Raw genomic sequence first — 57082 nt, forward strand, 5'->3', positions numbered from 1 at the left:
AGTGCCCCCATGGGCTTACGTCAAAAGTCCGGGGTGAGACTTGGACGTGTGGTGGATCGGACCGGGGAGGTGCCGGCGATGCCGGAGCTGTCACAGGAAGCCGGGCGCGCGAAGGCGTTGGTGCCGTTCGGGGCGGCGGAGGTGACCGGGCCGTCCATGGTGCCCACGCTGGAGCACGGGGACCGGCTCCTCGTGCGGTACGGGGCGCGCGTCAGGCCGGGCGACGTCATCGTCCTGCGGCACCCCTTCCAGCAGGACCTGCTGGTCGTCAAGCGTGCGGTGGAACTGCGCGACGGCGGCTGGTGGGTGCTCGCGGACAACCCGTACGCGGGCGGGGACAGCACCGACTACGGCACCGTTCCCGAGGACCTCGTGCTCGGGCGGGTGCGGCTGCGCTATCGGCCGCTGGGCGGTCAGCGGACCCCCTTCGCGCTCGTGCGCTGGGTGTTCTCCGCGGCCAGGCCCGTGCGGTGCGACCGGTCCGCCTCCAGGCGCTTGCGGGCGCGGTAGGCCGCCACGTTCGCGCGGGTGGCGCAGCGGTCCGAGCAGTAGCGGCGGGAGCGGTTGGTGGAGGTGTCGAGGTAGGCGTTGCGGCAGGGCGCCGCCTCGCACAGGCCCAGGCGGTCCACGCCGTACTCGGTGAGGTGGAAGGCGAGCCCCATCGCGGCGATCGCCGCGAAGCCCGCGGTGGCGTTCGAGGGATGGTCGGCCAGGTGCATGTGCCACAGCGGGCGCCCGTCGTCGTCGCGGTGGTCGTGCCCGGAGATCTGCGGGCTCACCGGGAACTCCAGCAGGAGCGAGTTCAGCAGGTCCACCGCGAGGGTCTCGTCGCCCGAGTCGGCCGCCTCGAAGACCGCGCGCAGGCGGCCCCGGACCGAGCGGAAGCGGGTCACGTCGGCGTCGGTGGCTCGCCGGGCCGCCGACTGGTTGACGCCGAACAGGTCGCGCACGGCGTCCACCGAAGTGAGCGAGTCCTTGCCCCGGGCCGGCTCCTCGCTGTTCACGAGCCGCACGGCGTAGTCCGAGTAATAGGCCAGTTCCACTTGCAGTCCTTACGTGGGCGCTCTAGGGTCGTGTGGCGGTCGATGTAATAGACGGTCGCGGAACCAGGGTATTACGCGATGAGGCTGTCGGAGGGGGACATGGCGGACATGGACACGGACTCGGGTACGCGGACGGGCGCGGGGAACGCGGCGGTGACCGACTGGGGCGGCTGGCAGGCCAGCTGGGACCGCCAGCAGGAGTGGTACATGCCCGACCGCGAGGAGCGCTTCCGGATCATGCTGGACATGGTCGAGGCGTGCGTGGGCGCGGAACCCCGTGTGCTCGACCTCGCCTGCGGCACCGGCAGCATCACCGCGCGGCTGCTCGCCCGCTTCCCGGGCGCCACCAGCACCGGCGTCGACCTCGACCCGGCCCTGCTGGCCATCGCCCGCGGCACGTTCGAGGGGGACGACCGCGTCACCTTCGTGGAGGCCGACCTCACCGACCCCGGCTGGCCCGCGCGCCTGCCCCACGAGACCTACGACGCGGTGCTGACCGCCACGGCCCTGCACTGGCTGCGGACCGGCCCGCTCGACACCCTCTACGGCCGGATCGCCGCGCTCGTCCGCGGCGGCGGGGTCTTCATGAACGCCGATCACATGATCGACGACACGACGCCCCGGATCAACGCGCTCGAGAGCGGGCAGCGGCGCGCCCGCAGGGAACAGGCGCTGAAGGACGGAGCCCTCGACTGGGCCGAGTGGTGGCGCACGGCCGGCGAGGACCCCGTCCTCGCCGGGCCCACCGCCCGCCGCTTCGAGATCTACGGAGCGCACGCGGACGGCGAGACACCCTCCGCCGCGTGGCACGCGCGCGTCCTGCGCGACAAGGGCTTCGCCGAGGCCCGCCCGGTGTGGTGCTCCCCGTCGGACACCCTGCTGCTCGCGCTCAGGTAGCCCGACGGCGGGTCGCGGGAGACCCCCCCACGAGACGAAGAGGGCCCTGTCGCGCCGTTCGGCGCGACAGGGCCCTCTTCTCATCCATCCGTTGTCGGTGGCGTCACAGCACCTTCGACAGGAACGACTTCGTGCGGTCGTGCTGGGGGTTCGCCAGGACCTCCCGCGGATGGCCCGACTCGACCACCACACCGTCGTCCATGAACACCAGCGAGTCGCCCACCTCGCGCGCGAAGCCCATCTCGTGCGTCACGACGATCATCGTCATGCCGTCCTCGGCCAGGTCCCGCATCACGTCGAGGACCTCGCCGACCAGCTCGGGGTCCAGGGCCGAGGTCGGCTCGTCGAAGAGCATCAGCTTCGGCTGCATCGCCAGCGCGCGGGCGATGGCGACGCGCTGCTGCTGGCCGCCGGAGAGCTGCGAGGGGTAGTGGCCCTTGCGGTCCCCGAGGCCCACCCGGTCGAGCAGCCGCTCCGCGCGCTCCCGGGCGACGGCCTTCGACTCCCGCTTGACCTGGACCGGCGCCTCCATGACGTTCTCCAGCGCGGTCATGTGGGGGAAGAGGTTGAAGCGCTGGAACACCATGCCGATGTCCCGTCGCTGCGCCGCGACCTCCCGCTCCTTCAGCTCGTAGAGCTTGTCGCCCTTCTGCCGGTACCCCACCAGGTCGCCGTCGACGTACAGCCGGCCGGCGCTGATCTTCTCCAGGTGGTTGATGCACCGCAGGAAGGTGGACTTGCCGGAACCGGAGGGGCCGATCAGGCAGAACACCTCACGCGGGTTCACCTCCAGGTCGATGCCCTTGAGGATGTGCGCGAGCCCGAAGGACTTGTGCACGCCCTCGGCCCTGACCATCGGGGCGCCGCTGACGGCCGGGGTGATGTCCTTGCTGAGACCGGTCATCGGGCCACCTCCGGACGGCGGAACGAACCGAACATGCGGAGGTTCTTCTTCAGCCGCTGGAACGGGGTCGGCGGCAGGCTGCGCGTCGAACCACGGGCGTAACGGCGCTCGATGTAGTACTGGACGATGCTGAAGATCGTGGTGAGCAGCAGGTACCAGATGCAGGCCACGAAGTACATCTCGACCACCGCCAGCGAGGTGCTGGAGACGTCCTGCGCCCTCTTGATCAGCTCGGGGAGCTGGACCGCGTAGGCGAGGGAGGAGGTCTTCAGCATGTTGATGAACTCGTTGCCGGTCGGCGGGATGATGACCCGCATGGCCTGCGGCAGGATCACCCGGCGCAGCGTCTTGCCCTGGGTCATGCCCAGCGCGTGGGACGCCTCCGTCTGCCCCTCGTCCACGGACTGGATGCCGGCGCGGACGATCTCGGACATGTACGCGGCCTCGTTCAGGCCGAGTCCCAGCAGCGCGGTGAGGACCGGGGTCATCACCTGGTTCATCTCGTCCTTGTAGAACCCCAGGTTGAGGATGGGGAAGACGAGCGAGATGTTGTACCAGAGCAGCAGCTGGACCAGGACCGGCGTGCCCCGGAAGAACCAGATGTAGAACCAGGACACGGTGCTGGTGACCGGGTTCGAGGACAGCCGCATCACGGCGAGGATCACACCGAGCACGACGCCGAGCGTCATGGCCAGCACGGAGATGTACAGCGTGGTCCACGCGCCGGCCACGATGCCCGGGTCGAACACGTAGTCCGGGATGACGCTGTAGTTGATGTTCGCGTTGGAGAAGGCCATCGCGAGCAGCGCCACCAGGGCGAGGACCACGACGCCGGCCACCCAGCGGCCGTAGTGGCGCACGGGGATGGCCTTGATCTGCTCCGGCGGCGCCGGAGACCTGTCGACTGTGTCAGTCACGGTGACTGCCTTTCAGCGCTGTGCGAGGCTCAGGAGCCGCCGTTGATCTTCGCCTCGGTCACCGCGCCCTGCGTGACGTTCCACTTCTGCAGGATCTTCTGGTACTCGCCGTTCTTGATGATCGCGTTCATCGCGGCCTGCAGGGCGTCGCGCAGCTGGGTCTGGTCCTTGCTGACGGCGATGCCGTACGGGCCGGCCTCGATCTGCTCGCCGACCACCTCGAAGTCCTTGCCGTCGCTCGCGGTCTTCGCGTTGTACGCGGCCACCGGGAAGTCGTTCAGGTCGGCGACGGACGCGCCCTGCTTCAGGCGGAGCAGCGCCTCGGGGTCGGTGTCGTAGGTCTGCAGGCTGATGGCCTTCTTGCCGTCCGAGGTGCACTTCTTGCTCTGCGTCTGGGCGATGCCTTCGGACGTGGTGCCCTTCTGCAGGGCCACGACCTTCCCGCACAGGTCGTCCAGCGACTTGATGCCCTTCGGGTTGCCCTTCTGGACCAGGATCGAGGTGCCAGCGGTGAAGTAGTCCACGAAGTCGACACCCTTGCCGGCCTTCTTGCCGGTGTCGGAGTCGATGCCGTTCTGACGGTCCTTGGTGTCGTTCATCGCGGACATGATGGTGTGGGAGCGCCCGGACTCCAGGCCCACGATCAGGTTGGCGAACTTGCCGTTCTGGAACACGAACTTCACGCCCAGCTGCTTGCCCAGGGCGTCCGCGATGTCCGGGTCGATGCCGACGGCCTTGCCGTCCTTCATGTACTCGACCGGCGGGTAGGCGATGTCGGAGCCCACCTTGACGACGCCCGACTTCTTGATGTCCGCGGGAAGCTTGGAGGCCAGCGGGGCCGAGGAGTTCGACGTGCCGGAGTCGCTTCCGCCCTTGTCGGTCTGGTCGCCGCAACCGGTCACCAGCAGGGTGCCCGCGACCGCGAGGGCGCCGACGGCAGCTATCCGGGAACGCTTGACGGCCGTACGACGGGTGGTGCTTGCGGTCATGATGGGTTCCTCCGGCGGGATGGGATGAACTGCCGTGGATCGACGAGAGAGACAGAGTCGGTGCCGCGACCTCGTTGGTTGTGGCATCTTGCCATTCCTTGGGAGAGATTCAGGGGGCTCGCCGTGTCAAAATCGCATAACGGGTGACCTCTGAACCGCCTCGCGCGGCCGACCCGCGCCGGAAGTCGTGTCGCAACCGCTTTTCCCGGCCGCAGGATCTTCGGCGTGTCTCACGATGTGACCGGCCGCCGTCCCTGCGCGTGATCTTGAGCATGGGGGGCGGCACCTTGTCCACATTTTCCGCCATGAGTCATCTCACCGGCGTGTGACCTTCGTTTTACCGACTCGTCCGGGACACCATCCGTCCGGTAAGAAGGTTCTTTACACCCCTCATCCGGGGCTCAGGGCGCGTGTGCGGCGCGCCCGTCGCACATGCGCCCGTGCGCATCAGTCATCAGGGTCATGCGCGGTGCCCGCCCGCTCCTCAATCAGGAGCGGTCACACCCTCAAACCAGAACACCTAAGGGGTACGACACAGTGGCAGCGGAGATCGTCAATCCTCGCAGCGACAACCAAGCGGATCAGGACGGCGGGCCCGAGGCCCACGACCCCTTCGATCCCGCCTTCGCGCTGCACCGCGGCGGCAAGATGGCCGTGCAGGCCACCGTGCCGGTCCGCGACAAGGACGACCTGTCCCTTGCGTACACGCCCGGCGTCGCCCGGGTGTGCACAGCCATCGCGGAACGGCCTGAGCTGGTCCACGACTACACCTGGAAGTCCTCGGTCGTCGCCGTGGTGACCGACGGCACGGCGGTCCTCGGTCTCGGGGACATCGGTCCCGAGGCCTCCCTCCCGGTGATGGAGGGCAAGGCGATCCTGTTCAAGCAGTTCGGCGGGGTGGACGCGGTCCCGATCGCGCTCGACTGCACGGACGTGGACGAGATCGTCGACACCGTGGTGCGGCTCGCGCCCTCCTTCGGAGGCGTCAACCTGGAGGACATCTCGGCACCCCGGTGCTTCGAGATCGAGCGCAAGCTCCAGGAGCGGGTCGACATCCCGGTCTTCCACGACGACCAGCACGGCACGGCCGTGGTGACGCTGGCCGCGCTGCGCAACGCGGCGAAGCTGACCGGCCGGTCCATCGGCGAACTGCGGGTGGTCATCTCGGGCGCGGGCGCGGCCGGTGTGGCCATCGCCAAGATGCTGATCGAGGCGGGCATCGGCGATGTCGCCGTCGCCGACCGCAAGGGAGTCGTGTCGCAGGACCGCGGCGATCTGACGCCGGTCAAGCGGGAGGTCGCCTCCTTCACCAACAAGGCGGGCATCACCGGGTCGCTGGAGGACGCCCTCGCGGGCGCCGACGTCTTCGTCGGAGTCTCCGGCGGCACGGTGCCGGAGGCGGCCGTCGCCTCGATGGCCGAGGGCGCCTTCGTCTTCGCGATGGCCAACCCGAACCCGGAGGTGCACCCGGACGTCGCGCACAAGTACGCGTCCGTGGTGGCGACGGGCCGCTCCGACTTCCCGAACCAGATCAACAACGTGCTGGCCTTCCCGGGCATCTTCGCCGGAGCCCTCCAGGTGCGGGCCTCCCGCATCACCGAGGGGATGAAGATCGCGGCGGCCGAGGCACTGGCCGCGGTCGTCGGGGACGACCTCGCGGCGGACTACGTGATCCCCTCGCCGTTCGACGAGCGGGTCGCGCCGGCGGTGACGGCGGCGGTGGCCGCGGCCGCGCGGGCTGAGGGCGTCGCGCGCCGATAGGCCGTCCGGGCCGCCCGCGGGCGGTTCACGAGAGCTCACGGGCTTCACGGCCGAGCGGGCGGGTGGTGCACCCGCCCGCTCCCGTGTGTCCGGGGCCGCCATCGCGGCGGGACGCGTGTCACAGCGGGGCTCCGTTCCCTCCGACCCCGCTGTTGCCTATCGTCAAGGTCATGTTCGCTGCCTACGCCGCCCGCATCGACCGCGACCACCCGCTCACCGGCCTCGAGTTGGGAGAGCGCCCGGCCCCCGGGCGCAGGCCCGGCTGGACGACGGTGAACGTCAAGGCCGCCTCCCTCAACCACCACGACCTCTGGTCCCTCCGGGGTGTCGGACTGTCCGAGGACAAGCTCCCGATGATCCTCGGCTGCGACGCGGCGGGCGTGGACGAGGACGGCAACGAGGTCGTCCTGCACTCCGTCATCGGCCAGAGCGGCCACGGCGTCGGGCCCGACGAGCCCCGGTCGATCCTCACCGAGCGCTACCAGGGCACCTTCGCCGAACAGGTCTCCGTGCCCACCTGGAACCTGCTGCCCAAGCCCGCGGGCCTCTCCTTCGCGGAGGCCGCCTGTCTGCCCACCGCCTGGCTGACGGCCTACCGCATGCTGTTCACCAACGCCGGTGTACGGCCCGGCGACTCCGTTCTCGTCCAGGGCGCGGGCGGCGGCGTCGCCACGGCCGCGATCGCGCTGGGCAAGGCCGCGGGACTGCGGGTCTTCGCCACCAGCCGCGACGAGTCCAAGCGCAAGCGGGCCCTGGAACTGGGCGCGGTGGAGGCCCTGGAGCCCGGGGCACGGCTGCCGCAGCGCGTGGACGCCGTCATCGAGACGGTCGGCGCCGCCACCTGGTCCCACTCCGTCAAGTCGCTGCGTCCGGGCGGCACGGTCGTCATCTCGGGAGCGACCAGCGGCGACCGCCCCTCCCACGCGGAACTCACCCGCATCTTCTTCCTGGAGCTGAAGGTCATCGGCTCCACCATGGGCTCCAAGGACGAACTGGAGGACCTGCTGGCCTTCTGCGAGACCACCGGAGTGCGCCCCGTCATCGACGAGGTCCTCCCGATGGACCGCGCCCGCGAGGGCTTCGAGAAGCTGGCCGCGGGCGACCTGTTCGGCAAGGTCGTGCTCACCGCGAACTGACCGCGAACGAGCCGCCGCCCGCCTCTCCCGCTCCCCGAGAGCGAGGCGGGCGGCGATTCCCGCGGGTCACGCCTTGGGCGACCGCAGTGCCGTCCCGATATGGGCCGCCGCCGACGACAGATGCCGCCGGACATCCTGGAACTGCTCCTCGGTCACTCCCTGATCGCGGGCGGTGTCCCTGATGTCGTCCCGGAAGCGGTCCAGAAGCCGGTCGAGATCACGGGCCGGGTCGCCGGTGGACCCCTCGTGCGCCCAGGAGGGCTCGTACACGCCGGGGAACTCCTCGGGGGTCTTCGAGAACTCGGGTTCCGTCGCGGTCCCCGAAGCGCCGGCCTTCCTCGCCGTGTCCGTGGCGCCCGTGCGCCCGAAGCCGCGCCCCTTCCCGAACTCGCCGAACTCCTTGGCCAGCTCGGTCAGCCCTTCGCGCACGCCGGTCGGCCAGTCGCCCCGCGCGAAGTGGTCCTGCACCTGCTCCTGGACCCGGCGCGCCAGGCGCTGCATCTCCTCCTGCGCCTGGGCGCGGGCCCGGTCCTGCGCCTCCTTGGCCTGGCGGCGTGCCTGCTGGGCCTCCTCACGGGCTCGCCGGCTCTCGTCCTTGGCCCGCCGGGCCTGCTCCTTCCACTCCTGCTTGACGCGGCGCATCTCCTCCTTGGCGGCACGCCACGCCTCCTTCTCGGACGCGTCGATGTACTCGCCGTACCCGTCACCGCCCGCCTTGGCGGTCCTGGACTCCGAGAACGCCGCCCGCATCTCGCGCCGCAGGTCGCCCGCCGCCCCCTGGACGTCGGCACGGATCTCCGCGGCGAGCTCGGCGACCGACTCGCGGATCTCCAGCTCCAGGTCGGCCAGTTCACCGCTGCGGTCGGCGAGCTCGGCGCGCCCCGCATCGGTGATCGCGTACACCTTGCGGCCGCCCTCGGTGGTGTGGGTGACCAGGCCCTCGGTCTCCAGCTTGGCCAGCCGGGGGTAGACGGTGCCCGCGGAGGGTGCGTAGAGCCCCTGGAAGCGCTCCTCCAGCAGCCGTATCACCTCGTATCCGTGGCGCGGCGCCTCGTCGAGCAGCTTCAGCAGGTAGAGACGCAGTCGTCCATGGGCGAAGACGGGAGGCATGTCAGAGCCCCTTCTGCTCGGTCGGACCGTCATGGGTGCCGTCCTCCGACGGCGGGCGGCGCAGCAGCGCGATGGACCCGGAGACCGTGGTCGCCTTCACCCGGCCGTTGCCCCCGCCCAGTCGCCCGGTGATCTTCTTGGCGCCCCACTGGCCGGACACGCGCAGATCCTCGAAGGCGTTGGACACGGCGCCGCTCGCGGTGTTCGCCTCGACCTCGGCGTCCGCGGGGTGCGGCAGGCGAATGGCGATCTCACCCGACACGTTCGTCAGACGGGCGTCGGTGGGGCCGCCGGAGGGGTCGAGGTCCAGGATGATCGCACCGCTCACGGACTCCGCCCTGACCGACGGGCCGGAGCCCTCGATCACGGTCAGGTCGCCCGAGACGGAGTTCAGCCGCAGGTCGCCCGCGACGCCCTGGGCCTCCACACTGCCCGACACCGTGCTGGCCCGGACCGCTCCGGAGAGGCCGACGAGTGTCGCGTCGCCCGTGACCCCCTTCACGTCGGCGCCGGCGTCGAGGCCCGAGACCACGGCGGTGGCCCCGACCACACCCACCTCCACCCGCGTCGACGCCGGCACGGCCAGGGAGACGACCGCGCTGCGACGCCAGCCCTTGGTCTCGAAGAACTTCAGGAAGCCCTTCCAGGGGAGGTCGTCGTACGCCACCGTCAGGGCGCCGTCCTTCTGCGTCACCGTGAGCGGGGGGCCGTCGATCGCCGAGACCTCCAGGCGCGCGGAACTCTCGTCCGTGCCCACCACGTTCACCGTTCCGTTGACGATGCGCACATGGAGTGTCGTGACAGGGGCGTCGAAGGTGAGCTTTCCTGGCTCGGCGACGGACCACTCGGACATCGTGCTGACCTCCTCGGCCGATGCGGACGCGGCGGGCACGGCGGACGGCACGGGCCGACCCGGCCTACCCCCACACGACGCGCCATATCGCGTCTTACGTGATTCACGATATATCGCGGCCCGGGAAAGTCAAGAGACCCCCACTCGTTCGGGGGGTCTCGGGGGAACGCGTCCAGGGTCGGGGCGTGCGGCCGTGCGCGCCGCCGTCCCGGGTCCCGGGCCTACTCCTCGTCCTCGTCGTCCAGCCGCGCCAGCCACGTCGCCAGCCGCTCCACCGGGACCTCGAAGTCCGGGTTGAGGTCCACGAACGTGCGCAACTGCTCGGCCAGCCACTCGAAGGTGACCTCCTCCTCGCCCCGCCGCTTCTCCAGTTCCTCGATGCCGCGGTCGGTGAAGTACATGGGTGGCTCCGTTGCTTCGGTGAGGGAAAAGGCGACAGGAAAAGGATAGGCGGGCGGACAACGGGGCCCGTCCCCGAGCCGAAGCTCGGGAACGGGCCCCGCACACAGACCGGTGAACCAGACCGGTGAACTCCTCGCGGCGAGCGTTACGCCTCGAAGACCTCACGCACCAGCTGCTCCTGCTCCGCCTGGTGGCGCTTGGCGGAGCCCACGGCCGGGGACGAGCTGTGCGGCCGCGAGATGCGGCGCAGACGCTCGCCGGCCGGGATGTCCGCGCCGACCGCCAGGTCCAGGTGGTCGATGAGGTTCAGGGCGATGAACGGCCAGGCGCCCTGGTTCGCCGGCTCCTCCTGGACCCACAGGTACTTCTCGGTGTTCGGGAACTTCTTGATCTCCTCCTGGAGCTCCGCACCCGGCAGCGGGTACAGGCGCTCCAGACGGATGATCGCCGTGTCCGTGGCACCGCGCTTCTGGCGCTCCGCCTCCAGGTCGTAGTAGACCTTGCCGGCCGTGAAGACGACCTTGCGGACCGCGGCCGGGTCGACCGTGGAGTCGCCGATGACCGGGCGGAAGCCGCCCGAGGTGAATTCCTCCGCCTTCGACGCGGCGGCCTTCAGGCGCAGCATCGACTTCGGGGTGAAGACCACCAGCGGCTTGTGGTGCGGGTTGTGCACCTGCCACCGCAGGAGGTGGAAGTAGTTCGACGGCAGGGTCGGCATCGCGACCGTCATGTTGTTCTGCGCGCACAGCTGCAGGAACCGCTCCGGGCGGGCCGAGGAGTGGTCCGGGCCCTGGCCCTCGTAGCCGTGCGGGAGCAGCAGGGTGACGCCGGAGGTCTGGCCCCACTTCTGCTCCGAGGCCGAGATGTACTCGTCGACGACGGTCTGCGCGCCGTTGACGAAGTCACCGAACTGCGCCTCCCACATCACGAGCGCGTCGGGGCGGGCCAGCGAGTAGCCGTACTCGAAGCCCATGACCGCGTACTCGGACAGGAGGGAGTCGTAGACGTTGTAGCGCGCCTGGTCCTCGGAGAGGTACTGCAGCGGGGTGTGGTCCTCGCCCGTCTCCCGGTCGATCAGCACCGCGTGGCGCTGGCCGAAGGTGCCGCGGCGGGAGTCCTGGCCGGAGAGGCGGACCGGCGTGCCCTCCAGGAGCAGCGAGCCGATGGCCAGGGTCTCGCCCATGCCCCAGTCGATGGTGCCGTCCTCGACCATCGCCGCACGGCGCTGGAGCTGCGGCAGCAGACGCGGGTGCACGGTGAAGTGGTCGGGGATGTTGACCTGGGACTCGGCGATCCGCTTGACGACCTCGGCGGACACGGCCGTGTCGACCGCGACCGGGAAGCCGTCCTGGGGGCCCTGCGGCGCGGCCGGAGCGGCCTGCTGCGAGGTGGTGGCCTCGCGGACCTCCGTGAAGACCTTCTCCAGCTGGCCCTGGTAGTCCTGCAGGGCCTGCTCGGCCTCTTCCAGGGTGATGTCGCCGCGACCGATCAGGGACTCGGTGTAGAGCTTGCGCACCGAGCGCTTCTTGTCGATCAGGTCGTACATCAGCGGCTGGGTGAAGGCCGGGTTGTCCGACTCGTTGTGACCGCGGCGGCGGTAGCAGATGAGGTCGATGACCACGTCCTTGTTGAACGCCTGGCGGAACTCGAACGCCAGTCGTGCGACCCGCACGACGGCCTCGGGGTCGTCGCCGTTCACGTGGAAGATCGGGGCCTCGATCATGCGGGCCACGTCCGTCGCGTACATGGAGGAACGCGAGGACTCCGGGGCGGCGGTGAAGCCGACCTGGTTGTTGATGACGATGTGGACCGTGCCGCCGGTGCGGTAGCCGCGCAGCTGCGACATGTTCAGGGTCTCGGCCACCACGCCCTGGCCCGCGAAGGCCGCGTCGCCGTGGATCGCCACCGGCAGGACCGTGAAGTCCGTGCCGCCCTTGTTGATGATGTCCTGCTTGGCGCGGGTGATGCCCTCGATGACCGGGTCGACCGTCTCCAGGTGGGACGGGTTGGCGGCCAGCGAGACGTTGATCTGCTCGCCGTCCAGGCCGGTGAAGGTGCCGTGGGCGCCCAGGTGGTACTTCACGTCGCCGGAGCCGTGCATCGACTTCGGGTCGAGGTTGCCCTCGAACTCGCGGAAGATCTGCGCGTACGACTTGCCGACGATGTTCGCGAGCACGTTCAGCCGGCCGCGGTGGGCCATGCCGATGACGACCTCGTCCAGACGCGACTCGGCCGCGGAGTCGATCACCGCGTCGAGCAGCGGGATGACCGACTCGCCGCCCTCGAGCGAGAAGCGCTTCTGGCCGACGTACTTGGTCTGCAGGAAGGTCTCGAAGGCCTCCGCCGCGTTCAGCCGGCGCAGGATGCGCAGCTGCTCCTCGCGCTCCGGCTTGGAGTGCGGGCGCTCCACCCGGTCCTGGATCCACTTGCGCTGCTTGGGGTCCTGGATGTGCATGTACTCGATGCCGGTGGTGCGGCAGTACGAGTCGCGCAGCACGCCGAGGATGTCGCGCAGCTTCATCATCGACTTGCCGGCGAAGCCGCCGACGGCGAACTCGCGCTCCAGGTCCCACAGGGTGAGGCCGTGCTCGGTGATGTCCAGGTCGGGGTGCTTGCGCTGCTGGTACTCCAGCGGGTCGGTGTCGGCCATGACATGGCCGCGGACCCGGTAGGAGTGGATCAGCTCGAAGACGCGCGCGGCCTTGGTGACGTCGTCGTCGTGCGAGGCGTCGATGTCCTTGAGCCAGCGGACCGGCTCGTAGGGGATGCGCAGCGACTCGAAGATCTCGTCGTAGAAGCCGTTCTCCCCGAGGAGGAGGTTCGCGACGATGCGCAGGAACTCGCCGGACGCGGCGCCCTGGATCACCCGGTGGTCGTAGGTCGACGTGAGCGTCATGACCTTGGAGATGCCGAGCTTGTTCAGGGTGTCCTGGGAGGTGCCCTGGAACTCCGCGGGGTAGTCCATCGAGCCGACGCCCATGATCACCGACTGGCCGGGCATCAGGCGCGGCACCGAGTGGACCGTGCCGAGGCCGCCGGGGTTGGTGAGGGAGACGGTGACGCCGCTGAAGTCGTCCATCGTCAGCTTGCCGTCACGGGCGCGCCGGACGATGTCCTCGTAGGCCTGCCAGAACTCGAAGAAGTTCAGCGTCTCGGCCTTCTTGATGCCGGCGACGACGAGCTGGCGGTCGCCGTTGGGCTTCACCAGGTCGATCGCGAGGCCGAAGTTGACGTGGTCCGGCTTCACCAGCGTCGGCTTGCCGTCCTTGACGGCGAAGGACCAGTTCATCGACGGCATGGCCTTGATGGCCTGCACCATCGCGTAGCCGATCAGGTGCGTGAAGGAGATCTTCCCGCCCCGGGCGCGCTTGAGGTGGTTGTTGATGACGATGCGGTTGTCGAACAGCAGCTTCACCGGCACCGCGCGCACGGACGTCGCCGTGGGGAGCTCCAGCGAGGCGCTCATGTTCTTCGCGACGGCCGCGGCCGGACCGCGCAGCGTCACCAGCTCGGGGCCCTGGGGCGCCTCGGCCACGGGTTCGTCCTTCTTCGGGGCGGCGGGCGCCGCGGCGGGCTTCGCCGGGGCGGCCGGCGCGGCGGCGGCGGGCTTCACGGGTGCGGCGGCCGGCGCGGCGGCCGGCTTCGCGGGCGCGGCCTGGCTCGCGGGCGCGGGCACGGCCGGGGCGGCGGGTGCCGGGGCGGCCTGCGCCGCGGTGGCCTTGGCCGCGGAGGTGGTCTCTGCGGCCCCCGCGGCCGCAGTGCCCGCCGGTGCGGGGGAGGCAGACGGAGCCGGGGAAGCCGGTGCGCCCGGCTTGTAGTCGGCGAAGAAGTCCCACCAGGCGCGGTCTACCGAATTCGGGTCCTGGAGGTACTGCTGATAGATCTCGTCGACGAGCCACTCATTCGCGCCGAACGCGGCGGCCGGGTTCTTCCCGGCTTGGTCGTCGGTGGAGACGCTCGAGTTACTGGGGGACTGTGGCGACACGGCGGTAACCGCCCTCTTCCGCTTCACAAGGTGACTGGACAGCGGGGATTAAGGCTACGCCTCCCCGGCAGTGAAGGTCAGGTCGGGCCCGTTCTTCGTCACGTAAGTCACACCGGAGAGCGTGTTTCGGGGCCTGAAATGGCGGGAAACAAGCGTGGTTCCGGTGCGCGAGGAGTGTGACGTACCTGGACCGGCGCCCGGGGCGCGCGGACCTGTGCCTGATCACACGTGTCCATCGGCGTGGAGGTACGCGGATCTTGTCCTTCCGCTTCGAACTCTACGTCAACCCTGAGGTGACGGCTCTCCCGGAAGAGTGACCTGGATCCGGCAACCCCGAGCGGATTCGGCCACGCCGATCCGCCCCCCGTGCAGATCCACCGCCCAGCGGGCGATCGCCAGCCCCAGGCCCGTGCCGCCGTCGCTGCCCGGGCCGTGCGGCGAGCTCACGGCGCCGCGGTTGAAGCGCTCGAAGACGCGGTGCCACTCCGACTGGGGGATGCCGGGGCCCTCGTCGAGCACCTCCAGCTCCAGCGACTCGGGACCCGCGCCGCGCCGCGCCCGCACCGTGACCCGGCCGTGCGGCGGGCTGTGCTTGACCGCGTTGTCGATCAGGTTGGCGACGACCTGGTGGATGCGCTCCGGGTCCGCGTGCGCGGTCAGCTCGGGCGGGGAGACGTCGAGGTGGAGATGGACGTCCGTACGGGTGTGGGAGCCGGAGCCGGAACCGATGCCCGCGCGCGCGGAGGCCACCATCTGGGCCTCCTTGAGCACGCCGGAGAGATAGGGCCACACCTCGAAGCGGCGCCGCTTGAGCGGGACCACGCCGTTGTCCAGGCGCGAGAGGTCCAGCAGCGTCTCGACCAGGCGCCCGAGCCGCTCGGTCTGCTTCAGCGCCGTGCGCATCGTCTCGGGGTCGGCGGCCGAGATGCCGTCCACGATGTTCTCCAGCACCGCGCGCAGGCCCGCGATGGGCGTGCGCAGCTCGTGGGAGACATTCGCCACGAGTTCCTTGCGCTGGAGGTCCTGGGCCTCCAGCTCGTCCGCCATCAGGTTGATCGTCTGGGCCAGATCGCCCAGTTCGTCCCGGCGGGTGTCACGCACCCGGCGCGTGTAGTCACCGTGCGAGATGGAGCGGGCCACCGCGTTCATCTCGTCCAGCGGAGCGGTGAGCGAATGGGCCACGAACTGCGTAATGAGCAGTGTGGCGATCATCGAGAACACCGTGATGAAGCGCAGCTCGGTCTCCGTGCGCACCGCGATCATCAGCAGGCCCGTGGTGATCAGGACCGAGATGACGACCAGCGCGCCCAGCTTGGTCTTGATCGAGAACGGCCGCACGCCGCCCCAGTGCTCCCCGGGGTCCGTGCGTCCTCGCCGTCCCGAGTGCTCCCCGGGGTCCCCGCGTCCCACCGGAGCGCCGCTCATGGCGCCGGGGTCTCCAGCGCGTAGCCGACGCCGTGCACCGTGCGGATGCGCTCCGCGCCGATCTTCCGTCGAAGGGCCTTGATGTGGCTGTCCACCGTGCGCGTGCCCGACGCGTCCGCCCAGTCCCACACCTCGGCCAGCAGCTGCTCGCGCGAGAGCACGGCGCGCGGGGTGTTCGCCAGGCACACGAGCAGGTCGAACTCGGTGGGCGTGAGGTGGACGTCCTCGTTGCGCACCCGGACCCGGCGCTGCGCGTGGTCGATCTCCAGCTCGCCGAGCCGCAGGATGCCGCTGCGCGGCGTGGTGGCGGCCAGCGCCGCCCGCTCGACCCGGCGCAGCAGCACATGGACCCGCGCCGCCAGCTCCCGCATCGAGAACGGCTTGGTCATGTAGTCGTCGGCGCCCACGCCGAGCCCGACCAGCATGTCCGTCTCGTCGTCACGCGCGGTCAGCATCAGCACCGGCAGCGGGCGCTGGGCCTGCACGCGGCGGCAGACCTCCAGGCCGTCGAAGCCCGGCAGCATGATGTCGAGGATCAGCAGGTCGGGCTGCCACGCCTCGGCCGTGTCGACCGCGGACGGCCCGTCGCCCGCCGTTTGCACGAGGAACCCCTCGGCGCGCAGGCGGGCGGCGATGGCGTCGACGATGGTGGTGTCGTCCTCGACCACCAGGACGCGCCGCTGCGCGCCCGGGGTCGTCGTGCCGCCCTGCGAGGTGTGTGTCTGCTCCATCGCCCGCCCCTGGGGTTGCTTTCCGGAATCCGTGGGGTGATCCCATGACTGCGTTTGACGCTTGAATGATCCGCGCCAGGGGAGCAGCGTACGGGGAGTTACCGCCGGTCGGCTATCCAGGGCGGAGCGCGAGATGCACGACGTCGGGTACGCCCCGGGCAACGGGGACCTCTTCGGTACGCACCTGTCGGAATCCGGCATTCCTGAGACATCCTTCAAATTCCGTGGACGGCCGGGCCGACCACACGGCGAGGACCCCGCCCGGTCTCAACACCCTTGCGCAGTTTGCCAGTCCGACAGCCCCGTAGAGGTTCTCGTTGCCGTCCGTGACGGTCCAGTCGGGGCCGTTGTCGATGTCCAGGCACAGGGCGTCGTACGTGTCCGATGTCTCATTGACGTAAGAGACGAGGTCGGCGGTGAGGACGCGGGTGCGCGGGTCGGCGAGGGCCGTCGCGGACAGCGGGGACAGCGGGCCGTCCCGGTGCCAGTCGATGATCGCCCGCTCGCGCTCCACGACGGTGATCCCTCCCCAGCGGGGGTCGGCCGCCGCGTGTGCGAGGGAGAAGCCCACGCCGAGCCCGCCGATCAGCACCCGGGGATCCGGGCGTGTGTCCAGGGCGGCGAGCGCGGCGTCCACGAGCAGGCGCTCCGAGCGGCCGTCGGAGGTGTCCATCAGGAAGCAGCCGTTGGCCACGATCTGCAGCAGCTCGCCGTGGCGCCGCAGCACGACCTCGCCGTGGGGGCCCTCGCGGCGGTCCAGCACCTCGGGTGCGCCGGCGGTGTCGTCCTGGGGGGCGAGGGGGAGGGGCATGGTCGTCATTCTGGTGACGGCGCGCGCCGCGCACGAGGGGTTTTCCGTCCGCCGCCACGGCCGGACGCGCGCGCCGTCTGAAAAGTTGCTGTGAATCGCGTCTCGGGTGGCGTCGGTCATAGACAGCGCCCCGGACGGCGCAAAGGGTGGTCGGGAACGGAAGGAGCGTTGCGCCTTGGAACGTACGGTCTCGGCGGCTGACGCCATGCTCACGGACCCCGAGACGGGCGCGCCCCTCCTGGACGGCATGCCGCGCCAGCGCGTGGCGCCGTCCGCGCTCGCCGCCCCGGCCGCGGTGCCGGGGTCCCCGGTGCCCTGCGCCCCGGTGCCCGCGGCGGGCCCACGCCCCTGGCTGCTGCTGCCGACCCCCAAGGGCACGCCGTTCACCTTCGCCTACGCCGCCGTCCTCGTCGCGACCTCGCTGTTCGCCCGCTACGCGGCCCCGGCCCTGACCCATGCCCTGTACCGGGCCTCCAGTACCGACGTCGCCCATCTCGTGCACGATCCCGTCCAGGTCCTGGTGGCCAGCGCGCTGTGGATCGCGGGCGGGATCACCTCCACGTACACCCTGGTCTTCCTTCTGGTGCTGACGGCCCTGGAGCGGCGGATAGGCGCGCGGCGCGCGGCGGCCGTCTTCCTGTCGGGCCATGTGCTCGCCACATTGGTCACCGAGGGCTTCGTGGGCCTGGCCGTCCTGGCCGGCCGGCTGCCCGCGACCTCCCTGCACCGGCTCGACTACGGCATCAGCTTCGGGGTGGCGGCGAGCCTCGGCGCGCTGACGGGCCTGATGCCGCCGTGGCTGCGCTGGCCGGTCCTTATCTCCTTCGCCGCGATGCTGCTCCAGGGCCTGGCCGCGTTCGCGGATCCGATGAGCGACTGGGGACACGTCCTGTCGCTGGCCATCGGGGTCGCCCTGTGGCCGGTCGTCCGAGGCTGGCAGCGCGGCCGCCCGGTGGCGGCGCGGGTGCCGGCCGGGGTCGCGGCCGCGGTCTGACGCCTCCGGCGCCGCATGATCGCTCAGAGCGAACACGCTCCGGGGAACAATCGCATCTCTCCGTGCATTGAGTCGGCATAGCTCAACTTGACTGCCGAAGGGGAGATCATGGCTTCGACGTCCACAACGCTCAGCCTGCCCGTGCTGCCGCTCGACGGCGAGGTCGTGCTGCCGGGGATGGTTGTTCCGCTGGACCTCAGCGATTCCGATGTCCGCGCCGCGGTGGAGGCCGCCCAGGCCGCCGCCCGCTCCGAACCGGGCAAGCCCAGGGTGCTGCTGGTGCCGCGCATCGACGGGACCTACGCGAGCACCGGTGTGCTCGGCACCGTCGAGCAGGTCGGCCGACTGGCCGACGGCGACCCGGGCGCCCTGATCCGCGGCGTCGACCGCGTCAGGATCGGTGCCGGGACCACCGGACCGGGCGCGGCCCTGTGGGTGGAGGGCACGCGGATCGAGGAGGACGTTCCCGACCCGCTGCCCGGCCATGTCGCCGACCTGGTCAAGGAGTACAAGGCGCTCGCCACCAGCTGGCTGCGCAAGCGCGGCGCCTGGCAGGTGGTGGACCGCGTCCAGGCCATCGAGGACGTCTCCGCGCTCGCCGACAACTCCGGGTACTCGCCGTTCCTGACCACCGAGCAGAAGGTCGAGCTGCTGGAGACCACCGACCCGGTGGCCCGGCTGCGCCTCGCCACCCAGGTGCTGCGCGACCACCTCGCCGAGCAGGACGTCGCCGAGTCCATCGCCAAGGACGTCCAGGAAGGCGTCGACAGGCAGCAGCGCGAGTTCCTGCTGCGCCGCCAGCTGGAGGCCGTCCGCAAGGAGCTGCGCGAGCTGAACGGCGACGCGAAGGACGGCGAGGAGTCCGACGACTACCGGGCCCGCGTCGAGGCCGCCGACCTGCCCGAGAACGTGCGCGAGGCGGCCCTCAAGGAGGTCGACAAGCTGGAGCGGTCCAGCGACCAGTCGCCCGAGGGCTCCTGGATCCGCACCTGGCTCGACACCGTCCTCGAACTGCCGTGGAACGAGCGCACCGAGGACGCCTACGACATCCGGGGCGCCAAGTCCGTCCTGGACGCCGAGCACGCCGGTCTGCAGGACGTGAAGGAGCGGATCACCGAGTACCTGGCGGTGCGCAAGCGGCGTACGGACCGCGGCCTCGGCGTGGTCGGCGGGCGGCGCGGCGGTGCCGTGCTCGCGCTGGTGGGCCCGCCCGGAGTGGGCAAGACGAGCCTCGGCGAGTCGGTCGCGCACGCCATGGGGCGCAAGTTCGTCCGGGTCGCGCTCGGCGGTGTGCGGGACGAGGCCGAGATCCGCGGCCACCGGCGCACCTACGTGGGTGCGCTGCCCGGCCGGATCGTGCGCGCCGTCAAGGAGGCCGGTTCGATGAACCCGGTCGTCCTGCTGGACGAGATCGACAAGGTGGGCTCGGACTTCCGGGGCGACCCGGCCGCGGCGCTCCTCGAAGTGCTCGACCCGGCCCAGAACCACACCTTCAGGGACCACTACCTGGAGGTCGAGCTCGACCTCTCCGACGTGGTGTTCCTCGCGACCGCCAACGTCCTCGAAGCCATCCCCGAGGCCCTGCTCGACCGCATGGAACTGGTCCGGCTCGACGGCTACACCGAGGACGAGAAGGTCGTCATCGCCCGGGACCACCTGGTGCCGCGCCAGCTGGAGCGCGCCGGACTGGAGCCCGAGGAGGTCGTGCTGGACGAGGGCGCGCTGCGCAGGCTGGCCGGGGAGTACACCCGGGAGGCGGGCGTACGGAACCTGGAGCGCTCGATCGCGCGGCTGCTGCGCAAGGTGGCGGCCCGGCACGAACTGGGGGACGAGGAGCTGCCCCTGACCGTGCGCGACGAGGACCTGCGCGCGCTGATCGGACGCCCCCACCACGTGCCCGAGTCCGCCCAGGACCCGGCCGAGCGGCGGACGGCGGTTCCCGGTGTCGCCACCGGGCTCGCGGTCACCGGCGCGGGCGGCGACGTCCTCTATGTGGAGGCGTCGCTCGCGGACCCCGAGACGGGCGCGGCGGGCCTGACCCTCACCGGTCAGCTCGGTGACGTGATGAAGGAGTCGGCCCAGATCGCGCTGAGCTTCCTGCGCTCCCACGGTGCCGAGCTCGAACTGCCGGTGGGCGACCTGAAGGACCGGGGCGCGCACATCCACTTCCCGGCGGGCGCGGTGCCCAAGGACGGACCCAGCGCGGGCATCACCATGACGACCGCGTTGGCCTCGCTCCTGTCGGGCCGGCTGGTCCGTACGGATGTGGCGATGACGGGCGAGGTCTCGCTGACCGGGCGGGTGCTGCCCATCGGCGGGGTGAAGCAGAAGCTGCTCGCCGCGCACCGGGCGGGGGTGACGACCGTGATCATCCCCAAGCGCAACGAGCCCGACCTGGACGACGTCCCCGCGGAGGTGCTGGACACGCTCGAGGTGCACGCGGTCACGGACGTCCGCCAGGTCCTGGAGCTGGCGCTCGCGCCGGCCGCCGACGGCGCGGACAGCCGGGTTCCGGTGGCGGCCTAGCCTCCACCTCGACGGGCCCCCGCGACAGGCCCCCGGGCAGGTGTGCGATCCGCGCGCCTGCCCGGGGGCCTGTCCGAACCGTCGAGGGGGCCGGGGGGCGGTATCGCACGAAGGCTGCGAAATACTGTCGGAGCTGCGGTGATGGCGGCGTTGGCGGTGGTGAAGGCGTTTTGCGGAACCTTCCAGGAACGGGAAACCGGGGCAGGGGTGCTCACGTGCACGAGGACGGAAACGGCGAAGGGCGTGCGGACGAGTCCGGCATGCCCACGACCGGTGGGATCGAGGGCGCCGCGGGCCACGGCGCCGGGAGCCCGGGCGGCGCGGACCCGAGCGGCGCGGACCGGGAGTTCCTGTCCCTGGAGCGCGAGCTGACCGTGTTCCTGCGGCGGGCCCGCGCCAACCAGGGCGAGATGGCCCGCGAGGTCCACCCGGACCTGGAGCCCGCGGCCTACGGCCTCCTGGTCCGCCTGGACGAGTTCGGCCGGCAGCGCGCGACCGCGCTCGCCGCCTACATCGGCGTCGGCAAGGCCACCATGTCCCGCCAGCTGAGGGCCCTGGAGGAGCTCGGCCTGGTGGCCCGCGAACCCGACCCGGCCGACGGCCGCGCCTGGCTGGTCCACCTCACCGAGACGGGCCGCAGCCGGGTGGGAAGCGTCCGGGAGGCGCGCCGCGCGCGCTATGTGCGCCAGCTCTCCCACTGGGACCGCGGCTCCGTGGCCGAACTGGCGCATCTGCTGCACCAGCTGAACCTGAGCATGGAGAAGTAGAAGGGGACACCGGCGGCACGCGCGGCGGCTCGCGTCACAGGCGTACGAACACCACGGTCGCGTCGTCGTGCGTCTTGCCGCGGCCCGGACGCCCGCGCTCGGCGCGGTCGGCGCGGTCGGCGGCCTCCAGCACCCGCACCCGCTCCACCAGCGCGGCCGCCCCCTCCTCGCGCACGTAGGTGAACAGCTGCGTCCAGTCGCCCTGGTGGAACGTCTCCGTCCAGCGGGTCGCGCCGTCCGTGAGGGCGGCGAGGGCGCGCACCGCCGTGCGGGGCAGTTCGCCGGCGACCGCGCGCGCCGCGACCGAGGGGTCCGCCGCCGCCGTGAAGAAGCCCCCCTCCTTGTTGCGCACCGTGGCGTCCACGATGGCGTCGGTCGCCAGGGAGGCGCGCGGCAGCCTGGCGAGACGGTCGTCCAGCAGGGCGGTGACCGTACCGTCCGGGCCCTCGGCCAGCAGCACGGAGTCCGACAGGACCAGATACTCCACCGTGGCCTCGGACCAGCGGGCGACGACCACGGTGGTCTGCGGGGTTCGCGGGTGAGAAAGCTCACAGGTCCCGGCGTGCGCCTCGGCGGTGCGGGCGATGGCGGCGGACAGGACCTCCCGCAGGGTCAGATCTCGCCGGGAAACGGACAGTTCGGTCAGCGCGCCGCCGAGTCGTGCGCAGAACCAGTGGACGGAATGCAGACAGTTCCCGTTCCCCGGAGGTGGAGTCACCCCGTCCAGCACGACCAGCGCCCCGCCCTGCCCCGACGCCGGAACCGCGAGTGCCGCGAAGTCCTCGTTGGGGCGCCCCGGGTCGGCGGCCTCGGAAATCAGTTCAGTGCGCATTCGGCCAGTCTGCACGACCCCTTCACAAGGGGTGTGAACGGCCGGTGATGATTGCCGAATCGGTGTGACCGAGCAGGTCAGCCGCCTGTTTTGGCCGGGAATGATCGATTCCGGTAGGGCGTGACGGCGAATCCTGCCAAAGCGCGCCGCCCACGTCCAACCGGCACGCCCTGAGGGGCCACCGCACGGGCGTGGTGAACTTGCCCACCAACTCGCCCCCGGGGTTCACTCCTTCGGGTGGCGGGTCAGGTGAAGCGGGACCTCTGCCCACTGGCACTGGGATGGTCGGAAGCCGTCGTACCGGGTCGACATCCCAGTTGACGGGCCGTCACCCGGGTCCATGGGTACACGAGTCAGGAATGCGAGCACCGGTGCAGATGAAGCGGCCTCGGCGCACAGGGAAGCAGACGACCCCCGACCAGGACGCTCCGTCCGGATCCGCGGGTGCCGGCCGTCCCACCCGTGTGCGCAACCGGCTTGTCATCGCGGTCGCCGTGGTCGCCGCCGCGATCGCCGCCGCCGGGGCGCCGAGCATCCTCGCGGCCTCCGGGCAGGTGAGCGACTCCCAGGACCTGGTGACGTTCGCCGGGCAGACCGGGGACGCCCTCTCGCTGGCCCACGCGCTCGCCGACGAACGCGACGGCGTCACCGCCTGGGTGGCGGCGGGACGGACCAAGTCCAAGGCGCCCGCCGAGCAGCAGAGCGCCCGGGTCGATCGCGAGGTCGAGGACCTGCGCGCCGACCCGGACATCCCGGCCGCGCTGCGCAAGGACCTCGACGACGTGAGCGTCCTGCGCAGGGCCGCGCTCGTCGGCAAGAGCACCGCTCTCGAAACGCATCGGGCGTACTCCGCCGCCATCACCGAACTGCACGCCCTCGCCGACCAGCTGGCCGAGAGGATCCCCTCCCGCGCGGGCTCCGGCGGCTACCCGCTCGCCGATCTCGACAGCGCCGTCCAGCAGTCGGCGGCGGCCCGCGGGCTGCTCCTCGCGGCCCTGAACGTCCCGCGCACCGCCCAGAGCGCCGTCGACCCGGTCACCGGCCGGCAGACCACCACCTGGTCCTCCTCGGACGCCGACGCCAAGCAGCGCGACGAGCTCACCGCGGCCGCCCAGCAGGCCGCCGTCCGCTCCGCCGCGGCCCTCGCCGACTTCCGCGACAACGCGCCCGCGGCGGCCAGGAACTCCTACGACTCCACCGTCACGGGGTCCGACGCCACCGCCGCCGAGAAGTACCTCGCGCAGCTCACCGACCAGCCCACCCTGTCCGACGACGACCTCGGCGTGAACACCAGGAAGGTGGACGACGCCCTCTCGGCCCGGATCGAGATGATGCGCGGTGTGGAGTCCTCTCTCTACGAGAGCCGCGGCCGCGACCTCGCCCACACGCGCGACGACGACGTCACCGCGCTGGAGATCCGGATCACCGTCCTCGGCGTGCTGATGCTCGTCGCCGTCGGCGTCGCCATGGGCATGGCCCGCAGCCTCACCCGCCCCCTCGCCGTCCTGCGCCTGGGCTCGGCCCGGCTGGCCGCCGACCCCGCCACCGGGGAACCGGTGCGCTTCACCGGGCGCAACGACGAGTTCGCCCAGGTCGTCCGATCCGTCAACGCCCTGCACGAGCACGCCGTCGGCCTCCAGGAGCGCCTGTCCACCCTGGAGGTGGACCGCAAGCACCTGATCGGCCAGCGCCAGGCCATGGCCGACGAGCGCGCCACGCTGCGCACGGAACTCGCCGAGGCCCGCGGGCATCTGGAGCAGGTGCGGCACAGCGTCCACTCCACCTTCGTCAACCTCGCCCTGCGCACCCTCGGCCTGGTCGAGCGCCAGCTCTCCGTGATCGAGGGGCTGGAGGACCGCGAGCAGGACCCGGAGCGGCTCGCCACCCTCTTCAAGCTCGACCACTTCGCCACGGTCATGCGCCGGCACAGCGAGAACCTCCTCGTCCTCGCCGGTACCGAGCATGTGCAGCAGCACGCCGGCCCCGTGCCGCTGGTCGACGTCGTGCGCGCCGCCGTCAGCGAGATCGAACGCTACGAGCGGGTCCGTATCGCCGCGCTGCCTCCGCACGCGCACATCGCGGGCTTCGCCGCCGACGACCTCTCGCACCTGCTCGCCGAACTCCTGGAGAACGCGACCTCCTTCTCCCCGCCCGACATCGAGGTGGAGATCTCGGGCTGGCTGCTGGAGAGCGGCGAGGTGATGCTCTCCGTTCAGGACGAGGGCATCGGCATGACCACCGAGCGGATGCGCACGCTCAACGGCCGCCTCGCCGAGTTCGAGCCGGAAGAGCCCTACGACCACGAGGGCGGCGAGGGCCTCGGGCTCGGGCTGTACGTGGTGGCCCGGCTGGCGCACCGGCACCAGGTCAGGGTCCGGCTGCGCGAGCAGAAGCAGGGCGGTGTCGCCGCCGTCGTCGTCCTTCCCAAGCCCCTGCTCTCCGCGGCACCCGCCGCGGCCGTGCCCGTCACCGGCCCGGCGTCCTCCGGCGCCCACGGCCCCTCCCTGCCCGGCGCGGACGCGGAGGCCAACTCCAACGTCCTGGCGGGCCGCGCGCGCACGGCGATCGGCCGGCAGCCCGAGGGCGACCCGCTGATCGCGGCGGCGGAGGCGGCGGTACGGGAACAGGACGAGGAGGAGACGCGGGAGCCCGCCGAGCGGGTCGCGGCCGAGGAGTCCGTCGCCGCCCCGGCCGGGGCGGACGAGGCACCCGCCCGGGACGCGGCGGACGTGCGGCCCGCGGTCGCCGCCGGGCCGGGCAGGGACGCGGACGTGGAGTTCGGCCCCGAGACCACGATGGAGCTGCTGCTCCCCTCGCCCCGGACGGACGAACCCGCCGCCACGCCCGGGATCCCCGCGCAGACCTCGGCGGACCCCTACGCCACGGGCCCCGACGCCCCCAGCCCCTACGGCACCGGGCCGCATCCCACCGGTCCCCGCCCCACCGGCCCGCACTCCGCCGACCCCTACGCCATCGGCCCCGACGCCCACGAGCGCATCGCGGACGGCGGAGGGCAGCGGTCCGCCCCCGCCCCCTTCCCACAGGAGGAACCGGGCACCGAGGCGCGCACGCAGCGGCACACCGAGCAGCCGCGCGTCCAACCGCGACCGGAACCGCGTACCGACCCGCGACCGGAACCGCGTACCGACCCGCGACCGGAACCGCGTACCGAGCCGCGACCGGAACCGCGTGCCGAGCCGGAACCGCGTACCGAACCGCGTGAGGCCCCCGGGGCACTGCCACCGGAGACGCCGGCCCCCCGCGTCACCGCCAAGGGCCTGCCCAAGCGCACCCCGAAGGTCTCCGCGCCCGCACCGGCCGCGAAGCCGCGCAGCGGTGGGGTGGACGCCGACGCGCTGCGCCGCAGGCTCGGCGGCTTCCACCGGGGCGCGCAGGAGGGCTACCGGCACGCCGAGGCGGAGACCGCCGAGCGGACCGGCCAGATGCCCGCCCCCGCCCCCGGTCGCGGCCCCCACCGCTCGGCCGAGCCCCCGGCCCCCTCGGGCTCCCCAGACCCCTCAAGCACCACGGCACCACCGCACCATGCGACACCCGGCACTGCACAGGACGTAGAAGCAACGGGGGGCACCGTCGAGGAGGCAACCAGTTGACCGCGCCCAGTACCTTCGGACTGAGCAGTGAGGCCCGCAACCTGCACTGGCTGCTCAGCAACCTCGTCGAGGAGGTGCCGGGCCTCAAGTCGGTCGCGGTGGTCTCCTCCGACGGCCTGCTCCTGCTCTCCTCCGATCCCGGCAGGAACGCGGAGGCCCGCGCGGGCCAGGACATGCGTCCCGGCGGCCCCAGGGGCTCTTCCGCCGACCTCGCCACCATCGTCTCCGGCATCGGCAGCCTCACCATCGGCGCCGCAAAGCTGATGGACTCCGGCAGGGTCAAGCACACGATGATCGCGATGGACGCGGGCAGCGTGTTCGTGATGTCCATCAGCGACGGCTCGCTGCTCGGCGTGCACGGCTCGGCGGACTGCGACATGAGCGTGGTGGCGTACCACATGGCGCTCTTCGTCGGCCGTGCCGGACACGTCCTGACCCCCGAGGTCCGCAGCGAGCTGCGCAAGTCCCTGGAGACCGAGTCGGTGGGGAGCCGGTGATGAACAGCGCGTCGAAGAGGCTTCCCGTGCGCGGTGGTGACCGCAAACCCGCCCGGGTGCGCCCCTACTCGCTCACCGGCGGCCGCACCCGCTTCGGGCACGTCCTGCTGGTCGAGACCTTCGTGGCCGCACTGGACGCCCCCGAGGAGCGGCGCGAACTGGCGAACGACTCGACCGGCTCACCGCTCGGCCGGGTCATGCCCGAGATGCGGGCCATCGTCGAACTCTGCCGCCGTATGCGCACGGTGGCGGAGATCGCCGCGCTGCTGAGGATGCCGCTCGGAGTGGTCCGGGTGCTGCTCAGCGACCTCGCGGACCAGGGAAAGATCCGTGTGTACGGAACCGGTCACGGCTCGGGACAGCCGGACCGGGCTCTGCTGGAAAGGGTGTTGAGTGGACTCCGTCGTCTCTGACGCCTCCCCGGGCGTCTCCCCCCTCCTGGACGCCTCCCCGGGCGTCGTCCCGCTCCCCGACGGCGAGGAGCATCCGCACAGTTGGCAGACGGACCGTACGCGGGCCCCGATCGCCACGAAGATCGTGGTGGCGGGCGGCTTCGGCGTGGGCAAGACCACGCTGGTGAGCGCCGTCTCGGAGATCACGCCCCTGACGACCGAGGCGCTGATGACCGAGGCCAGCGAGGAGACCGACGACCTGACCGGGACGCCGGACAAGCTGACCACGACCGTGGCCATGGACTTCGGCCGGATCACGCTCGACGACGACCTGGTGCTCTACCTCTTCGGCACCCCGGGTCAGCAGCGGTTCTGGTTCATGTGGGACGACCTGGTGCGCGGCGCGATCGGCGCGGTCGTCCTCGCGGACACCCGGCGCCTGGCCGACTGCTTCCCCGCGCTCGACTACTTCGAGAGCAGCGGGCTGCCGTACGTGGTCGCGGTCAACCACTTCGACGGCAGTGAGCGGTTCGAGCCGGAGGACGTGCGCGAGGCCCTCACCATACCCGGGCACATACCCGTCATGATCATGGACGCGCGTCGGCGCATCTCCGTGATCGAGACCCTCCTGGCCCTGGTCGGTCATGCCCTGGACCTCACCCCCGAGTAGCCTCCGTGGCTCGTTCGGCTCTCCCAGGACCTGCCGTCCCCATGGTGCTCGCGGCGCCGCCCTCGTAAGGTGCGTGCCGTCGAGGCTCCCCCAACGCCTCGTCGGCTTAGGCCCGTTCTCCCCCCGTCCCGGTTCTCCCCCGTCCGGGAAGCCCTGGTGGCGTCCTCAGCCCGCGCAGTCCCCACCGCCTCCGTCGCGCCCGCAGTCCCCGCGGCCGGCGTAGCCCGTAGTCCGCTTAGGAGCACTCCCCGCATGCGCAAGATACTCGTCGTCGGAGCCGGTCAGTCCGGTCTCCAGCTCGCCCTCGGCCTGCAGTCCCACGGGTACGAGGTCACCCTGATGTCCAACCGGACGGCGGACGAGATCCGCGCCGGCCGGGTCATGTCCACGCAGTGCATGTTCGACACGGCGCTGGCGCACGAGCGCGACCTCCAGCTGAACTTCTGGGAGTCCCAGGCCCCGAAGATCGAGGGGCTCGGCGTGTCCGTGGCCGGCCCCGAGTCGCAGCGCGTCATCGACTGGGTCGGCAGGCTCGACGGCTACGCGCAGTCCGTCGACCAGCGGGTGAAGATGGCCGGCTGGATGGAGACGTTCGCGCAGCGCGGCGGCCAGCTCGTCATCCACGGCGCGGCGGTCTCCGACCTCGACTACTTCTCCCGCACCTACGACCTGGTGCTGGTGTCGGCGGGCAAGGGCGAACTCGTGTCCATGTTCGGCCGGGACGCCTCCCGCTCGCCCTACAGCGAGCCGCAGCGCGCCCTCGCCGTCTCCTACGTCCACGGGCTGGGGCCGCGCCCCGAGCACCCGGACCACGACGCGGTGCGGTGCAACCTGGTGCCGGGGGTGGGCGAACTGTTCGTGATGCCGACCCTGACGCTCTCGGGCCGCGCCGACATCCTCTTCTGGGAGGGCATACCCGGTGGCCCGCTCGACGTCTTCAAGGGCGTCAAGGACCCGGCGGAGCACCTCTCCCTGACCCTGGAACTCATGGAGCGGTTCACTCCCTGGGAGTACGCGCGGGCCACGAAGGTGGAGTTGACCGATGCGGGCGGCACCCTGTCGGGCCGCTACGCGCCCACGGTCCGCAACCCCATCGGCCGGCTGCCGGGCGGCGGACTGGTCCTCGGCGTGGCGGACGTGGTCGTGGCGAACGACCCGATCACGGGCCAGGGCTCCAACTCGGCCGCCAAGTGCGCCGCGGCCTACCTCGCCTCGATCCTCGAGCACGGGGACAACGAGTTCGACGAGGCGTGGATGCGGGCCACCTTCGACCGGTACTGGGACACGGCTCAGCACGTCACCAAGTGGACGAACGCGATGCTGGGCGTGCCCCCGGAGCACGTCCTCAACCTGATCGGCGCGGCGGGCCAACTCCAGCCGGTGGCCGACCGCTTCGCCAACGGCTTCGACAACCCGGCCGACTTCGAGAACTTCTTCTACGAGCCCGAGAAGACCCAGGCGTACCTGGCGTCGGTCGCCGGGGCCTGATCCCCGCCTTCGCGGCCCCGGGGACACCGTCACCGTCCCCGGGGCCGCGCTCATGACCACCTGGTCGGGGGGAGCGGCGGCGGGACGTAGGCGGGCAGGGGCTGGGCTCCGGGGTCCGGGCGGACCGCGCCGAGCACCGGGTTGGCCGCGATGGGGGAGACCTTGACGGTGGTGCCCGGGCGGGGCGCCTGCACCACCATGCCGTTGCCCAGATACAGGGCCACGTGGGTGGCCTGCGGGAAGTAGACCACCAGGTCCCCGGGCCGTAGCCGCGTCAGCGGTACGTGGCGCAGCTGCGCCCACTGCTGCTGACTGGTGCGCGGGATGGTGCGTCCCGCGTTCTGCCATGCCTGCGAGGTCAGCCCCGAGCAGTCGTACGACGCCGGGCCCTGGGCGCCCCACTGGTACGGCTTGCCGATCTGGTCCACCGCGTAGCGCAGGGCGCGGTTGCCCTCGGGGGACGGCGGGCGGTTGTCGTCGCCCAGGGCGCCGGAGGACACCAGGCCGCGTTGCGCGGTGGCCGTCGTGGTGGTCTCGAACGCGTCCAGCGCGGCCAGCTGTTCGGGGGTGAGTGCGGCCAGCAGCTTCTCGATGTCCTTCAGCTGCTTCTCCACGTCGTCCCGGTTCCGCTGCTGTTGGCCGGCCATGGTGAGCTGCTCGTCCAGGGCCTTGCGCGCCTGCCGGGCCAGTGTGTCCGCCTGCCGTTCGGCGCCCGCCAAGTGCCGCACGCTGCCCAGCCGTTCCCGTACCAGCCGGCCGATGACATGGCTCTGGTCGAGCGCGTACTGCGGATCACGGGAGAGCAGCAGGCGTACGTACGGGGAGATGTCCGCGCTGCTGCTCTGGTACTGCTGGCGGGCGAGCCGGCCGACCTCGCTGCGGCTGCTCTGCAGGGCGAGCCGGGTACCGGCCAGCGACCTGTCCAGCCGGTCGACCTCGGCCTGCTTCTTCTTCAGCACCTCGGCGGTGGCGTCGTACAGCTCGGTGGCCTGTTCCACCTGGCGGTAACGCTGCTGAAGGTCCGTCAGCAGGGCGCCGACCGAGGTGGTGCCGGCGGGCGGGGCGGTGGGGGAGGTCGAGCCGACGCCGAGGCCGAGGCTCGGGCTGGGCGTGGGTACCGGGGCGGGCGGCGCGGTGGGAGCGGCCGGGGCGGTGGGGGCCGCCGGCGCTGTCGGGATGGTCGGTGAGGCCACCGCCGGGGCCGGCGCCAGCAGGGCCGAGGTGGTCATCGCCGCCGTACAGGCCCAGCGCGGCAACCTTCCTGACATGCCATCACCTCCGCTGCGGAGGCGGCCGGTCCACCTCGCACCGGCAGGATCGGGCGCCTGCCCGCCGGGCGCGCTCCGGGTGGGCGGTTCGGCTCAGTCAGGTCACTCGTCGGCGGCGTCCGCGCCCGTGCCCGGCGTGGCGTCTGGCGCGGCGCCGGGTGCGCGGTGCGGTTTGCTCCAGGGCCAGCGCGGGCCGCCGCCGTGGCCGCCCTCGGGGTCGTACTCGTACTTCCAGCCGCGTGGCAGACCGAGCCGCTTGGTGCGGGACGCCTCGACGCGGCGGTAGACGAGGACGGTCGGGGGGCCGCCGGCCGCGTCCGGGACCGGGACGCGGTAGGTCTTCGGCGGATGGCCGGTCGGGCCGAGGAGGACGGGGAGGACCCGGCCGTCCAGGGGACCGCCCACGAACAGGGTGTCTTCGCTCTTCACGGCACCAGTGTCCCTCCGGCCGCCCCTCCGAGGACCCTCGGCCCGCGGGAGCCCGGAGAGCCGCGGAACCCGCCCGGTCGACCCCCGCCCCTCGACGTGCGCGGAGCGCGCACCCGAAGGGGCGCGGGGAACTGCGCGAGCAACCCCCACGCACCCGTGCCCGGCAATGCGCAGCGACCCGTGCCCGAGCCTGGCAACGCGTGGCGACTCGCGCCCGGCAACGCGCAGCGCCCTGTGCCCGGCCGCCGTCACAGCAGGTGGGTGGCGTCTTCCAGTACCGGAAGCACTCGCCGCACCAGCACCCCGATCGGCCCCTGCGCGCTCTCCAGCGCCAGCGCCGCCCGCAGCACCGCGGCCGTCTGCGGGTCGCGGCCCGAGGCCGCCACCAGGCAGGCCACGAACTGCTCCACGAGCACGTCCCGCAGCTCGTCCACCGGCGGCTGCTTGTCCTCGTCCAGCCAGATCAGGGACGCGGCCTCCACCGCGGTGATCCACGTCCGCACGGTCATCCGCAGACGCGCCCCCGGCTCCGCCACCCCGAGATGACTCAGGATGTGCTCGGCGGCGGCCCTGCGCACCCCGTCCACGATGGCGGTGGTGCGCGACGTCTCCACCACGCTCCCGCCCTGGAGCAGCGCGCTGAATCCGGCGTCGTGCTGGTTCACGAACGCCAGGTAGCGGTCGAGCGCGCGGCCCAGGCGCCAGGAGAGCGGCCCCTCGGGGGGCTCGGCGAAGCACTGTTCGAGCTCGTCGGCGGCGGAGCGCAGCGCGGCCTCGTACAGCTGCTGCTTGCCGCCCGGGAAATAGCGGTACACGAGAGGCCGCGAGACCCCCGCGGCCTCCGCCACGTCGTCCAGCGAGACCTCCTCCGGCGCGCGGTGCGCGAACAGGGACAGCGCGGCGTCGAGCAGCTGACTGCGCCGCTCCTGCACACTGAGCCGACGGTACGCGCGCGTGGGGGCCTGGGAGGTCATGCTGGGCAGCGTAATCGTGTCGCCGGGGCGGAGGGCAGGCGCCGATACGGCCACCCGGCGCGGGGAGGCGTTCAAGCCAGCAGACCCGACGCCCTCCACAGACGGCGGCCGGCGCCGCGCAGGACGCCGATGTCGTCGAGGAAGTCCGTCAGCCGTTTCGCGCCCGACTGCATGACCTCACGGCGGTGCCCGCTCTCCTTCACCTGCGCCAGGGCCTCGTGCCTGTCCAGGCCGACGTTCGTGTAGACCATGGGGTTCACGAACGCCTTGGAGAACACCCGCGCGAACTCGCCCGAGGTGACCCGGGTGAGTTCCCGGGACCAGCGCGGGGCGGTCAGCATCTGGCGGCGCAGCTCCTCACGCGCGTACCGCACATGGCGGGCCTCCTCCACCACATGGATGCGCGTGACCCCGCGGACCAGGGGCTGCACCCGCTCGTCCGGGAAGGTCAGCCGCTGCATCCAGTCGAGGACCTCCTCCCCGAGCAGCGTGGCCGTGAAGGAGCCGGGGGTCGTGGAGACCGTCTTGAAGACGCGGCCCAGCGTCTGGTGGGCCCGGCTCACCGGGTACCAGGGCGTGTCACCGTGCGCGATCAGCCGGGCGAACATCTTGGAGTGCCGGCACTCGTCCTCGATCTCGGTCAGCGCGTAGCGCACGTGGGCGCTCGTCGCGGCCTTGTCGTAGATGTGCCGCACCAGCAGCTGGATCAGGATGATCTCGAACCAGATCCCGAGCGAGGCGAGCGCCGCGCCCTCGTGCTGCGACAGCAGGACGCGCTGCTCCTCGCTCATCCGCTTCCACAGCGGGGTGTCGTACAGGGACACCAGCTCCGGGGGCCAGAACCACATGCCCTCCTCGAACGGGCTGTCCCAGTCCAGCTCCTTGTCGGGATCGAAGGAGTGCTTCGCGGAGGAGGCGAGCAGCCGCTCCGCCACCTGTTCCCGGTCCTTGAGCAGCCCGAGCGCGTCACGCAGCACGTCCGCCTCGGTCACCTCGCTCGCGCCCGCCGCGTCGCTCGTATCGGTCACGGTCGTCATCGTCGTCCCCACCACATCGTCATACGAGCCGCCTTACCGGCGGTCACATCTTATGAGACTGCTTGTCAGCAAGGACGTCAATCCCTCGCGTGCGACTTGTTGACGCGGCGTCTACCGCGTGTGAGCGTGGGCGGTATGCCGACGCATGAGGTGTACGCCAATGAGCCGGGGGAGCCCCTCTGGCAGGTTCCGGCGAGCGGAGCCGCACGGTTCAACTGGGAGTACGACGGCGGTCGTGACCGGCTTCTCGCCCTCTACCAGAAGGGCAAGGACAAGCAGTGGGACGGCCTGAAGCGGATCGACTGGGACCTGGAGGTGGACCCCTACGATCCGCTCGGGACACCCGACGAGGTGCTCACCCTCTACGACACGCCGTACTGGGCGAAGATGACCGACCGGGACAAGGGTGAACTGCGCAAGCACTACACCTCCTGGCAGTTCAGCCAGTTCCTGCACGGCGAGCAGGGCGCGATGGTGTGCGCGGCGCGGATCGTGGAGTCCGTGCCCGACCTGGACGCGAAGTTCTACTCGGCGACCCAGACCATGGACGAGGCGCGGCACGCGGAGATCTACAGCCGCTTCCTGCACGAGAAGATCGGCATGCTCTACCCGATCAACGACAACCTCCAGGCCCTGCTGGGCGACACCCTGCGCGACAGCCGCTGGGACATGCCCTACCTGGGCATGCAGGTGCTCATCGAGGGCCTGGCACTGGCGGCCTTCGGCATGATCCGCGACACCACCGACAAGCCGCTGCCCAAGCAGATCCTGGCCTACATCATGCAGGACGAGGCACGGCACGTGGCGTTCGGGCGCATGGCCCTGCGCGACTACTACAAGCAGCTCACGGACGCGGAACTGCGCGAACGCGAGGAGTTCGTCATCGAGGGCTGCTACCTGATGCGCGATCGGCTGCGCGGGGTCGAGGTGCTGGAGAACTTCGGCATCCCCAAGGCCGAGGCGGAGGAGCTGAGCGAGGGCGCCGAGTACCTCCGGCTCTTCCGTCAGCTCCTGTTCAGCCGGATCGTCCCCTGCGTCAAGGACATCGGCCTGTGGGGCAAACGGCTTCAGCAGGCGTATGTCGACATGGGTGTCTTCGAGATGGGCGACTCGAACCTGGACCTCCTCATGGCCCAGGACGAGGACATCGCCGAGAAACTGGACGCGGAGCGCTTCGCCGCGCAGGAGCGGGAGCGGGTCGCGGAGGTCGCGGAGGCGATCGAGGAGGGCCGCCGGATCGGCGGCTGATCACCGGGCCGGCGGGGACTGGTCGACACGGTACGCCGGGCACGCCGGTCGCGCCCGGCGGACTCCGGCGCGCGGGAGTGGTCGGCAGCGTCGCACGCGACCGGCCGGTGGCACGCCAGCCGATGGCGCGCCAGCCAGCGGCACGCCGGGTACGCCAGCCGCGCCGGGTACGCCGGTCGCGCCCGGGGGACTCCGGCGCGCGGGTGCGGTCGGGAGCGCCGCACGCGAGCGGCCGATGGCGCGCCAGCCGATGGTGCGTCGGCCAGCGGCACGTCGGCCGCTGGCACGCCAGCCGGTGGTGCGTCGGCCGCGGTAGCACGTCGGCCGACGGCGCGTCGGGCTCCTGGGCGGTCTCGCCGTGACCGTGTGCCGCCCGGCCGTCGCCTGCCCGGGCAGGCGGTCAACGGCTAACGGCTCTGGCCCGGTTGCTCCGTGGCCAGGACCGCCGCCATCACGTCGCGGGCGATCGGCGCCGCGATCCCGCCCCCGCTGATCTCGCCGCGCCGACCCGCCGGGTCCTCCACCACCACCGCCACCGCCACCGCGGGCTCCAGCGTGTAGTCCGCCTGCGCCCAGGAGATGAACCAGGCGTAGGGGCGGCCCGAGTTGTCGACGCCGTGCTGGGCCGTGCCCGTCTTGCCGCCCACCAGGACGCCGGGGATCGCCGCGTTGCGGCCCGTGCCCGCGTTCACGGTGTCCGCCATCATCTCCCGCAACTGGGCCGCCGTCGTGGGGCTCATCGCCCGGCGCGGGGCGCGGGGAGCCGCCGAGGAGACCGTCTGGCCCGAACCGGTCGTCGTCCGCTCCACCAGGTACGGCGGGCTGACCGTGCCCCCGGACGCCACCGCCGCCGAGACCATCGCCATCTGCAGGGGCGTCGCCCGCGTGTCGAACTGGCCGATCGAGGACATCGCCAGCTGGGCGGCATCCAGCTTCCGGTCGAACGTGCTCGGCGCCACCGCCACCGGGATCCGCAGCCCCGCGTCGTTGAACCCGAACCGGCGCGCGGCGTCCGCCATCGCCCGCAGCCCCGTCTGCACACCCAGGCGCGCGAACACCGTGTTGCACGACCACATGAACGCGTAGCGCATCGACGCGTTCGCGCACCCGTTCGCCTCGTTCGTCAGCACCGTCTTCGTGCCGGGCAGCGGATAGGGGTCGGGGGAGTCCGTCGGCGCGTCCAGATGCGGCACCACCCCCGCGTCCAGCGCCGCCGCCGCCGTCACCACCTTGAACGTCGAGCCGGGCGGATACGTCTGCCGGATCGCCCGGTTCAGCATCGGCTGGGCGGTGTCCGCGTTCAGCCGCTTCCAGGACCGGGCGACCGAGTCCGCAGACCCGGACAGCAGCCCGGGGTCGTAGGACGGCGTCGAGACCAGCGCCAGGATGCGCCCGGTCGCCGGCTCGATCGCGGCCACCGCGCCCCTGCGCCCGCCCAGGCCCTGGAACGCCGCCCGCTGGGCCGCGTCGTCGAGGGTCGTCACGACATCGCCGCCGGGCATCCGCGCGCGGGTGACGCCGTGCAGGAAGGGCAGGGCCGACAGCGACGGGTCGCTGCCCGTGAGCAGCGCGTCCTGGGTGTTCTCCAGCAGCGTCGTCCCGTACACCTGCGAGGCGAACCCGGTCACCGGGGCGTACAGCGGGCCGTCCGCGTACGTGCGCTCGTAGCGGAACATCCCGTCCGTCCTGCGGGAGCCGGTCACCGCGCGCCCACCGACCACGATGTCGCCGCGCGGCGCGCCGTACCGGGCGATCGACTGCCGCTGGTTGGCCGGATTGCCGCCGTAGCGCGCCGACTCGAAGATCTGCACCCGGGTCGCGTTCACCAGCAGGGCGACCAGGAGCAGGACGCACAGGGCCGCCGCCCTGCGGATCGCGCGGGTGCCGCCCGCCCGTGCCGGATCCAGGCTCCCGCTCCCGGGCAGGCTCATGGCGTCGCCGTCCCCTCGCCCTGGCCGCCGGCCGAGTCGCTGATCCGGATCAGCAGGGCCACGATGATCCAGTTGGTGACCACCGAGGAACCGCCCTGGGCGAGGAACGGCATCGCCATGCCGGTGAGCGGGATCAGGCCGGTCACCCCGCCCGCGATCACGAACACCTGGAGCGCGACGATCGACGCGAGACCGATGGCCAGCAGCCGCCCGAACGGGTCCCGCAGCGCGAGCCCCGCGCGATAGCCGCGCTCCACCAGCAGGGCGTAGAGGAGGAACAGCGCGGACAGCCCGGCGAGCCCCAGTTCCTCGCCCGCCGTGGCCAGGATGAAGTCCGACTTGGCGGCGAAGCCGATGAGGATCGAGTGGCCGAGCCCGAGCCCCGTGCCGAGCGCGCCGCCCGCGGCGAAGGCGAACAGGGACTGGGCGAGCTGGTTGGGGCCGAGCCCCGCCTCGATCGACGCGAACGGATGCAGCCAGTCCGCGACCCGGGCGTGCACATGCGGTTCCAGTCGGCCCACCGCGAGCGCGCCGAGGACGGCGAGCAGCAGCCCCACCGCGATCCAGCCGGTGCGGCCCGTGGCGACGTACAGCAGCACCACGAACAGCCCGAAGAACAGCAGGGAGGTGCCGAGGTCCCGCTCCAGGACCAGCACGCCCACGCTCAGCAGCCAGATCGCCACGATCGGGCCGAGCACCCGGCCGGTGGGCAGTTGGAGTCCCGCGACCCGGCGTCCCGTGAAGGCCAGCGCATGGCGGTTGGCGGCCAGGTACCCGGCGAAGAACACCGCCAGCAGGACCTTCGCGAACTCGCCCGGCTGGATGGAGAACCCGGCGACCCGCAGCCAGATCCGGGCGCCGTTGACCGCCGGGAAGAAGATCGGCAGCGTGAGCAGGACCAGGGCGGCGACCACGCAGAGGTAGCCGTAGCGCTGGAGCACCCGGTGATGGCGCAGCACCAGCACGACGGCGATGAACAGCGCGACACCGACCGTGGACCAGTACAGCTGGGTGGGCGCGGCGCGGTCGCCGGGGGTCTCCAGGTCCAGACGGTAGATCAGCACCAGTCCCATGCCGTTGAGCAGCACGGCGATGGGCAGCAGCAGCGGATCGGCGTACGGCGCCCGCAGGCGCACCGCGGTGTGCGCGAGCAGCGCGAGCAGCCCGAGCCCCGCGCCGTAGCGGGCGGCCCCGGGCGGCAGGGCGCCGGACTTCGCGAGCCCGACGGCGCAGTAGCCGTACAGGGACACCAGGACGGCCAGCGCGATGAGACCGAACTCGACGCCACGGCGGCGCGGCGGGCGCGGTACGGGGGCGGGAGCGGGGACGTCCGCCGCCGTGCCCCCTCCCACCGGTCCTGGCGTTCCGGGCTGAGCCATGAGCGGAACGTAGCAAGCGGCGAGGGGGATGTCCCGTTTTGTGCGTGCAATCAGCCCGACGCGGTACTCCCCGGCGCCTGCGGCCGGGGCAGCGTCAACGCGGCCACCGCGCCGCCGTCCGGGGCGTTGGTGAACTCCAGCCGGGCCCCGAGCACCTCGGCCTGCCCGAGGGCGATCGTGAGCCCGAGCCCGTGCCCCTTGCCGCCGCTCTCGGTGCGGAAGCGCTGGGGGCCGTGCGCCAGCAGGTACTCCGGATAGCCGTCCCCGTGGTCCCGTACGGTCACCCGGGCGCCGTCGACCGTCAGTTCCACCGGTGCCCGCCCGTGCCGGTGCGCGTTCGCCACCAGGTTGCCGAGCACGCGTTCGAGCCGTCGCCGGTCCGTCTCCACCCGGGCGTCGCGCACCACCCGCACCAGGGTCCCGGTGCCGGAGGCGCGCACCACGCGCGCGGCCAGCGGTGCGAGCTGCTCGGTGGCCGGTTCGAGGCGCTCGCGCTTCGTGTCCAGCCGGGAGATCTCCAACAGGTCCTCGGTGAGGGTGCGCAGCGCGGCCACCCGGTCGCGCACCAGCTCGGTCGGCCGGCCGGGCGGCAGCAGCTCGGCCGCCGCGTGCAGACCGGTCAGCGGGGTGCGCAGTTCGTGCGCCACGTCCGCGGTGAACCGCTGCTCGCTCAGCAGCTTGCCCTGGAGTGTCGCCGCCATGGTGTCGAGCGCTCCGGCGACCGCGGCCACCTCGTCCTGGGGCCGCCTCGGGTCCCTCGTGTGGCGGTCGTCCACGCGCGCGTCCAGGTCGCCCGAGCTGATGCGCCGCGCCACCTGCGCGGTGGCCCGCAGCCGCCGGGTCACCCGGGTCACCCCGAACACCCCGATCAGCAGCGTCACCCCGATCGCCAGGGCCGAGGAGAGGAGGATCGCCCGGTCGAGCGCGGCGATGATCCGGGTGCCCGACGCGTAGTCGACCCGCACGGCGATCGCCCGTCCGCCGTCGGCGGGACCGGCCGCCCACATCGCGGGCCCCGGGTCGCCGGTGCCGACCATGGTGCCGCGCTGCCCGTGCGCCGCGAGGCGGCGCAGCCTCGTCGGGAGCCCCGGCAGCTCGACACCCGCGTTGGCGGGCAGGCGGTCGCCGGCCTCGTACGCCCGTGTCGCCTCCGTGAGCCGGCTGAGCGCCCGGTTGCGGGCCTCGCCCACGGTCCGGTCGGTGACCTGGACATGGACGAGCACCCCGAGCAGCGCGGCCAGGCCACAGCACATCACGGCGATGAAGGCGGCGGCCTTCCAGGTGAGCGCGGCGGTCCACCGGGGAAGCCGGACCTGCCGCCCGAAGGGACGGGCAACGGGGCCGTCCGGGGCGGTGAGCGGGGCTGGAGCGGCGGGGTCGACCGGGTCGGTGGGATCGGTGGGATGGATCGGATCTCTGGTCGGTCCGGTGGGGCTCTCGGGTTCCGCGGGGTCCACCGGACCGGCGGGGGGAGCATGGCTCCCGGGGGTCGCGTGGATCGCGGGGGCGGCGGGGGGCGCGGGGAGTGTCGCCTCCGCGGGGGGCTTCGGGGGTGCGGGCCGCGCGGAGTCCACCGGGCTCGCGGGGTCTCCGGTGCTGTCGGGGAGCGCCGGGTCCGTCGGGTCCGCCGTGTTCATCGGGGGCTCCTGGACGGAGCGGAGCCGAGTCTCTCGGGGCCGGCGGCGGAGACGGGGTGGCGGGTCGGGCGTGCGGTGCCCACGCGCAGGATCTCGTCCCGGGTCGCCAGCATCGCGTGCTGGTGCGGATCCCAGGACCACACCGTGCGGAACTCGTACCCCGGCAGCGTCGACGGGGAGCGGATGATCACGTCCCGGTCCGCCAGCTCCACACTGATCACACGATCCGAGGTACCCATCACCTGCACGACCCGATGACGCTCGACGGTGTAGACGCGCACCGCCAGTTGACCGCCCGGGAAGCGGATGCCCAGCACCATGTCGTCCCTCCCGTCCCCGGTGAGATCCCCGTAGTACGCCCGCAGCAGCGGGCACTGCCGCCCCGGCGCGCCCCGCCTGCCGCAGTCCCTCAACTGCCGCCCGGTCCGCGCGTACGTCGCGTTCGGGCCGTCGTACGCGTCCGGGTGCGCGGCCACCTCGGCGAGCACGACCGCCAGCGGATCCACCCGATGGAGGTCGTCACCCCGGGGAGTGAGGCCGCCCACGGTCACCGTGTCCGCCTCCCCGTAGTCGACGGCGGGCGCGGAGGCGGGGGACAACTGGGGCCACAGCCGCACCGGCCCGACCGCGGTCGGGGTGGGACCCGCCCCGCGCAGGGAGCCGGAGTCGCCGCACCCGGTCAGGAGCAGGGCGGTGACGGTGAGACCGAGGACCGCGCGCACACGGCGGAGGCTGGGGAACACGGGACACGTCCTTTAGATCACGTGCTGGCCGGTTCCTCACTCTATGGCCGCGGGCGGCCGGGGTGGCCGAGGTCGGCCCCGGGCGGCGTCAGTCCGCGCGTTCCTCCAGTTCCTCCAAGAGCCGTGCCGTGTCCAGGCCCGTCCGCAGATAGTCCACGAACAGGTCGTTGTGCAGCGCCCAGGGCCCGCGCCGGGCCCGGATCATGCGGATCGCCTCGTCGGCCGTGTGCCCGGCCCGGATCAGCGCCTGCCCCACCACCAGCCCGGAGCGGTTGTACCCGTGGAAGCAGCGGACGAGGACCCGCCGGCCGTCCTCCAGGGCGTCGTCCGCCGTCCGCGCGAGCCGTATCACGCCCGCGAGGTGCGTCCCGTCGAGCGGGCCGTCCGGGATCGGCCACACATGGTGCTCGACCCCCGCGTCCGGGCCGTGCCCCGGCAGCCGCAGCAGACTGAGCACGACATCGAACTCATGCCGTACGACAGCGAGTTGCCGCGCACCCGAACGGCCCGTGAACTCATGGCCGCCCATCCACAGGCCGGGCACGATCTCACTCCACGGGCTGCCCGGAGCGGGCACATCGGGTTGCTTCCTGCGGGTCCGCAACGGCGCCTCCCACTGAATCCCCAACTGCTCACAAAGGTAGCCGGGTTCTTGCCCCTGGAGCATCCCGCCTGTTCCCATGGTCGAGGGGTGAGGGCTCATGAGCGGACTGCGCGTCATACCGACCCGAAGGCGCGGACAGGACCTCCTGTACGTGTGCGGCACCGACGGGCGCAACGTCGCCTGGTACGACCGCGAGGCGGCCCGGGTCCATCTGTTCAGCGAGGATCTGCGGCAGGACGTGCTCGACGCGCTCGGCCCCTTCCTGGCCGGCGCCGTGACCGTGGGACCGCCGCCGGTGCCCACCGCGGCGGAACTCGTCCGACTCGCCCTCCACCCGGACGACGACCTCGCGCCCAACCGGCCCGGAGAGGCCCTGCTGATCGCACTCGACCGCGACCCGGGCCCCGCCCACCGGCTGCGCACCGACCCGCGACGCAGGGAACTGGCCGCGGAGCAGACGGTCGGCGAGGCCTTGGACGGCCTGGAGGGCGGGGGCTGGCGCACCCTGCACTCGATACCGCTGCCCGGCGGCGACCGCGTCCACCATCTGGTGATCGGGCCCGGCGGCCTGTTCGCGATGTACGCGCTCGCCGCCCGCCGGCAGCGGGTCGTGGTGACCGACCCGCTGGTCACGACGGGCCGTCGCGAGCCGTGGCCGCTGCTGCGCCGCGTGCGCTCCGACGCGGCCCGGGCGTCGTACGCGCTGACGGCCGAGGTCCGCCCGGCCCTGGTCCTGGTCGAACCCGCCCGCCTGGACGTCACCGGACCGCCACGGGAGGTGCGCGTCCTGACACCGGCCGACGTCCCCGCGCTCGCCCGGCTGGGCGGGGTGCTGAAGCCGGCGGACGTGGAGGCGCTGTACGCGGTGGCCCGGGACCGCAGGACGTGGGGCAAGGGGTGACCGGTGCCGGGTGACGGGTGGGGGAGGGGTGACCGGTGGCGGGGGGCTTGCCGGAGCACGGTGGTGGTGACGGGGCGGTACGGGTTCGGGTGGAGTCCCGGTGCTCGGGTCGAGTGGGTGGGGGTGCCCGACGAGGCCGGGCCGGCCGCCGTGGCGTGCCCACGGGGTCACACCGGCGGCACCGGCGGCAGTGGTGCCGCGAGGGCCGGGTCCAGCAGCGGGGCCAGCAGGTCGCCGTACGTCCGCAGACGGGACGCGATGTCCGGCGCGCGCAGGACCAGCCCGTCGGGTGACGTGCAGTGCGCCACCTCCTCCCAGGCGACGGGCGCCGACACGGTGGGCTCCGCGCGGGCGCGCACGGTGTAGGGCGCCGCGGTCGTCTTGCGGGCCGCGTTCTGACTCCAGTCCACGAAGACCTTCCCGGGCCGCAGGCTGCGGGTCATACGGTGGACGACGAGACGGGGCAGCGCCCGCTCCGCCGCCACGGCGAGCCGTTTGGCGTACTCCGTCGTCCGCCGCGACGGAGTAGGCCGTACCGCGGCCAGCAGGTGCAGTCCCTTCGAGCCGGACGTCTTGGCGTACGCCTCGATCCCGTCCGCCGCCAGCCGCTCCCGCAGCCACAGGGCGACCTCGCAGCACTCCACGACGGTGGCGGGTGGTCCGGGGTCGAGGTCGAGGACCAGTCGGTCCGCCTCGTCGGGCGCCTGCACGCACCACTGCGGGGTGTGGAACTCGGTGACGAGGTTGGCCGCCCACATCAGCTCGGCCAGATGGTCGATCACCACCATGCGGGCCGGTCCCTCCGAGCGTGGCACCTCCGCCGTCGTGACCCAGTCGGGCGTACCCGGCGGCACGTTCTTGGCGAAGAAGACCTGGCCGTCCGGCCCGTCCGGGTAGCGCAGGAAGGACAGGGGCCGGTCGCGGAGATGGGGCAGCAGCACGTCCGCGGTGGTCGCGTAGTAGTGCAGCAGCTCGCCCTTGGTGAAGCCGGAAGCCGGATAGAGGACCTTCTCCAGATTGCTGAGCGCGAGCCGCCGTCCCTCCACCTCCGTGATCGGCGTCATACCATGAGAGTCCCATGAAATCGCCTGATATCCATGGATAAGGGGCGGCACGTGCGATCCATCTGGAACGGCGCCATCGCGTTCGGTCTCGTCAGCATCCCGGTGAAGCTGATGAACGCCACCGAGAACCACTCGATCTCGTTCCGCCAGATCCATCTGGAGGACTCCGGCCGCATCCGCTACCGCAAGTTCTGCGAGCTGGAGGACCGTGAGGTCGCCCCGTCCGAGATCGGCAAGGGGTACGAGGACGCCGACGGCACGATCATCCCGGTCACGGACGAGGACCTGGCGCGGCTCCCGCTGCCGACCGCCAGGACGATCGAGATCCTGGCGTTCCTGCCCGAGGACCGGATCGACCCGCTCCAGGTGGACACGGCGTACTACCTCAGCGCGAACGGCGCCGTGGCCGCCAAGCCGTACGCCCTGCTGCGGGAGGCCCTCAGGCGCAGCGGCAAGGTCGCCGTGGCGAAGTACGCCCTGCGGGGGCGCGAGCGGCTCGGGATGCTGCGGGCGGTGGGCGAGGTGATCGGCATGCACGCCCTGCTGTGGCCGGACGAGATCCTCGCGCCGGAGGGGGTGGTGCCGGACGCGGGCGTCACCGTGCGCGACAAGGAGCTTGACCTCGCGGACGCGTTGATGGACACGCTGGGGGAGGTGGACGTGGACGAGTTGCGTGACGAGTACCGGCAGGCGCTGGAGGAACTGATCACCGCGAAGGCGGAGGGCAGGCAACTCCCGTCGGCTCCGGAGCCCGAGGGCGGCAGGGTCCTGGATCTGATGGCGGCACTGGAGAAGAGCGTGAGCGCGGCGAAGGCGTCGCGGGGCCGGGGCGAGGCGGGGGGCGGTGGGGCGGCGGAGATCAGACATCTGCCGGACCGCACGTCGGGCCGCGGGCACGCGGGGCGGTCACCGAAGCAGGTCGGCGGCAAGAAGTCGACGTCGGCGACGCCCCGGAGCGAGGGGCCGGCTTCGGGATCGGCGACGAAGACGGATGCGAAGAAGACGACGACGAAGACGACGACGGCGAAGGGGGTGACGACCAAGGGGGCGGGGGGCTCGGGGTCCGCGGCTGCCGAGAGGGCCGGGGCCACCAAGACGTCCGCGGCCACGAAGTCGGTGGCCGCCAAGAGGGCTACGGCCGACAAGGCGAAGGTCGACAAAGCGACGGCAGGTGAGGCGGCGGTCGGCAAGGCGACGGGCGGAAAGGTGACGGGCGGCCGTCAGACGGCCGACAAGGCGACAACTGGCAAGGCGAAAGCCGACAAGGTGGCGGCAGGAAGGGCGGCGACCGACAAGGTGAAGGCCGGCAAGTCGGCGGCGGGCAAGCAGACGGCCGGCAAGGCGACGACCGGCAAGGTCACGACCAACGGCAAGGCGGCAGCCGACAAGGCCGCCGTGTCGAAGGAGACGGCCAAGAAGGCCCCGGCCGAGAAGACCGCAGCCGAGGCGAGGAAGAAGACGGCGGCACGCAAGCAGTCGGCGTGAGGCCCGCGCCCCGCGCTGCCAAGTGCTGTCCCGTGAGCCCCCGGCAGATGCGGCGCGCGGCGCCGGCCACGGCCGCCTGAGGACAGTCCTCAGGGCTTGACAGTCACACGGGTCGAGCGGCTCCCGGGGCTGCGACGGCCGTGGCGGCGGAGGGCCAGTACCGCGTTGTGCCCGCCGAAGCCGAAGGAGTTGCTCAGGGCCAGATCGCCTCGTTCGGGCAGGGAGCGGGGCCGGCCCCGGACCACGTCGAGTCCGATGGCCACGTCCTGGTCGCCCTCCCCGCCGCCGATCGTCGGCGGGATGACCCCGTGAAAGAGGGGCAGGGCCGTGGCGAAGGGAGTGTCGGAGGAGTGGCGCATGGCTCGTCCGCTGCCTTCTGCGGCCGGTGTGCCGCGGTGCGCGGCCGGGACCCGGGACCGGCCAGGTGCCAACCCTCCTTTTATCGTGGCTGGTTGCGCCGGGAATGAGCCCACGGTTGCGCGACTCGGTCACGGACGGTCGCGCGTGCCGTCGGAAGCGGGCAGGTTCGTTCCCCCTCGGGGCGCCGACCAGGTCGAAGTGTTTCCGGCGAGTAAGTCAAGGCCAGGAGGGCCTTCCGTTCCGGACGACGGAGGCGTAGGTTCCGTTTACCCCGCGAGGCGTCTTGCTGGACGCCGGCCCGCCGTATCCGGGACGGCGGGCCGCGTGGGGTCCAACTTCCGGGGCGTGCGGTCGGTGGCCCCGGCATCCCGTCGGCTTACAGGTCGCCGCCCGTGGGATGTCGACCGGTGTTGCGCGGATCGACGGGCGGGCGCGCCGCCCCCCCGATGCGCAGGCCGGGCAGCAGGTGCCGCTTCGGACTGCGGTGCGAACAATCACATAGATCGGTAGATCATGATCGTATAAATTGCCCCTTGATCGGCCGCACGCCGACGCCTGACCAGCGTCGGACGACGGGCGGCCGGATTCGACGAGGGGGACCACATCATGAAGAAGACCACCGCTCGCCGCGCCCTGCGGACGGGCGTCGTACCGCTGCTCGGCGCCGCACTTCTGGCCGGTACGACCGCCGCCGGCGCCTTCGCGGCCGACGGCACGCAGGGCGCGCGCACGGCGACGACCACCGCGCCGCGGATCGTCAGCACCGCCGAGTACACCGCGGAAGGCGGCAAGGACCCGCAGTCCATGGCGCCCGTCGGGGAGGCCTCCCCGGCCCGGAGCGCCCTCGCGCAGGGCCTCGGCGAGCAACTGACCAGGACCACCGGGCTGGACGTCTTCCAGGCGCCGGCCGCGTCCACCTACGAGACGGTCGGTCAGGCGCTCACCTTCAACCTCGGTGACGAGAACGGCACGCACCCGCTCAGCGTCACCCGCCTGACGGTCCACCAGGACGTGCCGTCGGCGGTCCTGTCGACCGAGGGCGACGTGACGGCCACGACCACGCTGCCCGGCGGCACCACGCTGTTCACCGCCGCGGGCGGCGAGGGCACCCGGGTCAGCACCCTGTCCAAGGACGGCCGACTGACCCTGTGGGAGGCGCCCACCACCTCGGCCAAGGGCGCCTACACCACCGAGGACCTGGTGCGTTGGGCCACCAAGGTCGACGCGGAGGGTGACCCCGCGGCACAGCCCACGGCTCCCACGACTCCCACGGCCCCGGGCGCGGCGGCGGCCAAGCCCCACTGCCAGCTGACGCACAGCAGGAAGCCCTACCTGCACGGCGGCCCGCTGAAGATCCAGGCCGACGCCGCCATGATGTGCGACCAGAAGGGCAAGGGGAACTTCGCCGCCTCGCTGCGCCAGTACCAGGGGCTCGGCATCTGGAAGACGAAGGACGTCCGCGGGTACACCAACGAGCAGGGCCAGGCCTTCCCGGTCCTGCTGCGCTACACGTGCTCCCGGCTCACCACCAGCGGCTGGATCTACCGCGCCGACATCGGCAACGCGACACTGCGCAACAGCCACGGCTACTGGGGCGACCACAACGTCTGGTCCGAGACGGCCACGATCCACTGCGCGTGACAACGCGCCGCCCCGCCCCGCAACGAACCCGGCCGACACCGGCGTACAGTGCGGGGCGGTGGCGAGACCACGCCCGATGGCCGTCGACGGCGACGCCGACGCCGACATTGACGGCAACGGTGATGGCGACGGCGACGGCGACGACCGACCGTACGAGAGGCGTCGGGCAGGCGCGAACCGGTGAAGGGGGAGCGGGTGGACAGTGACCGGCGCCGCCCCGACGCGGTGGATCTCGGTGCGGCCGGATGCGGATGGCTGCTGATCGTGGCGGTCGCCTCCCTCCCCGGAATGCTCCTCGACGACGGCGAGGTCACCGCGTACCTGGCGGTCGTGGGCGCGCTGATCGGGCTCCCGTGGGCGCGGGGCAGACTGCGCCGCTGACGGCTGCCCCCGGCGCGGCGCGGCCGCCGTGTCGGCACCGGTGAACGCGCTCCGAATCCGTCCCGATGCCACAGGATCCGGGTGCGGCGTCCCTGCGGCACACCCGATCGACCGCGCACGCGGAATCCGGCGGAAGCCGGGAACGAGCAGTACCCGAGAACGAACAGAGAGCGATTTTCCGCGATGCGAAGACACCTGGCCGCCGTAACCCTCCTGTGCGCGGCCACCCTCGGCGCGGCGGCGCCGACCGGTTGGGCGGCGTCACCCTCACCGGGGTCACGCCCGCCGGCCCAGCCCCCGTCGGCCCGCCCCTCCTCGACCAGCACCGCACCGGCGTCCGCGTCGACTTCCCGGGTACCGACGGCATGGTCGACCACGACGGCGCTGGACGCTCGGCGGGCCGCCGCGTACTGGACCGCGGAGCGCATGGCCGACGCCCAGCCGCTGGACGCCCTGCGATCGGCGCCGCCCGCCCGCAAGCAGAAGCTGGCGGCGACGGCGACAGTCGCGGCGCCCGCGCCCGCGCCGGCGACAGTGGCGGCGAAGGCGAAGGCCGTACCCAAGGGCACCCTGTTCGGCGGCACCCGCCTCGTCGGCACGTTCTTCGGATCCAGCACCACGACGGGTACGAACTGGTCGTGCACCGGCAGCGTGCTCGACACCGCGGCCAGGAACGTGGTCCTCACCGCGGCGCACTGCGCGCTGGGATACGGCAACACCTACGTGTTCGTACCGCAGTTCAAGAAGGGCGCGGGACCCGCCCAGCAGCCGTACGGCATCTTCCCCATCCAGCGCGTCCTCATCGACCCCCGCTACCAGCCCGACAAGCCCGGTCGTACGACCAAGAAGGCGGTGTCCGACCTGGACACGGCGTTCGCGCGCGTCTCGGCGAACCAGCGCGGTCAAAAGCTCCAGGACGCCGTGGGTGGCGGCCTGACCTTCACCCGGCCGACCGGCTACACCAACAAGAACATCACCGTCGTGGGCTACCCGGGCAAGAGCCACAACCCCGCCGGCAAGGCCGTCAAGTGCACCGTGCCGACGAGTCAACTCCCCGGATTCCGCCAGATGTCGATGACCTGCGGCGGCTACTACGGCGGTGTGTCCGGCAGTCCGTGGATCACCGACTACAAGGACGGCGCCGGCACCGGCCACGTCATCGGCAACCTGGGCGGCTACAACGGCGGCGGCAACGACGCCGACGTCGACTACATCAGCTACGCCCCCGCGTTCGGAGCCGACGCGGCCAACCTGCTCGCCGTCGCCGTGGCCAACCGCCCGCTTCCCACCAACCTGCCGCCCTACCAGGGCGTCCAGGCGAAGCTGCCGGGAGGAGCGGGAACCTTGCAGCACGCGAACCTGCCGGCCTCCGGTGACTGCGCCTCCGGCAGGACCGGTGACGACCTGGTCGTCCGGTGGTCCGACGGCGGGACCACGCTGTACGCGGACACCACCGGCCGGCGCCTGGGCAGCGGGACCAGGCTGGTCCACCCCCGCACCTGAGCAACCTCGGGCGCGGGAGGACGTATCGAAAGGAGTGGCCGGCCACCACGGCCGAGCCACCGACCTCCAGGGGGACCTGTGCGAGCGACGACGACCCGCCTTGCCGCCGGCATGGCCGTACTGACGATCGGCCTGGCCGCCACGGCCTGCGGCCACACCACCACGGCGAAGCCCGCGACGCCGAAGCCCGCAGCCTCAAAGCCCGGGACGCCGAAGCCCGCGACCTCGAAGCCCGCGACCTCGAAGCCCGCGACCTCGAAGCCCGCGACCTCGAAGCCCACCGACTGCCGCACCCACTCCCTGGTATGGACCCTGGTCCTGCTCCCCGCGAAGAGCGGCAGCGGCCCGCACACCGCACGCCTGACGGCTGCCAACAAGGGCCCGGGCCCGTGCGTGTTCGCCGGCTACCCGGACGTCCAGATCCACAACGGCAAGGCGGACAGCCTGGAGGCCACCGGCCCCGGCCACCCCCGGCCCCTCACCCTGGACAAGGGAGCGAAGGCGACGGTCGACCTCCGGTACACCCCGAGCGGCACACACGGCGCGGCCGACTACTGCGTGACCGAACCCACCGCCCTGGTCGCCGCCCCCCACGCCCCTGACACCGACCGCACGGACGTCCCGGTCACGACCCCCACCCACCACCGAACCCACCTCACCGCCTGCGGCGACACCATCACGATGTCCACGCCGCGCACGGCTTGAGGCACCTCAACCAACGTCGGCGCGGGAGGCGCGCGGGTATCCGGAGCCCGCCACAGGTGAAGGCCCGTCAAACCGTGTGTCCGGCATAATGGCGACGCGGCGCGAGCGGACCGCGCCGATCCGCCGACGGGGACGGTAGGGGTGCGGGAACTGATCGAAGGCCGATACGCGCTGGACGAGTTGCTCGGCCGGGGTGGATTCGGCGAGGTGTGGCGGGCCTGGGACGACCGCGTGGGCCGCTGGGTGGCCGTGAAGGTCGGATACCCGGAGACCGTCCAGGACGCGCGGCGCTTCGAACGGGAGGCGAACCTCGCGGGGAACCTCGGGCATCCGAACATCGCCACCGTCCACGACTTCGGTCGCGGCACCCGTGCCGGACGCGACATGGTCTTCCTCGTCATGGAACTGCTGCAGGGCGACAGCCTGGCCGCCGTCGTCGCGCGCGGCCTGCCACCCCTGTCCGACGTACTGGACTGGTCCGCGCAGATCGCCGCGGCCCTCGGAGCCGCGCACGACGCGGGCGTGGTGCACCGGGACATCAAACCGGCCAACGTGATGATCACCGAGACCCGCGTGGTGAAGGTGCTGGACTTCGGTATCGCCAAGAGCCAGGGCACGCCGATGACGGAGCTGACGGCCACCGGCATGATCATCGGTTCCTTCCCGTACATGGCGCCGGAGCGCTGGACCGGAGGCGCGGACGGCGCGCCCGTCGACGGGCGCGCCGACCTGTACGCCCTGGGCTGTGTGATCACCGAACTGCTCACCGGGAGGCCGCCGTTCAACGGTGGCGAGGTGTACGAGCTGCTCGCCCAGCATCTCCAGGTCGCCCCGGCCCCACCGTCCGGGCTCCGCGCCGGACTGCCCGCAGCGCTCGACCGCCTCGTCCTCGACCTGCTCGCCAAGGACCCCCGGCAGCGGCCCGCGCACGCGGCCGAGGTCGCACGGCGGCTCGTGGAGATCGCCAGGGGCACGGGCGAGGACCAGGACCGACGGCCCGCCGGGCCGGCCCCGCACGTCGCGAACAGCCACCTGCCTGAGCCGGGGAACCGCACCCCGACCGAGCGGGACGCCGGCGCGGCCGGGTACCGCATGGCACCCACCGCCCCGCTCACCCACGTCGTCGAGGCCGAGGACCCCGTCCGCCTCATGCTGCGCCGCCGCCTCACCGAACTGCTGGAGGACCGCCCCGCCGATCTGGCGGAGCGGCTGGGCGCCCTCATCGGCTCCCTCACCGAGGAACTCGGCGCCGACGACGCGCTGACCATGCGGGCCGTCTACCACAGGGCCCTGGCCGTGCGTCACCTGTCCCGAGCGGAGCTGGAGCGCGTCCTGCCGCGCATGATGCGGGTCCTCGGCGTGGAGCATCCCGACACCATCACCGCGCGAGCCGTGTACGTGGGGGAGGCGGCCGCCGGTCCGGGCGACGGCCGCCGGCACGAGGAGGAACTGCGCGAGATCATCGAACAGGCCACGCGGGTCCTGGGGCCCCTCGCCACGGTCACCCTGACCGCCCGCTACCACCTGGCCGCAGCGCTGTACCGCGGCTCCGGCGCCCGGGACGAACCGCGGGACCAGCGCACCCCCGAGCAGGCGGCTCGGCAGGCCGCCCTGCTCGCCCCGCTCCTGCCGGACCTGGAACAGGGCCTGCCGCCCGACAGCCCCGTGCTCGCCGACGTACGCGGCAGGCTGATCCACGACTCCTGGCTGACCGGTGAGTTCACCACCGCCGCCCGGATCTACCGGCAGCTCTACCCCGACCTGCAGGGTCTGGCCTACGAGGGGGACGCCGAGCTGGCCTACCGGGTGGCCCGGAGCATCGGCGAGGCCGGCGACCCCGAGCTGGCCATGACCATGATCAAGCCGCTGTGGGACAGACTCCATCTGACCTTCGGGAGCGCCGCCACGCTGACGCGCCAGGTGACGGAAGCCCGGTCCCGCTTCCGCCAGTCACTGCGCGAGCAGCGGCGCACCCAGGGCACCCGCCCCTGGCCCTTCGGCCCCCGCTGACGCACACGGCGCCGACCTCACCCAGGCTGCGAGTGAGCGACGGACCGCAGCGATAGGTCCGTACATACGCAAGGACGCGTGAGCCACGGGCAGGCCGAGGGCACACTCTCAGCCGGGTCTCCTCGGCCGGTCGTTGCCCGTTGCACCTGCCGGGTCGTGCCCTCTTTCACCAGTGCACGACTGCCCCACGTGTCCCGTCTGGTTCGCGTCCTACGCACAGGCCGCCGAGGTGCCGACCCTCGGTCTATGGGGGTTTCGGAGAAGACACCACGTCGGCTGGGCGGCGGAAAGTCCCGCTGCCCGTGCTGCGGTTTACCGCAGGATCGCGTGGCGACGCTTGAGTACGACTGGGTGCTGCTGGAGCCGGACATGGCTCCGCCGGCCCACATGGTGCCGGCGGAGCACCGGTGGATCGAGCTCTCCGACGGGCGGGTGACCGTCTACGGTGTCTGTCCGCCGGATCAGTTCCAGCGATGCCGTATCGAGCACCGCCTGGCCTGTCCGGCCCAGTCACTGCCGGACCTCTGGCCGTGGCTGACGGCTCTGCGAGGCGAGAACGCGCGGCAGGTGGAACGGGACGAGCCGGAGCCGCCTCCACCCCCTGAGCAATGGCCGGACGCCGGCTGACAGGCACTCGGAAGAGCCAGCGTCGATCAGTGTGAGCGCCTCAAGATCCTGACCGCGAACGGTCCACCGACCCCGTCCTGGGCATCCTCGGCGCAGCACACGCCCACACAAACGCGAAGACCCCGGCCCCAGCGCTTCCGCTGGTGACGGGGTCCATGGGCACCTCATGCTGGGTGCCCCCGGCAGGATTCGAACCTGCGCACACGGCTCCGGAGGCCGTTGCTCTATCCCCTGAGCTACGGGGGCGTGTCGGGCGCTTGTTGCGGCGACGGGTAGAACCCTACCAGCTCTTTCGGGGTCGACATGAACAGGTTTCTCTGCGAGGGGGAAGTGCCCAAACGCCGGACGCGGTGGGCCGGGCGGACCTACTCTCGAGTTGTGTCAGGCGCGTCGGGTCGGGTGCTTGTTGTGGACGACAGCAAGGTCATCCGGCAGCTGATCAGGGTCAACCTTGAGCTGGAGGGGCTCGAGGTCGTGACCGCGGCCGACGGTGCCGAGTGCCTGGACGTCGTGCACCAGGTGCGGCCCGACGTGGTCACCCTCGACGTCGTCATGCCGCGTCTCGACGGGCTGCGCACCGCCGCGCTGCTGCGCGCCGACCCCCGTACCCGGAGCCTTCCCCTCGCCATCGTCAGCGCCTGTTCGCGCGGGGAGGTGGAGAGCGGGCTCGACGTGGGTGTCGACGCGTTTCTCGCCAAGCCGTTCGATCCGGCGGAACTCGTGCGCCTTGTCCGGGAGTTGATCGGCGGGCAGGGTCTGCTGGGCCCCGGGGCGGCGGGCGACGGGGCGGGGCGTGCCGGGTGTGCGGGGTCCACTGATCGCGCCGGTGATCGCGCTGGGCGCCCCGGGGGCTGAGCGGGTCGGATCGCGCCCATCCCCGGAGTGTCGTGCCCATGCCCCGTAGTCGCGGACCCATCGATCCGCCGTCCATATGCCTCACATCCCGCGGCGGCGGCCCCGCCGGTCCGCCGTCCGTATCGCGCACACCCCGGACCCGCGGCACCACCGCTCCGCCACCCGCATCCCGGAGTCGCGGCCTCACTGGCCCGCCGTCCATATTCCGCGGCAGCGGTCCCAGCGGTCCGCGTCCACATCCCGCACGTCCCGGACCCGCGGCCCGACCGGCCCGCCGTCCACAACCCGCAGCATCAGCCCCACCAGTCCGCGTCCACATCCCGGACCCGCGACCCCACCGGTTCGCCTGAGCGCCCTTCTCCTCCCTACCCTGGTCCCGTGACCCCCGTCGAGCTCTCCCGCACCGTGCTGTACGCCGTGCGGTGTGCCGTCGACGACGGGGAGCTGAGCGTGTCCGTGCCCGCACGTGCCGTGGTCGCGCCGCCCGGTCCCGGGGGCCGGGGGGACTACGCCACGAACATCGCCCTCCAGTTGGCGCGCCCCGCCGGCAGGCCGCCCCTGGACGTCGCCGAGATCCTGCGTCCCCGTATCCGGGACGTCGACGGGGTCTGCGACGTCGAGATCACCGGGCCCGGGTTCCTCAACATCCATCTCGAGCCCGCCACGGCCACCGCGGCCCTGGTGGCGGAGATCCTCGACGGTCCCGAGGCGTACGGGTGCGTCGCCCGCCCGGCCCGCGGTGCCGTCGCGCTGCGCATCCCCTTCGACGTCCGGGCCGAGGTCGTCGCCGACGCCCTCGTGCGGATCATCGCCACCCAGGGGGGCCGCGCCGAGGTCGAGCATGTGCGTCCGGGCGAGTCGGCCGGCCTGCGGCCGGTGCCGGCTCCCGAGGACCCGGCTCCGCTCGGCGCCGACGCCGCCCGCTGGGCTCTGCTGCATCCCGCCCCGCACGACCGGCCCCGGATCACCGCCGACCATCTGGTGCAGGGCGAGAGCAATCCGCTCTTCCGGGTGCGGTACGCCCATGCCCGCTCCCGCGCGCTCGGGCGCAACGCCGTCCGGCTCGGGTTCGGGCCCGTTCCCGGGGACTGCGAGGTGCCCGAGAGCGCCGCCCTGGTGCGCGCGCTCGCCGAGTACCCGCACGCCCTCGCCCAGGCGGCCGACCATCGAGCACCGGACCGGCTCGCCCGGCAGCTCGTCCGTGTCGCCGACGCCCTGCTGGCCTTCCAGCACACCGTGCTCCCGCTCGGCGACGAGAAACCCTCGGCCGCCCACCGCGCCCGGCTCGCGCTCGCCGAAGCCGCCGGGACGGTGCTGGCCGGCGGCCTGTCCCTGCTCGGCATCAGCGCACCCGACTACCTCTGAGACCTCCGGAGAAAGCCACCGCCATGAGCCGTTCCGCACACCCCGCCGGGCCCCGCCACGCCGATGTCCTGCCCGAGGGCCACTACTCCGCCCCGCCCGCCGATCTGAACGCCCTCGACCCCAAGGTGTGGGCCCAGACCGTCGACCGGGACGACCAGGGTGTGGTGACCGTCGGCGGCGTGGACGTGAACACGCTCGCCGAGCAGGTCGGCACCCCCGCCTACGTCATGGACGAGGCCGACTTCCGTGCCCGCGCACGGGCTTGGCGCACCGCGTTCGGGACCGGCGCCGACGTCTTCTACGCGGGCAAGGCGTTCCTGTCCCGTGCCGTCGTGCGCTGGCTGCACGAGGAGGGGCTCAACCTGGACGTGTGCTCCGGGGGCGAGCTCGCCACCGCCCTGTCGGCGGGCATGCCCGCGGACCGTATCGCCTTCCACGGCAACAACAAGTCCACCGACGAGATCCGCCGGGCGATCGAGAGCGGCGTGGGACGGATCGTGCTCGACTCCTTCCAGGAGATCGTGCGCGTGGCCCACATCGCCCAGTCGCTCGGCACGCGCCAGCGGGTGCTGATCCGGGTCACGGTCGGCGTCGAGGCGCACACCCACGAGTTCATCGCCACCGCCCACGAGGACCAGAAGTTCGGGGTCCCGCTCGCCGGCGGCCAGGCCGCCGAGGCCGTGCGCCGCGCCCTCAAGCTCGACGGGCTCGAGGTCGTCGGCATCCACAGCCACATCGGCTCCCAGATCTTCGACATGTCGGGCTTCGAGGTCGCCGCCCACCGCGTGGTGCGGCTGCTGCGGGACATCCGTGACGAGCACGGTGTCGAGCTGCCCGAGATCGACCTCGGGGGCGGGCTCGGGATCGCGTACACGAGCGACGACGACCCGCGCGAGCCGCACGAGATCGCCAAGGCGCTCACCGAGATCGTCTCCCGCGAGTGCGAGGCCGCGCGCCTGAGCACGCCCCGCATCTCCGTCGAGCCGGGGCGCGCCATCGTCGGGCCGACCGCCTTCACGCTCTACGAGGTCGGCACGGTCAAGCCGCTCGACGGGCTGCGGACGTACGTCTCCGTGGACGGCGGGATGTCCGACAACATCCGCACCGCGCTGTACGACGCCGAGTACAGCGTCGCCCTGGTCTCGCGCACCTCCGACGCCGGGCCGATGCCGGCGCGTGTCGTCGGCAAGCACTGCGAGAGCGGTGACATCGTCGTACGCGACGCCTTCCTGCCCGCCGACCTGGCGCCCGGTGACCTCATCGCGGTGCCCGCGACCGGCGCCTACTGCCGGTCGATGGCCAGCAACTACAACCACGTCCCGCGTCCGCCGGTGGTGGCGGTCGGGGAGGGCGAGGCCCGGTTGATCGTCCGTCGGGAGACCGAGGAGGACCTTCTCCGGCTCGACGTCGGGTGACGCCGGTCCCCGGCGCCGGACGACACGTTCGGACAACCGGTCCGGACAACCGGTTCAGACAGCCGGTCGGACGACCGGCACGAGGGCCCGGCGGAAGATCTTCCGTCGTCGGGCGCTCAGAAATGAAATAGACATCTCAGGATCCGGACGATGACCGGAAAGTCCCGTCCGGTGAGTGAGACTGTTCTCACCGTAGACCGTATGAGGAGACGAGGTCGGATGATGCGTACGCGTCCGCTGAGGGTGGCGCTGCTGGGCTGTGGGGTTGTCGGCTCAGAGGTGGCGCGCATCATGACGACGCACGCCGACGACCTCACGGCGCGGATCGGGGCGCCCGTGGAGCTCGCGGGCGTGGCGGTGCGCCGCCCCGACAAGGCGCGCGAGAGCGTTCCCGCCTCGCTCGTCACCACCGACGCCACCGCGCTGGTCAAACGCGGGGACATCGACGTCGTGGTGGAGGTGATCGGCGGCATCGAGCCGGCCCGGACCCTCATCACCACCGCCTTCGAGCACGGCGCGTCCGTCGTCTCCGCCAACAAGGCGCTGCTCGCCCAGGACGGGGCCGCGCTGCACGCCGTGGCCGAGGAGCACGGCCGGGACCTCTACTACGAGGCCGCCGTCGCCGGCGCCATCCCGCTGATCCGCCCGCTGCGCGAGTCGCTGGCCGGTGACAAGGTCAACCGCGTCCTCGGCATCGTCAACGGCACGACGAACTTCATCCTCGACAAGATGGACTCCACCGGCGCCGGGTACCAGGAGGCCCTGGACGAGGCCACCGCCCTCGGTTACGCGGAGGCCGACCCGACCGCCGACGTGGAGGGGTTCGACGCGGCGGCGAAGGCCGCCATCCTCGCCGGGATCGCCTTCCACACGCGGGTGCGGCTCGACGACGTCTACCGCGAGGGCATGACCGAGGTCACGGCCGCGGATTTCGCCTCGGCCAAGGAGATGGGCTGCACCATCAAGCTGCTCGCCATCTGCGAGCGCGCGGCCGACGGGGGCTCGGTCACCGCGCGCGTGCATCCGGCCATGATTCCGCTGTCCCACCCGCTGGCCTCCGTGCGCGGCGCGTACAACGCGGTCTTCGTGGAGTCCGAGGCCGCCGGGCAGCTCATGTTCTACGGCCCGGGCGCGGGCGGCACGCCGACCGCCTCCGCCGTGCTCGGTGACCTGGTCGCGGTGTGCCGCAACCGGCTCAGCGGGACCACCGGGCCCGGCGAGTCGGCGTACGCCGCGCTGCCGGTGTCCCCGATGGGCGATGTCGTCACGCGCTACCACATCAGCCTCGACGTCGCCGACAAGCCGGGCGTTCTCGCGCAGGTCGCGAACGTCTTCGCCGAGCACGACGTCTCGATCGGCACGGTTCGCCAGCGCGGCAAGGACGGCGAGGCCTCCCTCGTCGTCGTCACCCACCAGGCGTCCGACGCGTCCCTCAGCGGGACCGTGGAGGCGCTGCGCAAGCTCGACACCGTGCGGGGTGTCGCCAGCATCATGCGGGTTGAAGGAGAGTAAGCAGCAATGACCCACCAGTGGCGCGGAATCATCGAGGAGTACCGGGACAGGCTGCCGGTGTCCGACAGCACGCCGGTTGTCACGCTCCGTGAGGGCGGTACGCCGCTCGTGCCCGCGCGGGTGCTCTCCGAGCGCACCGGTTGTGAGGTGCACCTCAAGGTCGAGGGCGCCAATCCCACCGGGTCCTTCAAGGACCGCGGCATGACCATGGCCATCACCAAGGCCAAGGAGGACGGCGCGAAGGCGGTCATCTGCGCCTCCACCGGCAACACCTCCGCGAGCGCCGCCGCCTACGCCGTGCGCGCCGGCATGGTCTCCGCCGTGCTGGTGCCGCAGGGCAAGATCGCGCTCGGCAAGATGGGCCAGGCCCTCGTGCACGGCGCGAAGATCCTCCAGGTCGACGGCAACTTCGACGACTGCCTCACCCTGGCCCGCGAACTGTCCGACAACTACCCGGTGGCGCTGGTCAATTCGGTCAACCCGGTGCGTATCGAGGGGCAGAAGACGGCCGCCTTCGAGATCGTGGACATGCTCGGCGACGCGCCCGACATCCATGTCCTTCCGGTCGGCAACGCGGGCAACATCACGGCCTACTGGAAGGGCTACCGGGAGTACGCCGCCGACGGTGTCGCCGCGCGGACCCCGCGCATGTGGGGCTTCCAGGCCTCGGGCTCGGCGCCGATCGTGCGCGGCGAGGTCGTCAAGGACCCGTCCACCATCGCCACCGCCATCCGCATCGGGAACCCGGCCTCCTGGAGCCACGCGCTCGCGGCGCGGGACGAGTCGGGCGGCCTCATCGATGAGGTGACGGACCGTGAGATCCTGCGCGCCTACCGGCTGTTGGCCGCGCAGGAGGGCGTGTTCGTGGAGCCGGCGTCCGCCGCGTCCGTGGCCGGTCTGCTGAAGGCGGCCGAGCGGGGCGAGGTCGACCCCGGCCAGACCATCGTCTGCACGGTCACCGGCAACGGCCTCAAGGACCCGGACTGGGCCGTCGCGGGTGCTCCGCAGCCGGTCACGGTCCCGGTCGACGCGCCGACCGCGGCCGAGCGGCTCGGGCTGGCGTAGGGCGCTCCGGCCGAACGGGTCCGGCCGGCCGCGGCCGGACCCCCGCCCGGGGCCCCGCGCGACCCGCCCACCGCCCGGGGCGACCTCGAAGGTGCCTGGCGGAAGGGGGCACAGGGGGCTTACGACACGCATCGTGCGCCTCCTGTGCGCCCTATGTCGCCAGGGAACCTTCCTTCGATAGGCTGTACCGAACCCGCCCGCC

At 72.1% G+C, this 57082-nt stretch carries 47 protein-coding genes, 1 tRNA gene and 2 pseudogenes; 26 read left to right on the top strand and 24 right to left on the bottom strand.

Annotated elements, in window-relative coordinates; translation table 11 throughout:
• The first annotated feature begins 78 nt into the window (after positions 1–78).
• Positions 79–510 (top strand): nickel-type superoxide dismutase maturation protease, encoded by a 432-nt coding sequence (gene sodX / locus AB0C59_RS12630; RefSeq protein WP_363003531.1) that lies wholly within the window; start codon positions 79–81, stop codon positions 508–510.
• Here the strand turns inward: sodX and AB0C59_RS12635 are convergent.
• Positions 414–1043, bottom strand: coding sequence for a CGNR zinc finger domain-containing protein (locus AB0C59_RS12635; RefSeq protein ID WP_363003533.1), 630 nt, complete (start codon positions 1041–1043; stop codon positions 414–416). The genes sodX and AB0C59_RS12635 overlap by 97 nt on opposite strands.
• Positions 1044–1151: 108 nt before the next feature.
• Here AB0C59_RS12635 and AB0C59_RS12640 point away from each other — a divergent pair, with 108 nt between their 5' ends.
• Positions 1152–1940, top strand: coding sequence for a class I SAM-dependent methyltransferase (locus tag AB0C59_RS12640; protein WP_363003749.1), 789 nt, complete (start codon positions 1152–1154; stop codon positions 1938–1940).
• Between the two features lie 103 nt (positions 1941–2043).
• Here the strand turns inward: AB0C59_RS12640 and AB0C59_RS12645 are convergent, their stop codons facing one another.
• From AB0C59_RS12645 to AB0C59_RS12655, 3 genes are read right to left on the bottom strand one after another with little or no spacing between them, the layout of a single operon-like run.
• Positions 2044–2844: an amino acid ABC transporter ATP-binding protein gene (locus tag AB0C59_RS12645; RefSeq protein ID WP_363003535.1), complete on the bottom strand. Its 801-nt coding sequence runs from the start codon at positions 2842–2844 to the stop codon at positions 2044–2046.
• Positions 2841–3761: an amino acid ABC transporter permease gene (locus tag AB0C59_RS12650; protein WP_363003537.1), complete on the bottom strand. Its 921-nt coding sequence runs from the start codon at positions 3759–3761 to the stop codon at positions 2841–2843. The genes AB0C59_RS12645 and AB0C59_RS12650 overlap by 4 nt, the downstream gene beginning before the upstream one ends.
• 29 nt (positions 3762–3790) lie before the next feature.
• Entirely contained in the window at positions 3791–4750 is a 960-nt protein-coding gene (locus tag AB0C59_RS12655; RefSeq protein ID WP_363003538.1) for an ABC transporter substrate-binding protein, read from the bottom strand.
• 537 nt (positions 4751–5287) lie between these two features.
• Here AB0C59_RS12655 and AB0C59_RS12660 point away from each other — a divergent pair.
• On the top strand, positions 5288–6511 hold the full coding sequence (locus tag AB0C59_RS12660; RefSeq protein WP_363003540.1) for an NADP-dependent malic enzyme: 1224 nt from the start codon (positions 5288–5290) through the stop codon (positions 6509–6511).
• Positions 6512–6681: 170 nt separating this feature from the next.
• A complete protein-coding gene (locus tag AB0C59_RS12665) occupies positions 6682–7647 on the top strand; it encodes a zinc-binding dehydrogenase (protein ID WP_363003541.1) in 966 nt (321 codons plus the stop codon).
• 66 nt (positions 7648–7713) lie between these two features.
• On the opposite strand, the gene AB0C59_RS12670 is transcribed toward AB0C59_RS12665, so the two are convergent.
• From AB0C59_RS12670 to AB0C59_RS12700, 7 genes are all read right to left on the bottom strand, one after another.
• On the bottom strand, positions 7714–8757 hold the full coding sequence (locus AB0C59_RS12670) for a helix-turn-helix transcriptional regulator (RefSeq protein WP_363003543.1): 1044 nt from the start codon (positions 8755–8757) through the stop codon (positions 7714–7716).
• A 1-nt stretch (position 8758) separates the two neighbouring features.
• Positions 8759–9610, bottom strand: a complete 852-nt coding sequence (locus AB0C59_RS12675) for a DUF4097 family beta strand repeat-containing protein (protein ID WP_363003545.1) — start codon at positions 9608–9610, stop codon at positions 8759–8761.
• Positions 9611–9831: 221 nt separating this feature from the next.
• Positions 9832–10011 carry a DUF6104 family protein gene (locus tag AB0C59_RS12680; protein WP_023586593.1) on the bottom strand — a complete coding sequence of 60 codons (180 nt, stop codon included), beginning with the start codon at positions 10009–10011 and terminating at the stop codon, positions 9832–9834.
• A gap of 146 nt (positions 10012–10157) precedes the next feature.
• Positions 10158–13997, bottom strand: a complete 3840-nt coding sequence (locus tag AB0C59_RS12685; RefSeq protein ID WP_363003547.1) for a multifunctional oxoglutarate decarboxylase/oxoglutarate dehydrogenase thiamine pyrophosphate-binding subunit/dihydrolipoyllysine-residue succinyltransferase subunit — start codon at positions 13995–13997, stop codon at positions 10158–10160.
• A gap of 282 nt (positions 13998–14279) precedes the next feature.
• Positions 14280–15422, bottom strand: coding sequence for a HAMP domain-containing sensor histidine kinase (locus AB0C59_RS12690; protein ID WP_363003549.1), 1143 nt, complete (start codon positions 15420–15422; stop codon positions 14280–14282).
• Positions 15419–16153: a response regulator transcription factor gene (locus AB0C59_RS12695; protein ID WP_363003551.1), complete on the bottom strand. Its 735-nt coding sequence runs from the start codon at positions 16151–16153 to the stop codon at positions 15419–15421. The genes AB0C59_RS12690 and AB0C59_RS12695 overlap by 4 nt, the downstream gene beginning before the upstream one ends.
• Positions 16154–16265: 112 nt before the next feature.
• Positions 16266–16964, bottom strand: a complete 699-nt coding sequence (locus AB0C59_RS12700) for a spermidine synthase (protein ID WP_363003553.1) — start codon at positions 16962–16964, stop codon at positions 16266–16268.
• Positions 16965–17139: 175 nt separating this feature from the next.
• Here AB0C59_RS12700 and AB0C59_RS12705 point away from each other — a divergent pair, with 175 nt between their 5' ends.
• The 3 genes from AB0C59_RS12705 to AB0C59_RS12715 all read left to right on the top strand — a co-directional run bounded on the left by AB0C59_RS12705 (position 17140) and on the right by AB0C59_RS12715 (position 21251).
• Positions 17140–17958: a rhomboid-like protein gene (locus AB0C59_RS12705; RefSeq protein WP_363003555.1), complete on the top strand. Its 819-nt coding sequence runs from the start codon at positions 17140–17142 to the stop codon at positions 17956–17958.
• A gap of 108 nt (positions 17959–18066) precedes the next feature.
• Positions 18067–20484 (top strand): endopeptidase La, encoded by a 2418-nt coding sequence (gene lon / locus AB0C59_RS12710; protein ID WP_363003557.1) that lies wholly within the window; start codon positions 18067–18069, stop codon positions 20482–20484.
• A 215-nt stretch (positions 20485–20699) separates the two neighbouring features.
• Positions 20700–21251, top strand: coding sequence for a MarR family transcriptional regulator (locus AB0C59_RS12715; protein ID WP_363003559.1), 552 nt, complete (start codon positions 20700–20702; stop codon positions 21249–21251).
• Between the two features lie 34 nt (positions 21252–21285).
• On the opposite strand, the gene AB0C59_RS12720 is transcribed toward AB0C59_RS12715, so the two are convergent.
• The gene (locus tag AB0C59_RS12720; protein WP_363003561.1) at positions 21286–22083 is read right to left on the bottom strand and encodes a protein phosphatase 2C domain-containing protein; all 798 of its coding nucleotides are present in this window, start codon (positions 22081–22083) and stop codon (positions 21286–21288) included.
• A 377-nt stretch (positions 22084–22460) separates the two neighbouring features.
• Here AB0C59_RS12720 and AB0C59_RS12725 point away from each other — a divergent pair, with 377 nt between their 5' ends.
• From AB0C59_RS12725 to AB0C59_RS12745, 5 genes are all read left to right on the top strand, one after another.
• Complete coding sequence (locus AB0C59_RS12725; RefSeq protein ID WP_363003751.1) at positions 22461–25694, top strand: nitrate- and nitrite sensing domain-containing protein; 3234 nt, start codon at positions 22461–22463, stop codon at positions 25692–25694.
• A complete protein-coding gene (locus AB0C59_RS12730; RefSeq protein ID WP_363003563.1) occupies positions 25691–26191 on the top strand; it encodes a roadblock/LC7 domain-containing protein in 501 nt (166 codons plus the stop codon). Before AB0C59_RS12725 ends, AB0C59_RS12730 begins: the two co-directional genes overlap by 4 nt.
• Positions 26191–26604 carry a DUF742 domain-containing protein gene (locus AB0C59_RS12735; RefSeq protein WP_363003565.1) on the top strand — a complete coding sequence of 138 codons (414 nt, stop codon included), beginning with the start codon at positions 26191–26193 and terminating at the stop codon, positions 26602–26604. Before AB0C59_RS12730 ends, AB0C59_RS12735 begins: the two co-directional genes overlap by 1 nt.
• The gene (locus AB0C59_RS12740; RefSeq protein WP_363003566.1) at positions 26585–27253 is read left to right on the top strand and encodes an ATP/GTP-binding protein; all 669 of its coding nucleotides are present in this window, start codon (positions 26585–26587) and stop codon (positions 27251–27253) included. The genes AB0C59_RS12735 and AB0C59_RS12740 overlap by 20 nt, the downstream gene beginning before the upstream one ends.
• 252 nt (positions 27254–27505) lie before the next feature.
• On the top strand, positions 27506–28741 hold the full coding sequence (locus AB0C59_RS12745) for a styrene monooxygenase/indole monooxygenase family protein (protein ID WP_363003568.1): 1236 nt from the start codon (positions 27506–27508) through the stop codon (positions 28739–28741).
• 50 nt (positions 28742–28791) lie between these two features.
• Here the strand turns inward: AB0C59_RS12745 and AB0C59_RS12750 are convergent, their stop codons facing one another.
• The 4 genes from AB0C59_RS12750 to AB0C59_RS12765 all read right to left on the bottom strand — a co-directional run bounded on the left by AB0C59_RS12750 (position 28792) and on the right by AB0C59_RS12765 (position 32404).
• Positions 28792–30009, bottom strand: coding sequence for an NlpC/P60 family protein (locus AB0C59_RS12750; protein ID WP_363003570.1), 1218 nt, complete (start codon positions 30007–30009; stop codon positions 28792–28794).
• Between the two features lie 102 nt (positions 30010–30111).
• Positions 30112–30438, bottom strand: a complete 327-nt coding sequence (locus AB0C59_RS12755) for a hypothetical protein (RefSeq protein WP_363003572.1) — start codon at positions 30436–30438, stop codon at positions 30112–30114.
• A 248-nt stretch (positions 30439–30686) separates the two neighbouring features.
• Positions 30687–31412, bottom strand: a complete 726-nt coding sequence (locus AB0C59_RS12760; RefSeq protein WP_363003574.1) for a TetR/AcrR family transcriptional regulator — start codon at positions 31410–31412, stop codon at positions 30687–30689.
• Positions 31413–31483: 71 nt separating this feature from the next.
• Positions 31484–32404 (bottom strand): diiron oxygenase, encoded by a 921-nt coding sequence (locus tag AB0C59_RS12765; protein ID WP_363003753.1) that lies wholly within the window; start codon positions 32402–32404, stop codon positions 31484–31486.
• 180 nt (positions 32405–32584) lie between these two features.
• On the opposite strand from AB0C59_RS12765, the gene AB0C59_RS12770 reads away from it, so the two are divergent.
• A complete protein-coding gene (locus AB0C59_RS12770) occupies positions 32585–33697 on the top strand; it encodes a ferritin-like domain-containing protein (RefSeq protein ID WP_363003575.1) in 1113 nt (370 codons plus the stop codon).
• A 407-nt stretch (positions 33698–34104) separates the two neighbouring features.
• Here the strand turns inward: AB0C59_RS12770 and AB0C59_RS12775 are convergent, their stop codons facing one another.
• The 5 genes from AB0C59_RS12775 to AB0C59_RS12795 form a co-directional block, all read right to left on the bottom strand.
• Positions 34105–35628 (bottom strand): penicillin-binding transpeptidase domain-containing protein, encoded by a 1524-nt coding sequence (locus AB0C59_RS12775; RefSeq protein WP_363003577.1) that lies wholly within the window; start codon positions 35626–35628, stop codon positions 34105–34107.
• The gene (locus AB0C59_RS12780; protein ID WP_363003579.1) at positions 35625–37007 is read right to left on the bottom strand and encodes an FtsW/RodA/SpoVE family cell cycle protein; all 1383 of its coding nucleotides are present in this window, start codon (positions 37005–37007) and stop codon (positions 35625–35627) included. The genes AB0C59_RS12775 and AB0C59_RS12780 overlap by 4 nt, the downstream gene beginning before the upstream one ends.
• 50 nt (positions 37008–37057) lie before the next feature.
• Positions 37058–38260: an ATP-binding protein gene (locus tag AB0C59_RS12785; RefSeq protein ID WP_363003755.1), complete on the bottom strand. Its 1203-nt coding sequence runs from the start codon at positions 38258–38260 to the stop codon at positions 37058–37060.
• Between the two features lie 380 nt (positions 38261–38640).
• A complete protein-coding gene (locus tag AB0C59_RS12790; protein ID WP_363003581.1) occupies positions 38641–39387 on the bottom strand; it encodes a hypothetical protein in 747 nt (248 codons plus the stop codon).
• Positions 39388–39475: 88 nt separating this feature from the next.
• Positions 39476–39991: a protein phosphatase gene (locus AB0C59_RS12795; RefSeq protein ID WP_363003583.1), complete on the bottom strand. Its 516-nt coding sequence runs from the start codon at positions 39989–39991 to the stop codon at positions 39476–39478.
• 97 nt (positions 39992–40088) lie between these two features.
• On the opposite strand from AB0C59_RS12795, the gene AB0C59_RS12800 reads away from it, so the two are divergent.
• Entirely contained in the window at positions 40089–40892 is an 804-nt protein-coding gene (locus AB0C59_RS12800) for a nuclease-related domain-containing protein (protein WP_363003585.1), read from the top strand.
• Between the two features lie 167 nt (positions 40893–41059).
• Here AB0C59_RS12800 and ligD read toward each other — a convergent pair whose 3' ends face one another.
• Complete coding sequence (ligD, locus tag AB0C59_RS12805; protein ID WP_363003587.1) at positions 41060–41956, bottom strand: non-homologous end-joining DNA ligase; 897 nt, start codon at positions 41954–41956, stop codon at positions 41060–41062.
• A gap of 51 nt (positions 41957–42007) precedes the next feature.
• On the opposite strand from ligD, the pseudogene AB0C59_RS12810 reads away from it, so the two are divergent.
• Positions 42008–43102 (top strand): annotated as a pseudogene (locus AB0C59_RS12810) (Ku protein); the annotation flags it as partial.
• A 428-nt stretch (positions 43103–43530) separates the two neighbouring features.
• On the opposite strand, the pseudogene AB0C59_RS12815 reads toward AB0C59_RS12810, so the two are convergent.
• A pseudogene (locus tag AB0C59_RS12815) lies at positions 43531–43773 on the bottom strand (hypothetical protein); the annotation flags it as partial.
• 634 nt (positions 43774–44407) lie between these two features.
• Between AB0C59_RS12815 and AB0C59_RS12820 the strand changes: the two are divergent.
• From AB0C59_RS12820 to AB0C59_RS12845, 6 genes are all read left to right on the top strand, one after another.
• Positions 44408–45442, top strand: coding sequence for a hypothetical protein (locus AB0C59_RS12820; protein WP_363003589.1), 1035 nt, complete (start codon positions 44408–44410; stop codon positions 45440–45442).
• A 195-nt stretch (positions 45443–45637) separates the two neighbouring features.
• The gene (locus AB0C59_RS12825; protein WP_363003590.1) at positions 45638–45823 is read left to right on the top strand and encodes a hypothetical protein; all 186 of its coding nucleotides are present in this window, start codon (positions 45638–45640) and stop codon (positions 45821–45823) included.
• A 426-nt stretch (positions 45824–46249) separates the two neighbouring features.
• Positions 46250–47326, top strand: coding sequence for a trypsin-like serine protease (locus tag AB0C59_RS12830; RefSeq protein WP_363003592.1), 1077 nt, complete (start codon positions 46250–46252; stop codon positions 47324–47326).
• Between the two features lie 78 nt (positions 47327–47404).
• A complete protein-coding gene (locus tag AB0C59_RS12835) occupies positions 47405–48031 on the top strand; it encodes a DUF4232 domain-containing protein (protein ID WP_363003594.1) in 627 nt (208 codons plus the stop codon).
• Between the two features lie 141 nt (positions 48032–48172).
• On the top strand, positions 48173–50041 hold the full coding sequence (locus tag AB0C59_RS12840; RefSeq protein ID WP_363003596.1) for a serine/threonine-protein kinase: 1869 nt from the start codon (positions 48173–48175) through the stop codon (positions 50039–50041).
• Positions 50042–50287: 246 nt separating this feature from the next.
• Entirely contained in the window at positions 50288–50668 is a 381-nt protein-coding gene (locus AB0C59_RS12845; protein ID WP_363003598.1) for a DUF6083 domain-containing protein, read from the top strand.
• A gap of 174 nt (positions 50669–50842) precedes the next feature.
• Here AB0C59_RS12845 and AB0C59_RS12850 read toward each other — a convergent pair.
• A tRNA-Arg gene (locus tag AB0C59_RS12850) sits at positions 50843–50914 on the bottom strand.
• A 57-nt stretch (positions 50915–50971) separates the two neighbouring features.
• Between AB0C59_RS12850 and AB0C59_RS12855 the strand changes: the two genes are divergently transcribed.
• The 5 genes from AB0C59_RS12855 (at position 50972) to thrC (ending at position 56880) form a co-directional block, all read left to right on the top strand.
• Complete coding sequence (locus AB0C59_RS12855) at positions 50972–51523, top strand: response regulator (protein ID WP_363003600.1); 552 nt, start codon at positions 50972–50974, stop codon at positions 51521–51523.
• A 378-nt stretch (positions 51524–51901) separates the two neighbouring features.
• Complete coding sequence (gene nrtL, locus AB0C59_RS12860; protein ID WP_363003602.1) at positions 51902–52888, top strand: ArgS-related anticodon-binding protein NrtL; 987 nt, start codon at positions 51902–51904, stop codon at positions 52886–52888.
• Between the two features lie 23 nt (positions 52889–52911).
• Positions 52912–54303 carry a diaminopimelate decarboxylase gene (gene lysA, locus AB0C59_RS12865; RefSeq protein ID WP_363003604.1) on the top strand — a complete coding sequence of 464 codons (1392 nt, stop codon included), beginning with the start codon at positions 52912–52914 and terminating at the stop codon, positions 54301–54303.
• Positions 54304–54522: 219 nt separating this feature from the next.
• Complete coding sequence (locus tag AB0C59_RS12870) at positions 54523–55815, top strand: homoserine dehydrogenase (protein ID WP_363003606.1); 1293 nt, start codon at positions 54523–54525, stop codon at positions 55813–55815.
• Between the two features lie 6 nt (positions 55816–55821).
• Positions 55822–56880, top strand: coding sequence for a threonine synthase (gene thrC, locus AB0C59_RS12875; protein ID WP_363003608.1), 1059 nt, complete (start codon positions 55822–55824; stop codon positions 56878–56880).
• Positions 56881–57082 lie beyond the last annotated feature (202 nt).

The organism is Streptomyces sp. NPDC048664 (assembly GCF_040650555.1).
Lineage (GTDB): Bacteria > Actinomycetota > Actinomycetes > Streptomycetales > Streptomycetaceae > Streptomyces.

What these genes read in the sequence shown, in the direction of transcription:
- sodX (WP_363003531.1), top strand. Translation starts at nt 79, where the DNA reads ATGCCGGAGCTGTCACAGGAAGCCGGGCGCGCGAAGGCGTTGGTGCCG.
- AB0C59_RS12640 (WP_363003749.1), top strand. Translation starts at nt 1,152, where the DNA reads ATGGACACGGACTCGGGTACGCGGACGGGCGCGGGGAACGCGGCGGTG.
- AB0C59_RS12645 (WP_363003535.1), bottom strand. Translation starts at nt 2,844, where the DNA reads ATGACCGGTCTCAGCAAGGACATCACCCCGGCCGTCAGCGGCGCCCCG.
- AB0C59_RS12655 (WP_363003538.1), bottom strand. Translation starts at nt 4,750, where the DNA reads ATGACCGCAAGCACCACCCGTCGTACGGCCGTCAAGCGTTCCCGGATA.
- AB0C59_RS12665 (WP_363003541.1), top strand. Translation starts at nt 6,682, where the DNA reads ATGTTCGCTGCCTACGCCGCCCGCATCGACCGCGACCACCCGCTCACC.
- AB0C59_RS12670 (WP_363003543.1), bottom strand. Translation starts at nt 8,757, where the DNA reads ATGCCTCCCGTCTTCGCCCATGGACGACTGCGTCTCTACCTGCTGAAG.
- AB0C59_RS12675 (WP_363003545.1), bottom strand. Translation starts at nt 9,610, where the DNA reads ATGTCCGAGTGGTCCGTCGCCGAGCCAGGAAAGCTCACCTTCGACGCC.
- AB0C59_RS12680 (WP_023586593.1), bottom strand. Translation starts at nt 10,011, where the DNA reads ATGTACTTCACCGACCGCGGCATCGAGGAACTGGAGAAGCGGCGGGGC.
- AB0C59_RS12690 (WP_363003549.1), bottom strand. Translation starts at nt 15,422, where the DNA reads ATGAGCGGCGCTCCGGTGGGACGCGGGGACCCCGGGGAGCACTCGGGA.
- AB0C59_RS12695 (WP_363003551.1), bottom strand. Translation starts at nt 16,153, where the DNA reads ATGGAGCAGACACACACCTCGCAGGGCGGCACGACGACCCCGGGCGCG.
- AB0C59_RS12700 (WP_363003553.1), bottom strand. Translation starts at nt 16,964, where the DNA reads ATGCCCCTCCCCCTCGCCCCCCAGGACGACACCGCCGGCGCACCCGAG.
- lon (WP_363003557.1), top strand. Translation starts at nt 18,067, where the DNA reads ATGGCTTCGACGTCCACAACGCTCAGCCTGCCCGTGCTGCCGCTCGAC.
- AB0C59_RS12720 (WP_363003561.1), bottom strand. Translation starts at nt 22,083, where the DNA reads ATGCGCACTGAACTGATTTCCGAGGCCGCCGACCCGGGGCGCCCCAAC.
- AB0C59_RS12725 (WP_363003751.1), top strand. Translation starts at nt 22,461, where the DNA reads ATGAAGCGGCCTCGGCGCACAGGGAAGCAGACGACCCCCGACCAGGAC.
- AB0C59_RS12735 (WP_363003565.1), top strand. Translation starts at nt 26,191, where the DNA reads ATGAACAGCGCGTCGAAGAGGCTTCCCGTGCGCGGTGGTGACCGCAAA.
- AB0C59_RS12745 (WP_363003568.1), top strand. Translation starts at nt 27,506, where the DNA reads ATGCGCAAGATACTCGTCGTCGGAGCCGGTCAGTCCGGTCTCCAGCTC.
- AB0C59_RS12750 (WP_363003570.1), bottom strand. Translation starts at nt 30,009, where the DNA reads ATGTCAGGAAGGTTGCCGCGCTGGGCCTGTACGGCGGCGATGACCACC.
- AB0C59_RS12760 (WP_363003574.1), bottom strand. Translation starts at nt 31,412, where the DNA reads ATGACCTCCCAGGCCCCCACGCGCGCGTACCGTCGGCTCAGTGTGCAG.
- AB0C59_RS12770 (WP_363003575.1), top strand. Translation starts at nt 32,585, where the DNA reads ATGCCGACGCATGAGGTGTACGCCAATGAGCCGGGGGAGCCCCTCTGG.
- AB0C59_RS12775 (WP_363003577.1), bottom strand. Translation starts at nt 35,628, where the DNA reads ATGAGCCTGCCCGGGAGCGGGAGCCTGGATCCGGCACGGGCGGGCGGC.
- AB0C59_RS12780 (WP_363003579.1), bottom strand. Translation starts at nt 37,007, where the DNA reads ATGGCTCAGCCCGGAACGCCAGGACCGGTGGGAGGGGGCACGGCGGCG.
- AB0C59_RS12785 (WP_363003755.1), bottom strand. Translation starts at nt 38,260, where the DNA reads ATGTGCTGTGGCCTGGCCGCGCTGCTCGGGGTGCTCGTCCATGTCCAG.
- AB0C59_RS12800 (WP_363003585.1), top strand. Translation starts at nt 40,089, where the DNA reads ATGAGCGGACTGCGCGTCATACCGACCCGAAGGCGCGGACAGGACCTC.
- ligD (WP_363003587.1), bottom strand. Translation starts at nt 41,956, where the DNA reads ATGACGCCGATCACGGAGGTGGAGGGACGGCGGCTCGCGCTCAGCAAT.
- AB0C59_RS12820 (WP_363003589.1), top strand. Translation starts at nt 44,408, where the DNA reads ATGAAGAAGACCACCGCTCGCCGCGCCCTGCGGACGGGCGTCGTACCG.
- AB0C59_RS12830 (WP_363003592.1), top strand. Translation starts at nt 46,250, where the DNA reads ATGGCCGACGCCCAGCCGCTGGACGCCCTGCGATCGGCGCCGCCCGCC.
- AB0C59_RS12845 (WP_363003598.1), top strand. Translation starts at nt 50,288, where the DNA reads ATGGGGGTTTCGGAGAAGACACCACGTCGGCTGGGCGGCGGAAAGTCC.
- AB0C59_RS12855 (WP_363003600.1), top strand. Translation starts at nt 50,972, where the DNA reads ATGAACAGGTTTCTCTGCGAGGGGGAAGTGCCCAAACGCCGGACGCGG.
- lysA (WP_363003604.1), top strand. Translation starts at nt 52,912, where the DNA reads ATGAGCCGTTCCGCACACCCCGCCGGGCCCCGCCACGCCGATGTCCTG.
- AB0C59_RS12870 (WP_363003606.1), top strand. Translation starts at nt 54,523, where the DNA reads ATGATGCGTACGCGTCCGCTGAGGGTGGCGCTGCTGGGCTGTGGGGTT.
- thrC (WP_363003608.1), top strand. Translation starts at nt 55,822, where the DNA reads ATGACCCACCAGTGGCGCGGAATCATCGAGGAGTACCGGGACAGGCTG.